This window comes from Alkalihalobacillus alcalophilus ATCC 27647 = CGMCC 1.3604, assembly GCF_000292245.2.
Taxonomy (GTDB): domain Bacteria; phylum Bacillota; class Bacilli; order Bacillales; family Bacillaceae_D; genus Alkalihalobacillus; species Alkalihalobacillus alcalophilus.
The window spans coordinates 1-55,219 of the sequence record NZ_ALPT02000024.1 but is presented as its reverse complement, the minus strand read 5'-3'; the positions used below and the strand labels follow the sequence as shown (position 1 = coordinate 55,219).

The 55,219-nt window shown below is 36.9% G+C and carries 43 protein-coding genes, 2 pseudogenes and 1 other annotated feature; of the genes and pseudogenes, 32 read left to right on the top strand and 13 right to left on the bottom strand.

The window, feature by feature from the left end; genetic code table 11:
* The first annotated feature begins 678 nt into the window (after window positions 1–678).
* Window positions 679–1,737 carry an undecaprenyldiphospho-muramoylpentapeptide beta-N-acetylglucosaminyltransferase gene (locus tag BALCAV_RS08505; protein WP_003323852.1) on the top strand — a complete coding sequence of 353 codons (1,059 nt, stop codon included), beginning with the start codon at window positions 679–681 and terminating at the stop codon, window positions 1,735–1,737.
* Window positions 1,738–2,108: 371 nt separating this feature from the next.
* Here BALCAV_RS08505 and BALCAV_RS21130 read toward each other — a convergent pair whose 3' ends face one another.
* The 4 genes from BALCAV_RS21130 to BALCAV_RS23240 form a co-directional block, all read right to left on the bottom strand.
* The gene (locus BALCAV_RS21130; RefSeq protein WP_052044358.1) at window positions 2,109–2,318 is read right to left on the bottom strand and encodes a GNAT family N-acetyltransferase; all 210 of its coding nucleotides are present in this window, start codon (window positions 2,316–2,318) and stop codon (window positions 2,109–2,111) included.
* A complete protein-coding gene (locus BALCAV_RS08500) occupies window positions 2,305–2,865 on the bottom strand; it encodes a DUF5613 domain-containing protein (protein ID WP_052044357.1) in 561 nt (186 codons plus the stop codon). The genes BALCAV_RS21130 and BALCAV_RS08500 overlap by 14 nt, the downstream gene beginning before the upstream one ends.
* Before the next feature lie 18 nt (window positions 2,866–2,883).
* A complete protein-coding gene (abc-f, locus tag BALCAV_RS08495) occupies window positions 2,884–4,755 on the bottom strand; it encodes a ribosomal protection-like ABC-F family protein (RefSeq protein WP_003323854.1) in 1,872 nt (623 codons plus the stop codon).
* 210 nt (window positions 4,756–4,965) lie between these two features.
* Window positions 4,966–5,085, bottom strand: coding sequence for an RAxF-45 family protein (locus BALCAV_RS23240; RefSeq protein WP_326938300.1), 120 nt, complete (start codon window positions 5,083–5,085; stop codon window positions 4,966–4,968).
* Window positions 5,086–5,205: 120 nt separating this feature from the next.
* On the opposite strand from BALCAV_RS23240, the gene BALCAV_RS08490 reads away from it, so the two are divergent.
* The 5 genes from BALCAV_RS08490 (at window position 5,206) to BALCAV_RS08470 (ending at window position 13,504) form a co-directional block, all read left to right on the top strand.
* Window positions 5,206–5,742: a GNAT family N-acetyltransferase gene (locus BALCAV_RS08490; RefSeq protein WP_003323855.1), complete on the top strand. Its 537-nt coding sequence runs from the start codon at window positions 5,206–5,208 to the stop codon at window positions 5,740–5,742.
* 1,212 nt (window positions 5,743–6,954) lie between these two features.
* Window positions 6,955–7,202, top strand: a binding site (T-box leader).
* 62 nt (window positions 7,203–7,264) lie between these two features.
* Complete coding sequence (locus tag BALCAV_RS08485; RefSeq protein WP_003322207.1) at window positions 7,265–8,953, top strand: 2-isopropylmalate synthase; 1,689 nt, start codon at window positions 7,265–7,267, stop codon at window positions 8,951–8,953.
* 461 nt (window positions 8,954–9,414) lie between these two features.
* Window positions 9,415–10,398: an oxygen-dependent tRNA uridine(34) hydroxylase TrhO gene (gene trhO, locus BALCAV_RS08480; RefSeq protein WP_003322205.1), complete on the top strand. Its 984-nt coding sequence runs from the start codon at window positions 9,415–9,417 to the stop codon at window positions 10,396–10,398.
* A 424-nt stretch (window positions 10,399–10,822) separates the two neighbouring features.
* Window positions 10,823–12,634: a sensor domain-containing protein gene (locus BALCAV_RS08475; RefSeq protein ID WP_003322204.1), complete on the top strand. Its 1,812-nt coding sequence runs from the start codon at window positions 10,823–10,825 to the stop codon at window positions 12,632–12,634.
* 144 nt (window positions 12,635–12,778) lie between these two features.
* Window positions 12,779–13,504 (top strand): GntR family transcriptional regulator, encoded by a 726-nt coding sequence (locus tag BALCAV_RS08470; protein ID WP_003322203.1) that lies wholly within the window; start codon window positions 12,779–12,781, stop codon window positions 13,502–13,504.
* Window positions 13,505–13,579: 75 nt separating this feature from the next.
* Here the strand turns inward: BALCAV_RS08470 and BALCAV_RS08465 are convergent, their stop codons facing one another.
* Genes BALCAV_RS08465 through nagA form a run of 3 tightly spaced genes read right to left on the bottom strand, consistent with a single transcriptional unit; the run spans window position 13,580 to window position 16,251 of the window.
* Window positions 13,580–14,311 carry a sugar isomerase domain-containing protein gene (locus tag BALCAV_RS08465; protein ID WP_003322202.1) on the bottom strand — a complete coding sequence of 244 codons (732 nt, stop codon included), beginning with the start codon at window positions 14,309–14,311 and terminating at the stop codon, window positions 13,580–13,582.
* Between the two features lie 13 nt (window positions 14,312–14,324).
* Window positions 14,325–15,065 carry a glucosamine-6-phosphate deaminase gene (gene nagB, locus BALCAV_RS08460; protein WP_003322201.1) on the bottom strand — a complete coding sequence of 247 codons (741 nt, stop codon included), beginning with the start codon at window positions 15,063–15,065 and terminating at the stop codon, window positions 14,325–14,327.
* Window positions 15,052–16,251 carry an N-acetylglucosamine-6-phosphate deacetylase gene (nagA, locus tag BALCAV_RS08455; RefSeq protein WP_003322200.1) on the bottom strand — a complete coding sequence of 400 codons (1,200 nt, stop codon included), beginning with the start codon at window positions 16,249–16,251 and terminating at the stop codon, window positions 15,052–15,054. The genes nagB and nagA overlap by 14 nt, the downstream gene beginning before the upstream one ends.
* Window positions 16,252–17,055: 804 nt before the next feature.
* On the opposite strand from nagA, the gene BALCAV_RS08450 reads away from it, so the two are divergent.
* From BALCAV_RS08450 to BALCAV_RS08405, 9 genes are all read left to right on the top strand, one after another.
* Window positions 17,056–17,784, top strand: coding sequence for a GntR family transcriptional regulator (locus BALCAV_RS08450; protein WP_003322199.1), 729 nt, complete (start codon window positions 17,056–17,058; stop codon window positions 17,782–17,784).
* Between the two features lie 20 nt (window positions 17,785–17,804).
* Window positions 17,805–18,521 carry a chitin disaccharide deacetylase gene (chbG, locus tag BALCAV_RS08445; protein WP_003322197.1) on the top strand — a complete coding sequence of 239 codons (717 nt, stop codon included), beginning with the start codon at window positions 17,805–17,807 and terminating at the stop codon, window positions 18,519–18,521.
* 210 nt (window positions 18,522–18,731) lie between these two features.
* On the top strand, window positions 18,732–19,499 hold the full coding sequence (locus BALCAV_RS08440; protein ID WP_136446024.1) for a hypothetical protein: 768 nt from the start codon (window positions 18,732–18,734) through the stop codon (window positions 19,497–19,499).
* A 20-nt stretch (window positions 19,500–19,519) separates the two neighbouring features.
* Window positions 19,520–20,164, top strand: a complete 645-nt coding sequence (locus tag BALCAV_RS08435) for a pentapeptide repeat-containing protein (RefSeq protein WP_003322192.1) — start codon at window positions 19,520–19,522, stop codon at window positions 20,162–20,164.
* A 736-nt stretch (window positions 20,165–20,900) separates the two neighbouring features.
* A complete protein-coding gene (locus BALCAV_RS08425; RefSeq protein ID WP_004426868.1) occupies window positions 20,901–21,593 on the top strand; it encodes a copper homeostasis protein CutC in 693 nt (230 codons plus the stop codon).
* Window positions 21,594–21,936: 343 nt separating this feature from the next.
* On the top strand, window positions 21,937–22,740 hold the full coding sequence (locus tag BALCAV_RS08420) for a metallophosphoesterase (RefSeq protein ID WP_040323809.1): 804 nt from the start codon (window positions 21,937–21,939) through the stop codon (window positions 22,738–22,740).
* Between the two features lie 188 nt (window positions 22,741–22,928).
* A complete protein-coding gene (locus BALCAV_RS08415; protein WP_004426871.1) occupies window positions 22,929–24,167 on the top strand; it encodes an efflux RND transporter periplasmic adaptor subunit in 1,239 nt (412 codons plus the stop codon).
* Window positions 24,145–24,849, top strand: coding sequence for an ABC transporter ATP-binding protein (locus BALCAV_RS08410; protein WP_004426873.1), 705 nt, complete (start codon window positions 24,145–24,147; stop codon window positions 24,847–24,849). Before BALCAV_RS08415 ends, BALCAV_RS08410 begins: the two co-directional genes overlap by 23 nt.
* Window positions 24,849–26,090, top strand: coding sequence for an ABC transporter permease (locus BALCAV_RS08405; RefSeq protein WP_004426875.1), 1,242 nt, complete (start codon window positions 24,849–24,851; stop codon window positions 26,088–26,090). The genes BALCAV_RS08410 and BALCAV_RS08405 overlap by 1 nt, the downstream gene beginning before the upstream one ends.
* Before the next feature lie 205 nt (window positions 26,091–26,295).
* Here BALCAV_RS08405 and BALCAV_RS08400 read toward each other — a convergent pair whose 3' ends face one another.
* Window positions 26,296–27,753, bottom strand: coding sequence for a carbon starvation CstA family protein (locus tag BALCAV_RS08400; protein WP_004426876.1), 1,458 nt, complete (start codon window positions 27,751–27,753; stop codon window positions 26,296–26,298).
* Between the two features lie 382 nt (window positions 27,754–28,135).
* Here BALCAV_RS08400 and BALCAV_RS08395 point away from each other — a divergent pair, with 382 nt between their 5' ends.
* The 8 genes from BALCAV_RS08395 (at window position 28,136) to BALCAV_RS08360 (ending at window position 34,645) form a co-directional block, all read left to right on the top strand.
* Window positions 28,136–28,522, top strand: coding sequence for a GntR family transcriptional regulator (locus BALCAV_RS08395; protein WP_004426878.1), 387 nt, complete (start codon window positions 28,136–28,138; stop codon window positions 28,520–28,522).
* Window positions 28,519–29,418 carry an ATP-binding cassette domain-containing protein gene (locus tag BALCAV_RS08390; RefSeq protein WP_004426879.1) on the top strand — a complete coding sequence of 300 codons (900 nt, stop codon included), beginning with the start codon at window positions 28,519–28,521 and terminating at the stop codon, window positions 29,416–29,418. Before BALCAV_RS08395 ends, BALCAV_RS08390 begins: the two co-directional genes overlap by 4 nt.
* Window positions 29,399–30,133, top strand: coding sequence for a hypothetical protein (locus BALCAV_RS08385; protein ID WP_004426883.1), 735 nt, complete (start codon window positions 29,399–29,401; stop codon window positions 30,131–30,133). Before BALCAV_RS08390 ends, BALCAV_RS08385 begins: the two co-directional genes overlap by 20 nt.
* Window positions 30,134–30,877: a hypothetical protein gene (locus BALCAV_RS08380; protein ID WP_004426885.1), complete on the top strand. Its 744-nt coding sequence runs from the start codon at window positions 30,134–30,136 to the stop codon at window positions 30,875–30,877.
* 17 nt (window positions 30,878–30,894) lie between these two features.
* Window positions 30,895–31,635 carry a hypothetical protein gene (locus tag BALCAV_RS08375; protein ID WP_004426890.1) on the top strand — a complete coding sequence of 247 codons (741 nt, stop codon included), beginning with the start codon at window positions 30,895–30,897 and terminating at the stop codon, window positions 31,633–31,635.
* Window positions 31,636–31,697: 62 nt separating this feature from the next.
* Window positions 31,698–32,324 carry a hypothetical protein gene (locus BALCAV_RS08370; protein ID WP_136445952.1) on the top strand — a complete coding sequence of 209 codons (627 nt, stop codon included), beginning with the start codon at window positions 31,698–31,700 and terminating at the stop codon, window positions 32,322–32,324.
* A gap of 439 nt (window positions 32,325–32,763) precedes the next feature.
* On the top strand, window positions 32,764–33,300 hold the full coding sequence (locus BALCAV_RS08365; protein ID WP_004426898.1) for a sigma-70 family RNA polymerase sigma factor: 537 nt from the start codon (window positions 32,764–32,766) through the stop codon (window positions 33,298–33,300).
* Window positions 33,275–34,645, top strand: coding sequence for a DUF4179 domain-containing protein (locus BALCAV_RS08360; RefSeq protein WP_004426904.1), 1,371 nt, complete (start codon window positions 33,275–33,277; stop codon window positions 34,643–34,645). Before BALCAV_RS08365 ends, BALCAV_RS08360 begins: the two co-directional genes overlap by 26 nt.
* A gap of 110 nt (window positions 34,646–34,755) precedes the next feature.
* Here BALCAV_RS08360 and BALCAV_RS08355 read toward each other — a convergent pair whose 3' ends face one another.
* The 3 genes from BALCAV_RS08355 to BALCAV_RS08345 all read right to left on the bottom strand — a co-directional run bounded on the left by BALCAV_RS08355 (window position 34,756) and on the right by BALCAV_RS08345 (window position 39,298).
* A complete protein-coding gene (locus BALCAV_RS08355) occupies window positions 34,756–35,418 on the bottom strand; it encodes a hypothetical protein (protein WP_004426909.1) in 663 nt (220 codons plus the stop codon).
* Between the two features lie 266 nt (window positions 35,419–35,684).
* Window positions 35,685–37,424, bottom strand: coding sequence for a methyl-accepting chemotaxis protein (locus tag BALCAV_RS08350; protein ID WP_004426913.1), 1,740 nt, complete (start codon window positions 37,422–37,424; stop codon window positions 35,685–35,687).
* 122 nt (window positions 37,425–37,546) lie between these two features.
* Complete coding sequence (locus BALCAV_RS08345) at window positions 37,547–39,298, bottom strand: SgrR family transcriptional regulator (RefSeq protein WP_004426917.1); 1,752 nt, start codon at window positions 39,296–39,298, stop codon at window positions 37,547–37,549.
* A gap of 118 nt (window positions 39,299–39,416) precedes the next feature.
* Between BALCAV_RS08345 and BALCAV_RS08340 the strand changes: the two genes are divergently transcribed.
* The 4 genes and pseudogenes from BALCAV_RS08340 (at window position 39,417) to BALCAV_RS08325 (ending at window position 43,335) form a co-directional block, all read left to right on the top strand.
* Window positions 39,417–40,643, top strand: coding sequence for an MFS transporter (locus BALCAV_RS08340; RefSeq protein WP_004426920.1), 1,227 nt, complete (start codon window positions 39,417–39,419; stop codon window positions 40,641–40,643).
* Between the two features lie 87 nt (window positions 40,644–40,730).
* The gene (locus BALCAV_RS08335) at window positions 40,731–41,510 is read left to right on the top strand and encodes a Cof-type HAD-IIB family hydrolase (RefSeq protein WP_004426923.1); all 780 of its coding nucleotides are present in this window, start codon (window positions 40,731–40,733) and stop codon (window positions 41,508–41,510) included.
* A gap of 178 nt (window positions 41,511–41,688) precedes the next feature.
* Window positions 41,689–42,414 (top strand): YwaF family protein, encoded by a 726-nt coding sequence (locus BALCAV_RS08330; protein WP_004426925.1) that lies wholly within the window; start codon window positions 41,689–41,691, stop codon window positions 42,412–42,414.
* A 200-nt stretch (window positions 42,415–42,614) separates the two neighbouring features.
* Window positions 42,615–43,335 (top strand): annotated as a pseudogene (locus tag BALCAV_RS08325) (YebC/PmpR family DNA-binding transcriptional regulator).
* 81 nt (window positions 43,336–43,416) lie between these two features.
* Here BALCAV_RS08325 and BALCAV_RS08320 read toward each other — a convergent pair.
* Window positions 43,417–45,198: an ABC transporter ATP-binding protein gene (locus tag BALCAV_RS08320; RefSeq protein WP_004426929.1), complete on the bottom strand. Its 1,782-nt coding sequence runs from the start codon at window positions 45,196–45,198 to the stop codon at window positions 43,417–43,419.
* A 1,100-nt stretch (window positions 45,199–46,298) separates the two neighbouring features.
* Here BALCAV_RS08320 and BALCAV_RS08315 point away from each other — a divergent pair.
* From BALCAV_RS08315 to BALCAV_RS08300, 5 genes and pseudogenes are all read left to right on the top strand, one after another.
* On the top strand, window positions 46,299–47,120 hold the full coding sequence (locus BALCAV_RS08315) for a GNAT family N-acetyltransferase (RefSeq protein WP_004427741.1): 822 nt from the start codon (window positions 46,299–46,301) through the stop codon (window positions 47,118–47,120).
* Between the two features lie 13 nt (window positions 47,121–47,133).
* Window positions 47,134–47,741 (top strand): annotated as a pseudogene (locus BALCAV_RS08310) (transglutaminase-like domain-containing protein).
* Window positions 47,742–48,175: 434 nt separating this feature from the next.
* Window positions 48,176–49,423, top strand: a complete 1,248-nt coding sequence (locus BALCAV_RS21125) for a tetratricopeptide repeat protein (RefSeq protein WP_052044356.1) — start codon at window positions 48,176–48,178, stop codon at window positions 49,421–49,423.
* Window positions 49,362–50,915, top strand: a complete 1,554-nt coding sequence (locus BALCAV_RS21120) for a P-loop NTPase family protein (RefSeq protein ID WP_160173394.1) — start codon at window positions 49,362–49,364, stop codon at window positions 50,913–50,915. Before BALCAV_RS21125 ends, BALCAV_RS21120 begins: the two co-directional genes overlap by 62 nt.
* 304 nt (window positions 50,916–51,219) lie before the next feature.
* Window positions 51,220–54,861 (top strand): alpha-amylase family glycosyl hydrolase, encoded by a 3,642-nt coding sequence (locus tag BALCAV_RS08300; RefSeq protein ID WP_004427748.1) that lies wholly within the window; start codon window positions 51,220–51,222, stop codon window positions 54,859–54,861.
* A gap of 68 nt (window positions 54,862–54,929) precedes the next feature.
* On the opposite strand, the gene BALCAV_RS22755 is transcribed toward BALCAV_RS08300, so the two are convergent.
* Window positions 54,930–55,219, bottom strand: a 290-nt coding sequence (locus BALCAV_RS22755; RefSeq protein WP_235213094.1) for a hypothetical protein, incomplete at its 5' end; no start/stop codon positions are given.

Below are 55,219 nucleotides of genomic sequence, written 5' to 3'. Positions count from 1 at the left end.
CAGAAAGCGAGAAAAAATACAGGACAGACTAAAAAGTCGCTTTTTGACTTTATAGGCGGGCCGATTTTTCTCGAGCTTCTAACGGACGTAGCTAGATTAACCAAAAAGCGAAGTTCGTTTGGTCAGAAGCGAGAAAAAATACAGGGCAGACTAAAAAGTCGCTTTTTGACTTTATAGGCGGGCCGATTTTTCTCGAGCTTCTAACGGACGTAGCTAGATTAACCAAAAAGCGAAGTACCAGGCTCTCCATTATTTTACATGATGTCTTCACCCTGTGTACAATGATAAGTCAGATATTTCAGAACTTTTTTTGTGAGATTATTATTTTTCGATAGAATTAAAAGGGAGGGAGAGAAAGATAGAATGATAATTAGAGTAGAGTTGGTAAATAAAGAGGCTTTTTATTTTTAAAAATAAAGGTGAAAAGTCTTTTAAAGGAGAAAGTAGGGAAGAGCTGAATGAATTACAAAAGGATTTGAGTACAGCATTTCCATAAATATAATAAAATTGTTAACAAACAATCTTAGCAAGGTAATTGTTTAGTGATACAATACATACAGAATTACAATTACTTTCATGTAAACGACAGACATGGGCTGAAGTGATATTAGTAAGTGATTTCATTGCCTAAAATTCTTATTATAATTATATTGATATTAGTTTAACCTAGGAGGAATTATGAAAAAGATCGTTTTTACAGGTGGGGGAACAGCAGGACATGTGACGCCAAACTTAGCTATTATAAATGAAATACGAGGTGGAGATTTTCAAATTGATTATATTGGCTCTAGAAATGGAATTGAAAAGGAGCTTGCGGAAAAAGCAGGAATTTCTTATCATTCGATCAGTAGTGGGAAGCTAAGGCGATATATTGATTTTGAAAATGTGAAGGATATTTTTCGCGTGATGAAAGGGTGCGTGGATGCAAGACGCGTTTTAAAGAAACTTAAGCCAGATTTAGTTTTTTCAAAGGGTGGCTTTGTTTCAGTGCCTGTTATTGTTGCAGCTTCTACGTTGAAAATTCCGATTTATATTCATGAAAGTGATTTAACACCGGGGCTTGCAAATAAAATCTCACAGCGATTTGCGACGAAAATTTTTACGTCATTCGACGAGACGAAAAAATATTTGCCTGAAGCGAAAACGGAAGCGATTGGCTCGCCGATTCGGAAAGAGATATTAAGCGGTTCTCGGGAAAGAGGAAGAAAGTGGCTTGAGTTTCATAGTCAGCTTCCAGTACTTTTAATTATGGGTGGTAGTCTTGGAGCGAGAAAGATTAACGAAGCGGTCCGTGACAACATTGACGAGTTAACTAAACGCTATCAAATTGTTCATTTATGTGGGAAAAATAATTTGGATGAGAGTCTGTTGAATAAATCTGGTTACAAACAATTTGAATATGTTCATGAGGAATTAGCCGATATTTTAGCGACAACCGATTTGGTAATTACGCGAGGAGGCTCTAACGCGATCTTTGAATTTTTAGCTTTAGAAATTCCAATGGTCATTATTCCATTAAGTAAGGCCCAAAGTCGGGGAGATCAAATATTAAATGCTAAGTCATTCCAATCAAAAGGCTATTCATTAACATTGGAAGAAGAAGACTTAACGAAGGAATCTTTACTTGAGCATTTAGAGATGATTAGCCAAAAAGAAATGCTCATGAAAGAAAAAATGCGTTCAGGCAATCAAACCGATGCACTGCAAAAACTTGTTGATGAAATCAGGGCAATTTAATTTGATGCAATAATAAAAGTAGAGGAGCTGTTCCGTAAGGGTTTTAAACAACCTTATGGAATGGCTCTTTTTTATACGTTTAGACTAAAGTTGGATAGGTAATGAAAATCGAAGTGGCGAGGAATTACATTGCGAATACGGGATAATAAGTAATGAAAACCCAAGCAGAGCGAAATTACATTACGAATACCGGATAATAAGTAATGAAAAGCTAAGCAGAGCGAAATTACATTACGAATAAAGGATAATAGGTAATGAAAATCCGAGTGGTGAGAAATTAGAGTGCGAAAAAAAGATAAATAGTAATGGACCTAATAAAAAATTCCTAAAAGCTCCGTTAAGAGCTTTTAGGATAGCTTTTGTGCCTGTTTTTACTTACCCCATGTTTTCAAAACTTCATACATAAAACTTAAATATTGGTAGCCTTGTTTTTGATACATTTCACGTGGAGTATCATCTCCATCGGCAATAAGGATTACCGTCTTATCAGGAAATTCGTTCATGACGGCTTTTTGCAATTGACGCCCAATTCCTCTTTTTTGATAGTTGTCATCAACATGAAGATTGTCAATTTCGATCACGTTTTCCGTTTGAATCGCATTGAGAACCCCCCACTGGTTTGCTCTCAAAATAGGCAAGGTAAAATGAAAAATCCACCTGATTCCATTGTTCTTTCAACACTTGATTTTTCCTAGTAGCAAATTCGTTTCCATATTCAGAATTAAAACGGTGATGTAAAGTTAGAAAATCTTCTAAGTTATACTCGTTGACTTGTTCAACGGTAACGCTTTTGGCAGGGGGACCTCCAGCGAAATCGTCTGCCCTTATTTTATAGAGTTCCATTTTAGCAAATGAATAGGCCGATTGCTGCAAATACTCATTGATCTCACTTGGAAGAACTGCATTTTCTGGAAAGAAAAATTTGACATGCTCTTGGTTATTTTTCTGGTGGAACTTTTTTAAATATCTTTCCGCCATGATAAATTGTTCCAGTGATGGCATTACTTTAAACTCAACAAAATTGGCATCATACATGATTTTAACCTTCGCAAAGTGGGAATGCGAAAATAAATCATTTTCAAAAATAATATCACCTAATTCAAATGTATCTTTAAAAGTTATTTTCATTGTTTTCTCCTTATCTTATTATTGAATTTCTTCAACTAATTGCTCCCATTTTAACTCTAATTGTTCTTTCTTTTGATAAAGCTCTTGTAAAGTGGCAAGGTCTACTTCCATTTGAAGTTGTTCATCTAAGGCTGCGATTTGTTCTTCAAGTAAAAAAACCTCTTTTTCGAAATCAAATGTTTTCGACTTCTCTCTCTTTGGCCTGACCTGTATATCCTCCTTAGTTGGTTGTTCTTTCTTTGATACATGCTTCTCTTGCTGTAAACGAATTTCTGTGATCTTTTGTTTGGCCCATTCGTAATCACCGTTAAATGAATAGAGGCTTTTGTTTTCAAGCCAATAAATCTTTGTAAAAAGCTTATTGAGGAAGTAACGATCGTGTGAAACAGCTAAAATGGTACCGTTGTAATTTTCTAAGGTGTCCTCTAATACTTCGCGTGATTCGATATCAAGATGATTCGTCGGTTCATCTAATACAAATAAATTCACATTTTGTTGCATTAAAATTGCGAGTCTGAGTCGCATTTTTTCCCCACCACTTAGGGAGGAAACTTGGTTGAAAACACGATGACCGTAAAAGAGAAATTGGGCTAGAATTTGGCGAGCTTCTCCTTCTGTTAGCATGACATGTTCCCGAAACTCTTCAATCACTGTTCTTTTTGTTTGTTCGGAATAGAGCTTTTGCGAAAGGTAGCCAATTTTTATGTTACTTCCTCGTTTTATTTCGCCAGCATCAACTGTTTCCTGCCCGAGAATTAGCTTAAGGAAGGTCGATTTACCTGTGCCGTTTTCTCCGATAAGAGCAACTCGTTCTTGGTATTGGACATGCATATTGACATCAGAAAATAGCTCGCGTCCATCATAGCCTTTTCTTAAATCTTTTATCGACAAAACATCTTTGCCACTGCGATGAGCGGTCTGAAAGTCAAGGTTCATTTTTTTATGGTTTAATGTTGGGCGATTTAATTTTTCGATTCTTTCTAAAGCTCTTTCCATATTTCTGGCCCGTTTGTGTAATCCTTCATTGGGCGGATTCGCCTGATTGGCCCATTCGCGTAGCCTTTTAATCGCTTCTTTCATTTTTTTGATTTTCTTTTGTTGCTCCTGATAAGCTTGGAATTCTTTTAATAATCGCTCTTCTTTTTCCTTCACAAATCCACTGTAGTTCGTCAAATAATTGTGAAGCTCACCATCTTCTAAATCGATAATTCTCTCAACCGTTTCATCTAAAAAGTAACGGTCATGCGAAATGACCATAAAGGTGCCTGGATAGTTTTGTAAAAATTGTGTAAGCCACTCAATCGCATTTAAATCCAAATGATTTGTCGGCTCATCAAGCAAAAGTAAGTCGGGTTTCCTTAATAAAGCTCTTGCTAATTCGATCTTCGTTTGTTCCCCACCACTAAGGTTTGAGAAGGGGTGGTCAAGTAAGTGGGAAGCTTTTAATCCTGCAGCAACCTGCTCGATATTTGCTTCAATTTTATAACCACCTAAATGGGAAAACTGTTCCTGAAGCTCCCCGTATTCATGCATGAACTTCTCTAAATCTTTACCAGATTGATGAGGCATTTCAGTTTCTAATTTCCGTATTTTCTTTTCCATTTGAATTAGGGTAGAAAAGGCTGTCAATAAAAAATCTCGGGCAGTACCAGCAAATATAGTCGTTTGTCCTTGCGATAAATAGCCGACTTGCCTGTTCTTTTGGACATGGATTTGACCATTATCACTTGTTTCAGCCTTGGCGATGATTTTCATTAGTGTACTTTTCCCACTGCCATTTCGACCAACAAGTCCAATTTTTTCGCCTGTTTTGATTTCAAAAGAAAGCTGTTCGAAAATCGTGTGGCCCCCGTAATCTTTTGTAATATCTTTAATCTGACATAATATCATTTTAATTCCTCCTAGTTTGAAGTCCGTTTGTTAAAAGAAGTTGCCGTTTGATTGACTCTCTAAGTAAAAATAAACACAAAAAGACGATCGAGAAATGAACCTCGACCGCCTAATAAAAATAGAAATAAAAAAGAAGAGCCATATAGCCCTTCCCATAATAATTCCTATCCATATGATGGGTAAAAAGGTGTTTTCGCTGAGTGTGTATAGCTATTTAGTTGCTAAAAAGGACAGATCTCTCCCGTCCACAACTAAAACAGCAAATTTGGCACGACAAACGAGCATAAATTTTGTCATTCCATCATGCACACAAACAGCTTGATTACACATTTTTCCCACCTCCGTTCCTAATTAGATATTTTCATTATAAAAAAAATCAAAGAAAAGTTCAAGTTTTCAATTAATTTTAGTGTTAAGATTGTGGTAAAAAATAGTCGAGAGGAAATTCTAATGGTTCAATTATCTTATTTTCAAAAAAGAGATTATCAGAGGTTAATCGATTGGATTCCATCTGAGGCATTTCTAATTCAATGGAGTGGCTCCCAATTTTTGTACCCTTTAACAGAAGAACAGCTACAGGATTATTGCACAGGGGCAAATTCAACAAGTGCGACCACATACATATATAACGTTCATTCAAAATTAAGTGGAGAAGTAATCGGGCATATTTCTTTAGGGCGGGTTAACCGGAGGAATCGTTCAGCAAGAATCGGGAAGGTGTTCATTGCTCCGGAATATAGAGGACTTGGTTTAAGTACTGATTTAATAAAAGCAATTCTAGAGGTTGCTTTTGTTGAATTAGCTCTTCACCGGGTTGAGCTCGGGGTTTTTGATTTTAATAAACGAGCGCTGGCGGTTTATGAAAAAGTAGGCTTTAAAAAAGAAGGATTAAAACGTGAATGTCAGCTCGTTGATCAGGAGTTTTGGAGTCTATGGGAAATGGCGATTTTAGAGCGAGAATGGCAGGAGAGTAGAAGGAAAGAATAACTTATTATATTAGTGAGGCATTATGATGAGGCTCACAAATCGATGGATGTACGTTGCAAATCTCATTTTAACTAACTCAACTTTCGCAGCGTTTGATTGCCTCTTAACCGTTGCTAGAGATTGACTTTAGGGCGATACAATACTCAAATTGACTTTACATGAACGGTTCAATCGTTGACAGTCTGAACACATCTCTTCGTAGGCTGTTGAAGGAAACTGTTCACTAAAATGAAGCACTTCGGCTGTCGCGAACAATGTGATTAACTCTTCCTTCCTATTGAAAAAAAATGTAAACAGTCAACCCTTTGCTTAAATACGTTATGTTCATAAACGAACAAACCAATCTCACGTTATCTGTGCATCAAGAAATAAATAATAGGCCCTCCGGCGGTCGCTCCCAAACAGACACTCCGCTCCTTGCCGAGAACCTCATGAGCCTCCTCAGCGTTTCACGCTTGCGGGGTCTCATTGGACGGTTTATTCCTGCGGGAGTCTCCGTGTCTGTTTGTCCGCTAGATAATGGAATCGAATCTAGGTTCGGTTTTCTCATGGAATAAAAAAACAGACAATACTTCAAAATACAGTAGCTTGAGAATGATTTTTCTCCTTCCATGACTCATTCCGTTACAGTTGTAAACAAATCCGTGTTGATGCTCTGTACGTTAGCTAGACTAGCGAGCTTGTTTCGATTGGAATCCTGCCTTTTCATAACTAACAAAGTGAAGAAGAAGGTCCTCCTGCGTTAGAAATAGCTAATTGAGAATGGCGATATCATCAAACCTCTCCACCACACTTAGCGGACAAAACGATACGGAGACTCCCGCGGGAATAAACCGTGGAGCGAGACCCCGCAAGGCTTGCCGAGGAGGCTCGCCAGGTTCCCGCAGGACGCGGAGTATGGTTTTGGGAGCGACAGCCGGAGGGTCTATAAAATTTTCTTAATGCACAGTTTATCCGTTTGGTGTGATAGTGCGTTCTCGCTTTTCAAACGTGTCAAGGGCATTTGTTTAAGAGCTTCCCTTTCGCTCTGCCAACTCGTTAAACGGATTTTCTCGATGCGAAAGTTGAGTAACTAATATGATGTCGATAAAATAATGGTCTAAAAAGTTTTTTAAAATAATATAATAGAAAAATATTATTAGAATTTTTGAAAACTTCTCCATTCGGTATTGAATCTTCTGAAAATCTATAGTACACTATTCAAAATATTTCATAAATACATGGAAGAGGAATAGTAAGGATTATAAACGTCAAGAGAGCTGTTGGTTGGTGCAAAACAGTCGTCATTAATTCTGAACTCGCCTTGAAGTAGCTTCACTGAACAATGAGTAAGTGAAGACGGAACCTAACCGTTAATATAGGAGGTAAGGGGAGAGCTCCCTTTATCTAACCAAGTGCACACGTTATTTGTGTGAATGAGAGTGGTACCGCGTAGGATGTCAAAGTCTTTCGTCTCTTTATGTAGAGACGGAAGGCTTTTTAATTTTAAAAAATATAAAAATTTTTAAGGGAGTGTTTGAACATGAAGAATGTGAGTAAATACGAAAGGGGATATTTTACTCCTCCTGTCAAAAGTACAAAATGGATGGAAAAAGAGTATATTGATGCACCACCTACTTGGTGTAGTGTCGACTTACGTGATGGGAATCAGGCATTGATCATTCCGATGAGTCTTGAAGAAAAATTAGAATACTTCCAGCTTCTTGTAGATGTTGGTTTTAAAGAAATTGAGGTTGGATTCCCAGCGGCATCTGAAACGGAATACGCTTTTTTAAGAGCGTTAATTGAACAAAACTTAATTCCAGATGATGTCACGATTCAGGTGTTGACTCAATCACGTGATCATATTATTGAAAAAACATTTGAAGCTTTACGTGGAGCGAAAAAAGCGGTGGTTCATTTATATAATTCTACATCTGTTGCACAAAGGGAGCAGGTGTTTAGAAAAACAGAGGAAGAAATTATTAAAATCGCTGTATCTGGTGCAAAGCTGGTCCAAAAATATGCAGAGAAAACAGAGGGAAATTTCCAATTTCAATATTCACCTGAAAGTTTCACGGGAACGGAGATGGAGTTTGCTTTAGAAATTTGCAATCGAGTCCTTGATGTGTGGCAACCGTCTGAAAATAATAAAGTAATCATTAATCTTCCAGCAACTGTTTCAATGTCGATGCCCCATGTGTACGCGAGTCAAATTGAATATATGATCGATCATCTTCACTATAGTGATAATGTCATCGTATCATTGCATCCTCACAATGATCGTGGCACAGGTGTTGCCGATGCAGAGTTAGGGATGCTTGCTGGAGCAAAGAGAGTGGAAGGGACTTTGTTTGGTAATGGCGAGAGAACAGGGAATGTTGATATTGTTACACTGGCCCTTAACATGTACTCACACGGTATAGATCCAAAGCTTAACTTTGAGAAACTTCCTGAAATTAAAAAGATATATGAACGCTTAACGAGAATGCAAGTTTCGCAAAGACATCCATACGGAGGGGAGCTTGTTTTTACCGCTTTTTCAGGATCACACCAGGATGCGATAGCAAAAGGAATGAACTATAAAGAAGAGAAACCAGAATCAAAATGGAGTGTCCCATATTTATTAATCGATCCAAAGGATATTGGACGAGAATATGAAGGGGACATTATCCGAATAAACAGTCAGTCGGGAAAAGGTGGAATTGGTTATATTCTGAAACAACATTATGGATTAGAGTTACCACTCGAAATGCGTGAGAGCTTTGGATATGCGGTAAAAGATGTTTCAGATAAAAATCACCAAGAATTACAGCCAGCCCAAATTCATGATATTTTTACTGAAAATTATGTTAATATCTCAAGCCCAATTGAATTTCTTGGTTATAAGTTTATGAATTTCGATGACTATAAAACGATTGTCCATGTGCGGGAAAATGGTGTTGACCGAGTATTAGAAGCAACCGGGAATGGCCGTCTTGATGCGATTAGCCAAGCTTTACAAGCCCATTTAGGCATCGAATATACAAATTTAATCTATAAAGAACATGCACTAGAATCAGGATCAGAATCTCGAGCGGTATCCTATGTTGGCGTCACAGCCAAAGACAATCAAGTGTATTGGGGCTGTGGGATTGACCCAGATATCATGACATCTTCTGTCAAAGCATTATTTAGTTCTGTTAATAAAATCGTTAAGGTGATAGGGAAGACTGAAATGCAGAATAGCTAAAGGTTAAATAGAAGGGCATTAGTGAGGGGGAGTGTTGGGGAAGGCAAAACAAAATATATAAAAGAGAAAGCGATGAATTAAGTAGAATGATTCATCGCTTTTTCTGTGTATAACATTAGCAGTAAAGTTATTTAAGCTTGTCCATATTGGATGGGAGGGCCAAGTCGTAAGGAAGCGTATAAGGCATATGATCTTTTTTAATAAAAAGTAAACGTATGTTAGCGAAAAATTGGAAATCAATTTGATGAGGACTCAAGTTGATTTTTTAGACAAAGTTTGTTTAAATAGATAGGTATATTTTATACAAAAACAGAGCACCAATCTGCGCTTGGATGCGATGTTGGCTTAAATTTTTTGGCAAGGTGCTTCTATTGGCGCCTTATTTGTACGTCATAGTGCAAAGAGAAGTAGAAAAAAAGGCAGAGAAAATAACATGATGATTTTCAGTAGGAGGAAAAGCAATGAGTGACAAACCGATTCGTGTATTATTGTATTATTTTTATACAAATATCGAAAATGCAGAACAATATGCTGCAGAGCACTTGAAATTTTGTAAAGACTTAGGATTAAAAGGGCGTGTTCTAGTAGCGGATGAGGGGATAAATGGAACGGTATCTGGTACGGTTGAGCAAACAGATGCTTATAAAGCGTACTTAGAAAATGATCCACGTTTCAGTGGAATTGTGTTTAAAGTGGATGAAGAAGAAGAACATGCCTTTAAGAAAATGCATGTTCGTTATCGTCCAGAATTAGTAACGCTTCGTTTAGAAGACGACGTGGATCCGTTAAAATTAACAGGTAAGTATTTAAGTCCAACTGAATTTTATGATGCCATGCAAGAAGAGGATACGGTTGTGATTGATGCACGTAATGACTATGAATATGATTTAGGTCACTTCCGTGGAGCCGTACGTCCTGAAATTCGTACATTTAAAGAACTTCCAGACTGGATTCAAGAGAATAAGGAGCAATTTGAAGGAAAGAAAATTTTGACATATTGTACGGGCGGTGTACGTTGTGAAAAGTTTTCTGGTTGGTTACGTAAAGTAGGATTTGAAGATGTAAGTCAGTTGCATGGTGGTATTGTGACTTATGGTAAAGATCCAGAAGTAAAAGGGAAGTTATGGGATGGACAATTATATGTATTTGACCAACGTATTAGTGTTCCTGTTAACCAGGTTGAGCATGTGATTGTAGGAAAAGACCATTTTGATGGAACGCCTTGTGAACGTTATGTTAATTGTGCAAACCCTGAGTGTAATAAACAAATCTTAATCTCGGAAGAAAATGAGCATTTTTATATGCGTGGTTGTTCAGATGAATGTCGCGAGCATCCAAGAAATCGTTACATCTCAGAGCATAATTTAAGCGAAGACGAAGTGCAAGCAAGGTTAGATAAAATTGCCCAAAAAAGAGCTGAAGAAGCTATTACTAATCAAGTATAAAGGAAAAAGACACTTTTGGAGAACTGCTCCAAAGTGTCTTTTTTTTCTACAACTCAAACCTGCTTGGGCATAATTAATTTAGTTATCGTGGATAGACAAGGCTCTATAAGTCTAAGAAGATTCTCTACCTTTTGTAACTGGGATAATTTACTAGTTACACTTAGAGAATTATCACAATAGAGGAATGTATTCAAGCAGTTTAGCCAATATTAGTCTTTTTTTAGAATCTATTAATATGGATTGAAGGCTATAATAGTAAGGGTTTTATATTCGGAATGGTCTTAAGAGCTTTTATATAATTATTCTGGAACTTTATTCAACTATAATACGAAAAAATAGTAAAAATATAGTGTGGATAAAGTCCTATTATGGTATCTTAAAAGTAAAGTAGAATTTTTATGAAAATTGACGAATAGGTGATGGTATGGAGTACTTTGAACATATATTTGACAATCATAATATCTATATTGTATGGATGTCCTATTTGTTCCCTTTAGATAATACTTTATGGATGAGCTATTCTATTTTTTTAGAACCAGTTCAATTAACGGTAATTATTTGTGCGATTATGGTTCTCCTTTTGACACTGTCTCTAAAGTTTTTCTTTGTTCCAAGAGCAAAAAAGCAAATGGAATATTTGCATGGACAATTATTGAATTCATTTGAGCACGGAATTGTTATTACAACTGAAAGAGGCAAATTAGTTGAGTCAAATACGGCATTTCGAAATATTTTAAAAGAGGTCGGACTACCTGCCATTTCTGATTTGAAAGAGTTAGGACCGGAATTTAATCAAATTAAAGTAAAACCTCCATTTGAGTTTAATTTAAAATCAATTCATGAAAAAGAAAAGAGCTTTGAAGTTTCAAAACAGATTCTTGAAAATGATAAGAAGCAGTCTTATTTATGGCTATTTCGAGATGTGACGGTTACTAAAAAAATTGAGTCGGAAATACGTTATATGGCTTTTCATGATAATTTGACCAAATTGCCGAACCGCCATTTTATTGATAAAAAAATTAATGAAGCGATCCGCCATAATCGAAAAACAGCATGTCTTTTTTTAGATATTGAACGGTTAAAATTCACGAATGATTCACTAGGTCACCTGGCAGGGGATCAATTGTTAATTCAGCTTTCTGAGCGGTTTAAGAAGGTAGTAACAGAAGGGGACATTGTAGGTCGAATAGGCGGTGATGAGTTTGTCATCATTGTTTTTGATGAACGAGTTAAAGAGATTGAACAGATAGCTTCTGAGTGTATTCAGCAAGTAAAGGTTCCTTTTGTGGTGGCTAATCAAAGAGTCAGAGTGACCTTAAGTGGTGGAATCAGCTTTTTTCCTGATGATGTGACGTCTGCGGATGAACTAATTCGGGTTGCTGATTGTGCAATGTATGATGCAAAAAAAGCTGGAAAGAATCAAATCTTGGTTTTTAATTCAGGGATCGAAAAGAAGGTACGTCGTAGGCTTTTAATGGAAGAGCTTTTGCATTCGGCTCTTGAAGCTAATGAATTTTATCTCGTGTACCAAACAAAAATAGACTTAAATACGGAAAAAATAACAGGTACGGAGGCTTTGTTAAGATGGAAAAGTTGTGAATTTGGCAACGTCTCACCAGCAGAATTTATCCCAATTGTTGAAGAAGTTGGTTTAATCTCTGATTTAGGTGATTGGGTGCTAAAAGAAGCTTGTCTACAGTGGGTAGAATGGAATAAAATGAAATTCCATCCCGTCTTAATGGCGGTTAATATTTCACCTATCCAATTTACCCAGGAATCATTTGTTAGTGAAGTGGAGCGGATTATTAACGAGACAGGTATTGATCCGAATTATTTAGAATTAGAAATAACAGAGTCATCATCAATTGCCTATACAGAAGCGACAATTGAAAGGTTTACTACACTCAAGAAGATGGGAGTAAAAATCGCACTCGATGATTTTGGGACTGGTTATTCGTCCTTCCAACATTTAAATGAGCTCCCATTAGAAATGCTTAAAATTGATCGTTCTTTTTTACAAAATTTATTAGGGAATAAATCTCAAGAAGCGATTGTTCGCTCAATGATCCAACTCGGCCATAATATGAATTTAAGAGTTCTAATGGAAGGGGTAGAGGAGCAAGAGCAAGTAGATTGGTTAAGAGGTGAAGGGTGTGATTGGGTGCAAGGTTTTTTATTTAGTAAACCGGAAAAGCCAGACATTGTCACCCAAAAATTAAAATTATCAGCTAGTTAACAAACGAGAAGTCTCTCAATTAGGAGGCTTTTTTTCTTGTATAGCCTTTTGTAATCAGAAGTTCAAGTCATTTGTTGACGGCACTAGTGCGTTTTATAGTATAATGGTATATACCAGTTTAATAATTGAAAGGAGTTCGTTTTTTTGATAGATAAGTCTTCGCCATTGCCGATATATTATCAGATTGAAGAGCAGATAAAGCAACAAATTGTTAGTGGAATATTAGAGCCTGGGGATATGTTACGGTCTGAACGTGAATATGCTGAGTATTACCAGGTGAGTCGGATGACTGTAAGGCAAGCGATCAATAACTTGGTCGCTTTAGGTTTAATTTATAAGAAGAAAGGCAGTGGCACATTTGTTCAAGAACAAAAAATTGAACAAGCATTACATGGGTTAACTAGCTTTACGGAAGATATGAAAACACGCGGGTTAGAGCCAAGCAGTCATCTTATCGATTTTAAAATTGTACCGGCAAGTCAGGGGATTGCTACAGAACTTAAAATTAAAGAGCACACTCCCGTATACGAGATTAAACGAATTCGACTTGGAGACGATGTTCCAATTGCGATAGAGACAAATATTATTCCAGCTAATCTTGTTTTAGGTTTAACCGAAGAGATTGTGATCAATTCACTTTACAATTATATTGAAAATAAGCTCCATTTACGGATTGGAAATGCAACCCAAATTATTGAATCAGCTACAGCGAATAAAACAGAAGCGGAGCTATTAGAAATTGAAAAACAAAGCCCGATTTTACTTATCGAGCGGAAAACTTATTTAACGGATGGAACGCCACTTGAAATCGTCAAGTCAAGCTATAGGGGCGACCGTTATAAATTTATGATTAATATTAACCGGACTTAAAAAGAAAAGCTGCTCTGGCACGGAATGAATCATTCGTGTGTCAGAGCAGCTTTTTTTCTTTTCGATAGACGAATTCTATAATTTATCAATAAGGGGTTTGTACTTATTTAATAAGGTTTGATTATGCTCAGTTCCACCATCGACATTTCCGCTTTTAAAGACGGGTGGGGTCTGGCCGTTTTCGATGAGAATGTTTGTTGTTTCCACGACCAAACTATTCATAATCGCCATACCTGTTATTGATGAACCGGGTCCAACTTGAATGTTTTCATCAGCAAATGAAATAAGGGCATCGCCAACTTCGATATGGTTGTTGATAACCGTATCGACTGCTTCTGATAAATGAAGACCAGACGCGTGGCGTGAATCTTGGTTACCTTTGTAATGAAGGGAAGTGATTCCTACCACATGTGTGCCTTGTTCTTTTCCATAAAGCGCAACATCGATTGGGACAGGGTTTCGACCAGATGTCGAGGCGACAATTAATAAGTCATTTTTAGAAAGGTTAATTTCAGATAAAAAGCTCTTAGCAAATGTCGGGTGTTTCTCTAGTTCAGATGAACGCGAAGCTCCTCGATGTAGCATCAAATCTTCAATTAAAATAGGATTAATTGGAACGAGGCCGCCAGCACGATAGAAAACCTCTTCACCGAGCATATGGGAATGACCACAGCCGAAAACATAAATAATCCCATCGTTTGTTAAAGAATGAGCGATTCGTTTGGAGACTTCAGAAATAACATTGCTCTCTTCTTGTTCGATTTTTTCTAAAAGGTGATGAATCGTTTTTAAATATTGTTGAAACAAATAAATCGCTCCTTTAAGCTGATGTTACGGAAATATTTTTTAAAGCATCTCGATCAGCGATAATCGTTACGTTAGGATGTTTTTGTAAAATAGAAGCAGGGAAACTTTCGTCCACTTCATTATGCAATAATTGATAAAGGGCATCCGCCTTTTTTTCTCCAGATGCGAGTAAAATGATTTTTTTTGCTTGCATAATGGTTGAAATTCCCATTGTCACAGCCTTAGTCGGTACTTCATCAAGACTATTGAAATATCTCGAATTAGCGATTCGAGTTGATTCCGTTAAAGTGATAACATGTGTTTTGGAATCAAAGGAAGTGCCAGGTTCATTAAAACCAATATGACCATTTTCACCGATTCCGAGAATTTGAATGTCAATTCCTCCGTTACGGCTAATTTGCTTTTCATATTCCTCACATTCTTTAGTAGCATCCGCATTCATTCCGTTTGGAAGATGAATTTGTGACTCAGGAATGTTAATAAAGTTAAACAGTGCTTGATGCATGTAAGAGTTATAACTATTTTTATCTTCTTTTGGAAGGCCAATATATTCATCTAAATTAAAGGTTGTAACTTCTTTATACGAAGTCCCATTTTGCTTGTAGTCTTCTATAAGAAGTTGATACATTCCTTCTGGTGTTCCACCTGTAGCCATACCAAGTGTGGCATTTGGTTTTTCTTTCACTAGATTTATAAGGAAACTCGCAGCTTTCTCGCTCATTTCTTGATAATTAGTAGTCTCAACGATTTTCATTCATAACACCTCTTTTATCATAGACGATTTTACCTTCACAAATTGTTAATAGAACTTCGTAGTTTTCATCTAAAACAGTTAAGTCAGCATCTTTGCCAAGGGCAATACTGCCTTTGTGGTCAAAAATTCCGATTTGTTTGGCTGGGTTTTGACTGGCCATAATTGACGCTTCCTCTAACGTACAGCCAGAGAATTGAATCATATTTTTAACGGCATCATTCATTTTCAAAACACTACCCGCAAGTGAGCCATTTTCAAGTAAAGCTTTTCCATCAGCGTAACGAACTTGTTGCCCGCCGAGATCGTATATGCCTTCTTCTAGCCATTTGGCCCGAATAGAGTCTGTAATCAAAATGATTTTATCAGCCGATTTTGTATAATAAGTTGCTTTCACAATATCAGGATGAACATGAATGCCATCAACAATTAACTCTACAAATAATTCGGGACTCGATAACGCTGTACCTGCTACACCAGGTTCGCGGTGATGAAATCCTCTCATTCCATTGTAAAGGTGAGTGACATGAGTGGCCCCTGCATCAATCGCTTCTTTTACTTGGGTGAAAGTAGCATCTGAATGACCGATTGATGCGACAATTCCTTTATCATGCAGATAAGAGGTAAAATCAATTCCGCCCTCTTCTTCTGGTGCATAAGTAACGAGTTTGATAAGTTGCTTGGAATCCTCTAACCATTCTTGAAATTGGCTAATCGTTGGTTTTTGGATATGTTGAAGCGGTTGAGCTCCTGCCCGTGGTGCTGAAATGAATGGACCTTCTAAATGGATGCCAACAACTTTAGCCCCATCCATGTTTGATTCGGTTTGGACGGTTGCTGCGACATTTTGTAATGCCTTTTTTATATTTGTTGGATCTTGTGTAATCGTTGTTGCCAAAAAACTAGTTGTACCTTCTTTAGTAATAGTATGAGCGATTTTTTGTAAATCGATAGGTGTAGCATCCATAGTATCTGAACCGTTTGCTCCGTGGATGTGCAGATCAATAAATCCTGGTAAAACAGTTGCGTTAGCTGGAAGATTAATTTCTTTCATTTGATCGGATAATTTAGAAGAGCCTTCGGTTGAAATTGCTGTAATTTTACGATCAGTTACCGTTAATGAACCATTATGAAAAAGTCCTTCTTCCGTAATCATTTTAGCCCCTGTTAAGGTATACGAATATGTCATATGCCGAACCCCTTTCCACTTAACTTATAAGAGTAGTATAACAATTTACGGTTTAGTTGTATAGACCAATATTGTCGAATCTATGTAAAATCGATGTTTTTAGGCTGGTTAGGGTTAGAGGTATAGACATCTTCCGTTGCAAGTGCGAGAGAGTTCATAGTATGACCAAATTATGTAATAAGTATGATTTGGAATATCTCTTTTAGGACTAGGTTATCAGAGTAGAAGCATATATATGACGCGAACTTTGGAACTCAATCAATTCGAAACTCCTTGGTAAATCATGGGTTACGACGTGAAATGTGTAAAATAAGCAAGGGATTCGGTCACATATCAAGGGTACAAAAGCTTCCAATAAGAAATAAAAAACTCCCATTGTGAGTAAAATGAGAGTTCTTAATTGAAAAAATATTAGTTTGTCTCTAACACTTGTTCTACTAGTTTTTGCCCGTCCATCATACTGAAGGCGTAAGTGTCCATAATCGCCACTTTAACTGGGTAGTCTGCATTATAGTAATAATATAAAAATTCTTGCAAAAGAGGAATGGACTTTGGATGACAAGTAATAAATGTGATTCTATCTTTTAAACCTGACTATCAGTCTACTATGTATATGATAGCAAGCTTTACAACTGTCTGCTACAATCTTTGTAAATATATATACGTAATGAAAAAAGGGTTTGGAATTTGTTGTGACAATTAATTACATTCATTAAATAGGAAATATTTTAAATTGTTCTAACTTATAGGAAATATGTTACAATAAAAGGAAGAATAGATGTATGAAAAAGGAGGAAAAAGTGCTTGAAAAACGATAAATATGAAGGAAAAGCTTTACATATTCGTGTTAAGGATGAAATTAAACAAGCAATTAAAAGTGGTGAATATCGAATCAATACAAAGCTGCCGACCGAGGCTGATTTTTGTGAGCTTTTTGATGTTAGTAGAACAACGGTTAGGACGGCTCTTAATCAATTACATGTAGAAGGCTATGTGTATAAAATTCAAGGGAGTGGGACATATGTTGCCGATAATAAAGTGAAGCAATCGCTGAGTGCAACCGTTGAAAATTTTAATACACAGCTGCAGTCGCAAGGTAAAAATCCAGCGATTAAAGTGATTAATTTACTCGTTGTCCCTAGCGATGAATTCATAAGCCATTCTTTACGAATTGATAATGGCTCACCTGTCAATAAGCTTGAGAGAATTCGTTATGCGGATGAAACACCGATTCAATATGAGGTGGCTTATTTACCTTGGAACCAAACGCCAGGGTTAGATCGAGATGCGTGTGAGGACTCCCTTTATTCCTTGTTACGTAATCAATATGAATTAAAAATTAAAAAGACGGTTGAGCAAATTGAGATTATGTTAGCCGATTCTTTTATTGCTCAAATGTTAGAGATTGAGGAAGGTTCCCCTTGTTTTATGATTGAGACAGAAGCCTTTTTAGAGGGTGGTCAAATTATAGAATATTCCAAAGCCTATTTTAGAGGAGATAAAGCTAATTTTATCATAGAACGCTCTTATTAATGAGGAGTATGGAGGTATAGATGGTAGAGTTAATAGTGAATGCTGATGATTTTGGTCTATCAGAAGCTGTCAATCTTGGGATAATCGATGCTTTTCAAAATGGGATTGTTCGTTCTACTTCTTTAATGATGAACGGATGTGCTTTAGAGCATGCCTTATGTAAAAGCAAAGAAAATCGAGCTTTAAAAATAGGAGTTCATTTAACGCTCACATCTGGAAAGCCATTATTAAATACGGGAACTAGTTTAGTTGATTCAAATGGGGATTTTAAATTAACAAGTCGCTATTTAGAGCAGCCTGCTGAGGTTGAGCTTTTTGAAATAGAAAAAGAATGGTCAGCTCAAATTGAAACCTTTTGTACGTTATTTGAAAAGCCGCCTCATCATTTGGATAGTCATCACCATATTCATGGCTGGGAAAAATTAATACCGGTTGTGCAACACTTATCTGATAAGTATCAGCTACCTTTTCGAAATGTGGGCGTGATTAAGGATTTAGCTATACCAAAAAGGACCGATTTTTTTACGGATCAGTTTTATGCGGAGGGAGTGAATCCAAATTTCTTTAAAGATTTACCTGATTTATTCAAGGATTTTTCGTTAGAGGTGATGTGTCATCCTGCTTATATTGATGAGAGATTAAGACAGTTATCTTCTTATGTAGAAATGCGAGAGAAAGAGTTAGCCATTTTAAAAGAACTTCATTTGGATGAGTTGCACTATCAATTAAAAGCATAATTATTAATAGAGAAGATATAACAAGTATTCGGTTATACTGTGTTCTGTCGCTGAATCTTTGAATTAGGACCAAGTCTTAGAATGTCCCATAATTTCCCCTAAGTTATTGATAATTTTGAGCATATTTGATAATTAATTTGTGCTATAGTTATCTTAAGTTTAGGCTCCATCTAAAATGAAAGATGGAGTATTTTATTTAAGAGGAGAAATATGATGGAACGACAAGGAACTAATTTAAAGCCATTATCACAATTATTAATAAAACCAACAACAGCAAAAGAATGGGGTATTTGTATTCTCGGCTGGCTTATTTGTCTTGCTGTCCTTTATGTAGCCGTTTTTTATGAAGTTGTTTATCGGGCAGTTGTTTTACTTTTTTTAATTGCTTTTGCTTTTATCGTTTTCCAAAAGTTGCATGCTCTCCAAAAGGAGTTATTCCTTTTAAAAAGTGGACAGTCTGAAGAATTACAAAAACCAAAAGAGTATAAGCCACAAATAAAAGTGAATGAATTAGAGGCACCAACGATGATCTTTGAGGCAGGGGTAGAGGAAAAAGAAAAAGAGTTAGAAAAAATAGACCTTGATCAGACGTTATTAATGGAAGATTTATTGAAGAAGGCGGACTTAAATGAGCGAGAGAAGCAGCAATATCGTACTAGGTTCAAAGAAAAGGAAGTAGAAAAGGCGAATATCTTGACTGAATTAACCAATGCTAAAAATAAAATTCAGCAAGCCTTTTTAGAGACAAAAAATATTTTTGTCAAAGAGGATCCAATGAAGGAATTGGCGGCTGCCCTTGATTCAGAAAACTTTGAGGCTTCTTCTATTCAAGAGTTAAATGAGCAATTGAGTATGATCAAACCGAATTTATCACAAGATTTAAAGACATTTATGGAAAGTTCAAGTTTTGTAGATGAACAATTTAAACTAACTAGATTAGGGTATAAAACGCTCATAAAATATAGTAATAAGAAATAATCGTGTTGGAAGGTGACTAGGTGAAAAAAACAAAACGGCAAAAGCCAAAGCTACCAAAAGTATTGAGTGAGCTTAACTTAAGCGAACAGTTGGAAGAGGAAAAGTATATTCAGAATGGATTAATTGAAAATCAAGTCATTCATGTCCAAGAGTATGAAAAAGTCTTTTTTGACCAGAGCGTTTTTAAAAATGTTTCGTTTGTTGGGAGCTTTTTTGAGTTATTAGAATGTGCCGATGTCATTTTTGATCATTGCGACTTTTCTAATGCGGAATTAAATCAAGCCGTTTTTCATCGTGTCGAGTTTATTCATTGCAAAATGACCGGCTGCCATTTATCAGAAGCCCATTTTCGTCATGTGAGTATGAATCATACGTTAGCTCCATATGTCGAATTTAATCATGCCAACTTTAAACAAGTTCTTTTTGAAGAATCGGTACTTGAACATGCGAATTTTTTTGAGGCAAAATTTGAAGCCGTTGAATTTGTCAAAAGTAAATTAAATGAGGCATCGTTTTATGAGGTTCGTTTAAACGGGATCGACATTAGTACTTGTGAATTTGAACGAATTTCAGTTTCTAGTGAGCAGCTAGCTGGTTGTATCATTTCACCAGAACAGGCGATAGGGTTTGTGAAAGCTTTTGGAATGGTCGTAAAAGAATCATAGAAATGGCACTTTCAGAAAAATGGTCTTTGTTTATTTCTTATTGAAAAGCGAGAACGCACTATCAAACCAAACGAATAAACTGTGCATTAAGAAAAAATATACAATGTACAATGTGCTTCGGCGGTCGCTCCCAAACAGACACTCCGCGTCCTGCAGGAACCTCATGAGCCTCCTCAGCACGCTTGCGGGGTCTCATTAGACGGTTTATTCCTGCGGGAGTCTCCGTGTCTGTTTGTCCGCTAGATAATGGAATCGAATCTAGGTTCGGTTTTCTCATTGAATAAAAAAACAAGTGGCAACTACCTATTTAGTTCCATAACCAACAAAGTGAAGAAGAAGGTCCTTCTGCGTTAAAAATAGCTGATTGAGAATGGCCATATCATCAAGCATCTCCACGACACTTAGCGGACAAAACCATACGGAGACTCCCGCGGGAATAAACCGTGGAGCGAGACCCCGCAAGGCTTGCCGAGGAGGCTCGCCAGGTTCCCGCAGGACGCGGAGTATGGTTTTGGTAGCGACAGCCGAAGTGCTTCATTTTAGTGAACAATTTCCTTCAACAGCCTACGAAGAGATGTGTTCAGACTGTCAACGATTAAACCGTTCATGTAAAGTCCATTTGAGTCTTGTATCGCCCTAAAGTCAATCTCTATCAACGGTTAAGGGTCAATTATACGCTGCGAAAGTTGAGTTAGTTATATTTCAAAAGATAATAATTAAAGTTAGGTGAACTTTGATGCAAATAGAAGTGATTGTACAAAATGATCAAGAGGCAATGCAGGCTGAGCAGTTTGGGGCGACAAGGCTAGAGCTTGTTTCAGCGATATCAGAAGGTGGACTGACACCTAGCTACGGGTCGATAAAACGAGTTCTTAGCTCTGTAACCATTCCTGTTCAAGTGATGATTCGTCCACACGCTTATCACTTTAACTATTCAAAAACCGATCGAAAAATTATATTAGAAGATATTCAAGCATTGCTTAACCTAGGTGGAAAGAGAATCGTCTTTGGGGCATTAAAGGACGATAAAACGATTGATACTGAGTTTTTAGAAGAAATTATTGCGTTATCTTCTGATTTAGATATTACCTTTCATCGAGCTTTTGATGAAGTCGATAATCAGCAAACGGCCTATGAAGCATTAGCCAATTATTCAAAACAAGTGAAACGAATCTTAACCTCTGGTGGAAAAATTAATTGTGAAGAAGGTAAATCACAACTACGAGCATTGGTGAATCAGTCATTTACAACGGATGGACCAGCGATTATGCCTGGATCAGGTCTTTCATCAGCTAATATTCAAGAATTACATCAAAGGATAGGGGCCAAACAATATCACTTTGGAAAAGCAATGCGTCTGAATCATTCATTTGCAGAAGGCTTTGACAAGCAAGCGTTTGAACAAGTTTTAACTAGTTTGAAAGAATAGAAAAACATATATATTGGCATTCATTAGCCGTAGACAAATGCCTCTGAGGAATCCCTCAGAGGCATTTGTTATTTATATATGTGGACCACTTGGTATTGGTTAGTGTTGTGAGAGTTAAATGAAGTTAGATCATTTTGTTTCATAAAGGCAGTTATTTAATTAGAATGAACAGCCTGTGGAGAAGGAAATGAAATAGTTATGGCGAATTAAAGGGAGGAAAAGTTTGTCAATATATCAGATAGGATGTCGGATATGTGATGGAATTTGTAGTTTGATTTTTCAAAAGTTAATAGTCAGGGGTTTACACTATGTTTAAACGAAAAAACTTTTAATTGCACTGTTAATGGCCATTATCGGAGTGCCTCTCTTTTTATCTGACCAAAATAATCGTCTTGTTGTGACCGAATTTGAACTGGAAGGTTTGGACCAATCTCATTTTGGTGAATTGAAGATTGTTCATTTATCCGACTTACATAGCAAGAGTTTCGGTTCCAAGCAACGTAAACTTTTAAATAGAGTAGAAGAGCTACAGCCGGATTTGATAGTTGTTACGGGCGATTTAATCGATGCGAAAAAAGCAGAATCAGAAGCACCTCTTCATCTGATGGAAGGGCTAGTTGAGCTTGCACCAGTATATTTTGTGACGGGTAACCATGAGTGGTGGTCAGGTGATTTCGGACAGCTTGAGATGAATCTGGAACAAATCGGTGTTGAAGTTATGCGGAATGATTATAAGACTGTGCATCTGAAAAAAGGACAACTAAATATAGTTGGAATTGATGATCCGGCTATCCAATCTAACCAATCAGAAGAAATTACAACCGAACAACATTTGAGTGTTATATTCGAAAATGAATTAATTGAAGCGGAGAATTATACGATTTTATTAGCTCATCGTCCTGAGTTTTTTGCTCTTTATCAAGAATATGATGTTGACTTAATTTTATCAGGACATGCTCACGGAGGACAAATTGGATTACCAAATAACGGTGGTCTTATTGCTCCTAATCAAGGGTTATTCCCTGAATATGTAAAAGGGATGTACACAGGTAAAAGTTCTAAAATGATCGTTCATCGTGGGTTAGGTAATAGCATTATTCCACAGCGGTTATTCAATCGTCCTGAAATTATTCTATTAAGAAATTAATATAAGCAGCTACAAAGTGTACGAACAGAAAATTAAAAAAATGTTTAAAATGATGAAACTTTTTATGGTCAAGATTCGTCTTTTATATGAATCTATTTTTCCGGAAAAAATAGATTGCTTATTTAGAAGGTATAATACATAATATTTCTATAATTAGAAAAAAGTAGAAAAACAAAAGGGGTCAGGATATGTCAAAGAAAAAGGTTGGGTTAATTGTTACTTTGTCGGTTGCAGGAGTACTAGCTTTAGGTGGAGTTGGATTTGGAGCATATATGGCTTTAAATAATTCCGTCAATGCTGGGGGGGAATATGAGGAGTGGGGGGAGATGGAGCCATATGCCATGGCTGTTTCTGACATGATGTTCGGAATGGAAATATACTCGCCCTATACGTATTCAGGAAAGGTTGAGCCTGAAAAATCAGAACGTGTTTATTATGAGCCTGAGCGCGGGAAAATTCTTGAGCTTTTTGTGGCTGAAGGTGACACAGTTGAAGAAGGTACACCTTTATTTGAATATGAACCACTAGAGGATTACTCTTTAGAACTAGATCAATTAAAAATGTCACTTGAAATGTCCTATATGCAAATTAACCGGACGACAAAACAAAAAGAAAGATTAGAGAAACAAATAAAAGAGGCTGAAACAAAAGAAGAGAAGGAAATGTTTGAAGAAGAGCTAGAACAAATTAATTTTGATTTACGTGTTAGTAATTTAGAGGCTGGCCAAACTCAAAAACAAATTGCGGCTTTGGAAAAAGATGATGAAGAAAATGCCAATGTTGTTGTTGCAAAACAGGATGGAATTGTCCAAACGATTAATCAAGATATCGCAGAAGGGGCCACAAACGAACAAACACAAGGACCATTAATTCAAATTGTCTCTACGGGATCTTATTTTATTAAAAGTCAGGTCAATGAATTTTTACTGGATACGTTAGAGGTTGGTAGCCAAGTCCGTATTATGAAAAAAGTATATGATGGACAAGAGTGGTTTGGAACGATTACAGATGTGGGCAAGCTGCCAGTTGGGTTTGATGAGGATGATCAAATGATGGATATGTATTATGGCTCTAATCCACAATCATCGAATTATCCATTTACGGTTCAAATTGAAGAGCATGAAGGGTTAGAAATTGGTTTTCATGTTAATATGGAGCCGTATACGGAGCAAGAAGCTGTTTCATCTGATGGCGTTCAAATTTATGATTGGTTCGTTGTTCGTGAGGAAGAAGAGCCTTATGTTTGGAAAGTCGATGAAAATAACTTAGCTTATAAACAAGTCGTTGAGTTAGGTGAAGAGAACTTTGATATGGGCTTAGTTGAAATACTAAGTGGTGTCTCATTGGAGGACTTCCTTGTTGAACCATTTTCGAATGTAGAAGAAGGAAGCGAGGTCCAAATGTATGATCAGTTTGAAGAATATTAATAAATCATACAAAATCGGCAAAGAGGAAGTACCGATTTTACGTAACATAGATTTACAAATAAAAGAAGGTGAATTTTTAGCGATTATGGGGCCTTCTGGTTCGGGAAAATCGACATTAATGAATATTTTAGGCTGTTTAGATAAACCGACTAAAGGCAGTTATCAGTTAGATGAGATGGATATGATCGCTGGTCGTGAAGGGAAGCTAGCCACAATTCGGAATGAGGAAATTGGCTTTGTTTTTCAAACCTTTCACTTATTGCCTCGTTTAACGGCTCTGCAAAATGTTGAACTCCCGCTTGTGTATGCTGGTGTTAAGAAAAAGGAAAGAAGAAAGCGGGCGTTAGATGTACTAGGGAAGGTCGGATTGGCGGACCGTGTTGGTTTTTCACCGACTCGACTTTCTGGTGGGCAAAAACAGCGTGTCGCCATCGCCCGTGCGTTAGTAAATGAACCCCGCTTTATTTTAGCGGATGAACCAACAGGTGCCCTTGATACAAAAACGGGTGAACAAATTTTAAAATTGTTTGCAGAGTTAAATGAAGAAGGTGTCACGATTATTATGATTACCCATGATAAGGAAGTTGCTGAAAAAGCGGATCGGATCGTCTATATTCGTGATGGTGAACTTCTCGGACAAGAGCGAGAAGAGGTTGAAGGGAAAGATGGGGTGAGAGTGTAATGTTTGAAAATATTAAGCTCTCTTTTCAATCGATTTTTGCCCATAAGTTGCGTTCTTTATTAACGATGCTAGGGGTGATTATCGGGATCGCTGCCGTCATTGCGATTGTCTCGATAATTGAAGGCCAAAGTGAAGCGTTAAAAAGTGACTTAGTCGGAATGGGAAACAATACAATTAATGTCGTATATGAAGAGAACAATCAATATGGTGAGGATGATTATTGGGGGAGTGATATGTCCTTTATTTCAGCCCCTCCGATCAGTGAAGAAACGTTAGAAATGATTCAAAGTGATCCGTTAGTTAATGTGGTTTCCACTTACCATCAATCTTGGAGCGGCGAAGCGTTTCATTTAGCGAATTCCTCATGGCCTGAAATGTATGGTGTTGATCAAACGTATCTTGAGCTTTTTCCTATCACAGTAGTTGAAGGAAGAGAGTTTACGGATGAGGAATTTAACGGGAAATATCAATACGTGATGATTAATGAAGAAGCAAGGGATGAGCTGTTTCCAGAAGGCTTTATCCCAGGAAGCTTTATTGATTTAGCGGGCAGTCCGTTTCGCGTAATTGGCGTTTTTACCGATCGAGCTGAAGACGTCAATGATGAATATTCTTATTATTACTGGTATCCTCCAAAGGTATATGTACCGAAACAAATTTGGCCACTTGTTGGCGGATATGATGCCCCAACTCAAATTGCGGTTCAAGCGATCAATTCTGATTCGATTCAAACAGCAGGGATGATGGCTGCTGACTTATTAAATGCAGATTTACATCCAGTTGACGCTGAATTAGCATCTTATACAGTCATGAATTTAGAGAGAATTATGGAAGAAATGGCAGCATATACGCGAACATTTGCGTTTCTCTTAGCCGGGATTGCAAGTATTTCCCTTCTAGTTGGTGGGATCGGGGTTATGAATATAATGCTCGTTTCCGTAACAGAACGTACCCGTGAAATCGGTATTAAAAAAGCTCTTGGTGCCAAACGCCATATGATTTTATTCCAATTTTTAACCGAGGCAACTGTGTTAACGAGTATCGGTGGGATCTTTGGAATCGGCCTTGGAATCGGGATTGCCAAACTGATTTCGACGTTTACGATGTTGCCATTTATGATTTCCGTCCCTGCGATTATTGGAGGGTTAGTTTTCTCAATGATTGTCGGAATCCTTTTTGGAATACTACCATCACTTAAAGCTTCAAAACTGCAACCAGTTGATGCGTTGCGTTATGAATAAAAAGATAAAAAGCGAACCTCAGCAGTAAAGTGCTGGGGTTTTTGGTGTGTTTTTAGTTTTGGGTAAAGAGTTGGATGTGGTTGGTCAGGGAAGGTGTGTAAAAAAGGAGAGGAATGGCACCCAAAAGAGTTTGGCTGACACTCCACTAGCTAAGATTACATTAAATAACCCCACTCTATTGATGGGAGTGGGGTATCGTTAGCTTTTAACTTAACTTGGTTTTTACTTCAGTTTCATCAACTTCTAAATCAACTTGCAAGCCGGCTTTTTTATTTTTATTAGCTTTCCAGAAGAACCAAATAGCAAAGAAGATTGTTAACACGATTCCTACGATAAAGGAAATATTTAAGTCAATATTAAAACCGATTTGTGCGTTTAGAATATAGACGAGAACCATATAGGTCATAAATAAGGCTGGTATTAATGAAATAATATATTGTCTTCCTTTTACAAATAAATACATTGTTGCTATCCATAGAGCAATGACGGCAGTCGCTTGGTTTGCCCACGAAAAGTAGCGCCAAAGAATGTTAAAGTCGATCTGCATGAGTCCATAAGCAATGGCGAATAATGGAAGGGCAATCATTAAACGATTTCTTGTTTTTTTCTGATTAATATTCAAATAATCAGCAATGATTGAACGAGCAGCACGGAAGGCTGTATCACCTGAAGTAATTGGTAAAACAATAACCCCTAATACAGCAATGGTTCCTGCAATGGCACCAAGTAACGTAATCGAGACTTCATTTACGACGGCAGATGGAGTTCCAGCTGCAATTAACTCGTTTAGAGCCTCACCGTGAAATAAACTCATTGCAGCGGCAGCCCAAATCATCGCAATAATTGCCTCAGCAATCATCATTCCATAAAAAATATAACGTCCTTCTGATTCTTTCTTTACTGTTCTAGAAATAATAGGTGATTGTGTGGCATGGAAACCCGATAAAGCTCCACAAGTTATGGTAAAGAATAAAATTGGGAAAATAGGTAAATTATCTGGATGTAAATTTTCAATAGTTAATTCAGGAATTTTTGCTCCTGAAAAAAGGAGTGCAATTCCAACACCTATAGTTCCAAATAATAAGATAGCTCCAAAGAATGGATAGACGCGCCCGATAATTTTATCAATTGGTAAAATCGTTGATAAGAAATAATACAAGATAATTAATGCAGCGAAAATCCATACGGCAACAGTGCCATTTGTAACGATACTAAGTAATGATGCAGGGGTTGTAATGAATACGGTTCCAACTAAAACAAGGAGTAGTAACGCAAAGAAATTGACGACATGACGTGAAAATTTCCCTAAAAATCTTCCTGCTAGCTCAGGAATGTGAGCACCACGATTTCGTATAGAAATCATCCCTGTTAAATAATCATGGACTGCACCGGCAAATATAGCACCAACAACGATCCAAATAAAAGCTACTGGTCCAAACAATGCCCCCATGATTGGCCCAAAAATTGGTCCAGTACCAGCAATATTTAATAATTGAATAAGGGCATTTTTTTGTTTATGCATAGGAACATAATCGATACCATCATTATTGGCATATGCCGGGGTTGAACGATCATCAGTTGGCCTGAATTGTTTTTCAACAAATTTTCCGTAAGTAAAATAGGCAATAATTAAAAGAATAATAGCACTAAAAAAAGTGATCATGTTAACATCATCCTCCATTTGTAAGCGGTTACTTTTAGTGGCGTAATAAAGAAAAAATAAAAGAACGACAAGGAAAAAACAAACTAACCATCCTTAAAGTACTTTTAGTAAAACGTAACCTCCCTACTAAATATACTTAATTACAAGAATATTATAACAGATGATTGTTATAATAGAAGGATTATTTTTCTGTTGTATAATAATTTTTTATTTTTCGTTGTTAAGTCTTAATTTCTCAGATGTAATATATACAATTATTCTGTAAAACGGAATTTTGGTCATTTGCATTAATTTTGTAAATGTATATTGTATTTTTTGGTAAATTAAAGTATAGTACATTACAACAGTAATGCACTATGTATCGGATATGGGGTGAATGAATGTGATCATAGATAATGACGGTTCAAAGCCGATTTATGTACAAATTGCCGAATGGTTGGAAACGGAAATTATAAAAGAGAACTTTAAAGTTGATGAAAAAATTTATTCGCAGTATCAATTGGCTGAGATGTTAACGATTAACCCTGCAACAGCTGCCAAAGGGTTAAATATCCTTGCTGATAAAGGGATTTTATATAAGAAAAGGGGACTTGGGATGTTTGTGACAGGAGAGGCAAAACAATTCATTATGGCAGAACGAAAGGAACAAACATTAAGAAAGCTTGTACATGAGCTCGTGCTTGAGGCCTATCGTTTATCTGTTGATGAAAAAGAAATTATGGAAATGATACAAGAGATGAATAAAGAAATTAAGGGGGAGAAGCAATGAGTGTCATTCAAGCAGAGAAGGTCAGTAAAATTTATCGTCACAAAAAAGCATTGAATGAATTGAGTGTAACGATTGATGAGAAGAAAATTACCGGTGTGATCGGACGTAATGGAGCGGGAAAGACGACCTTGCTGAAATTAATTGCTGGTTTTTATAAACCGAGCAGTGGACAAATTAAAGTATTTGGGCAAGTTCCATTTAATAACATTAACATCTCCTTGAACACCGTGTTTGTCGATGATTTAATGTATTTTCCAACAAGTCTTACACTCGAAGATATTTTAAAAGAAGGCAAACGCTTTTATCCGAATTGGGATGAGAAGCTAGCGAAGAATCTCTTTAACTACTTTTCTTTCAATCCAAGGCAGCTTCATCAAAATCTATCAAAAGGGATGAAAAGTACATTTAATATGATTTTTGGATTATCAGCTCGCTGTGAATTAACGATTTTTGATGAGCCGACGACAGGTATGGATGAATCGGTTAGAAAGGATTTTTACCGGGCGTTAATTAAAGATTATATTAATCACCCACGTTCCATTTTATTATCAAGTCATCATTTGAATGAAATAGAAGACTTATTAGAGGATGTGTTATTAATCAAAGAGGGGAAAGTTGAAAAACATCTCTCGATTGCGGAATTAAAGGACTTAGCAGTAGCGGTTCAAGGTGATACAGAGCTCGTCACGGAATGGGCAACAGGCAAAGAAGTTCTGTTCCAAAAGTCAGTCGGGACACATTCTCGCTATCTTGTTGTTCCTAATGATAGCGAGAAAAAACTTGAAAAGGCAAGGGTTCTAGGGTTACAAATTAGTTCGGTCTCAGCGAGTGACATTTGTGTCTATTTAACGGAAAGTCGTAAAGGAGGAATTGATGATGTCTTTAGCGACAACTAGTATGAAAGAGGTTGTCCTCAAGCAAGTTCTTTTTCGAATAAAGGCAAACTGGGGCTTCTTTTTCTCTCTTATGGTTACACAATGTGTCATGATGTTGCTTTCGATGGGATCAACGATTTCGATATCCTCGCGTTCTTATAATGTGGGGTCCACCACAAATGATGTTATTTTGGTTTTTACATTTATTTGGTTGTTTGTTATGGGGATTCTACTCCTGTCCAAATCGTATCGGTATGATGATTTTTGTTTTGTGACAAGTAATGTGAGTCAAAGCTTGGCCAATTTTATTTATTTATTGTTTGCTAGTATTATCGGTGCTTTAACCGCGTTTCTAGCGGGATACGTACAAAAGGTTATCATGTATTTTGTAACGAACAGTGAATTAATATTTTATCCGAGCCAAACGGGATTTTGGGACTATATAGCAGGGATTATAGGGATGGCATTATATGGTTTAATGTTTGGTTTAGTCGGTTATTTGCTCGGGAGCCTTGTACAGTTAAATAAGAGTTTTTTGGTCATTATTCCAGTAACTGTTGTTGCTATCATTACCTTAACAAATACGCCTGGGCAATTGAACGGATTTTTTAACTTTCTTGCCCATGCTTACTTTAATCAGTCTTCGTTTTGGTTGTTTAGCTTTAACGTGCTATTGACCGTTATTCTCTTAATGGTTGGCTCTGTTTTAGTCGGTAAACGCCTGGAGGTGAGGTAAATGGAGATGATGTCGTTAGTTATTAGTTCTTATCTTTTTATCATTGTCCTCTTTGTTGGCTGTTTTTATCTTGGCAAAAAAATAATCAAACCAAAAAGTCAGCTAAAATATCACCCAAGTCTGATTCTATTAACGGTTTATTCTGTTTTGCTACTACTTGCACCGATTATCTTTAGTCTTCTCCCAAAAGATGAGTTAAAACCAGTACAGCTTGATTTGGGATATACGTATACAAAACAGGAGGCGGCAGAGTCGGTAGCAAGAGTAGAGGAAGCCGAACGGTTAATCGAAGCAGGAAACTTTACAGACATCGATCAAAGCTGGATTAGTGATACGTGGAGTTTTGACTATGAGGACGATGAAATCTATTTTACGACGATGTTTTATCAATCTACTTTCCCGATTTATATTGAAAGGAAGGAAGAGAATGATGGGATGATTGAAGCTTTTATGATTGCTAGAACAGAGTTAGAAACGGCTTTAGGTTATGTTTTAGAGGAGAGAAGACAAACCGCAAGAGTTGAATTAGGAGAGAACAGATTGCTAGTCATGGGGGAAGATGACTTTATTAGAAAACCAGTTAGACTTTTTGACCATGGTTTCCCAATTAAACAATTTCAAGGGGCCTATGAAGCGGACCAGGTTAATCCATCTACTGGTCAATCGATGATCTATTTAAAAATACCTCACGATTTAGAAATAATAACGGATGATGATTCCTATTATAAGGAAATAAACAAGTAATGAAAGGGGGGCTGACGATGTTACGTTCCATCAGTTTATTGGAACTAGTGAAAAAACAAACGTTATTTAAATTAAATGCGTTATCGGGAGCTTTTACTGTTATGATTGTTTTCCAAGTGGCGACAATATTATTTACGGTATTTTTTCCGACTTCTTCATATGGGATGACGAGTTCGGAAATGTATAGCTTTCGTATTTATGAAGTATCGTCAAATTCAGTAATTGTGTTTACGTTTATTTGGGCGTTTATCGTTGGGATATTAATCACGTCAAAGGCTTATCGATATGATGATTTTTCCTTTGTGACTTCACGTTTAAGTGCGAACCTAGCGAATATTTGTTATTTAGTTGTGATGAGCGTTTTTAGTGGATTTACTGCCTTTTTTTCAAGTTATATGATTAAAGTGGGGGTTTATTTTAATAAAAGTGGCGACGTTTTTTATGAATCTATTCCTAGTTGGACTATCATTATGAGCGGGGCTGTTGCCACGATGTTATATTTATTATTGCTTGGGACAATCGGTTATGTCATTGGTATGCTCGTTCAAGTGTATCCAGCTTTCAAATTTATCATTCCGGCAGTTTTTATTGGAGGATTTATTACAGTAAGTGGCGGGCAAGGGAGCTTTAACTGGATTTTTGTGCAAATCTTTGCAGAAACATCGATTTTGCTTGTCATCGTAAAAGTACTTTTAAGTTGTACCCTTATGCTTTTTGTTACGATTGTAATAACGAATCGTTTGGAGGTGAGAACTTAATGTTAGTCGTTCTTCTCCTTTTAATAGTTATTATTTTTATTGTGTTAAGGTGGCGGGATTCGATGCTGAAATTAAAGGCTAAGCGTAATCATATGATTGCTGCTGTCTATTTAGGTGCTATTGTAATTTGTCTATTCATTTATTTATTTTTACCGGTTGAGTCAATGGAAAGTGTACAAATGACAGAAAATGAACGAATCCACATTGATGAGTTATATAGAAAGTTTGAAAATGGACAATGGGAGCAGATTCCTGATGAGTTTATAAAAAAGCAAGAGACTTCTTTTCAGATAGAGACTGAAAAATTAATCATGGATTATGAGGATCGTGATGTTTACTCATACCCAATTATGGTAGAAAGAAAAGCAGAAAATGACGGGGTTATTGAAATCTATTCATTTGCGGCAGGAAGCTTAGATTTACGTGGGTTTGAGATGCTGATGGAAATCCCATTGCCGGGATTTGAGCTGAACGGTGATACGCTAAAAATGCTTATACCTCAGTCTGTTCAGATTGAAAAAACACTATTTACTAACGAATGGCCAATTAATCAATTTGATCCTGATAAAATTGATTATAATGATTCAGGTTGGGGTTATGGGTATATGATTTACTTCTATATGAAAATCCCACAAGATTTGCCTATTGAATCAACAGTAGAGTACGGATTAGAGTTTGTAGAGGAATAATAAGGAAACCTCTCTTAATGAGAGAGGGAACAAGAATATGAGTGATGTTAAATAGTAGGCCAGTTAAGAGAGATTAAACACTTCTTAGCTGGTCTTTTATTTAGTACATTTGTTAGCTATACTCCGCCCATGGAATGCCCTACACATTCTGTGGGAATTCCATGGGCTTCGTTTTTAATTAAGAAAAGGGGAAGGGTTAAACCAAGAAGTCTCTGTAAGAAAGAGTTTCTATGATTCACTTATTCCAAGCAAGTGTGTCTTCTGGGAGCGGGTGTCGGTGCTGAACCATTCGTATCCCAGCACTTTTCAGCTGCTTCACAAGAAAGTCTCTCTTTTTATGCCAAAAACAGCAAGGGTTAAAATTTTAAAGTGATAAAATAAAAAAAGCTGGAACGGATCGGAATGGAAGCGAGTCTAATAGTTGACAGGAGGTGAAAATGTGAAATTAAAAAGCTTTTTTAAGAAAGAACCGAAACCAAAGTTTGAAGAGCTAATTAAGACAGAGCAAGAAAGAATGTATCGTGTCGCGTATTCTTTTGTTAAAAATGAGCAGGATGCTTTAGACATTGTCCAGGATGCGGTAATAAAAGCTTATCGTAGCTATGATAAATTAACAGAGATCCAATATTTCTCGACTTGGATGACGCGGATCTTAATCAATACAGCAATTGATGCGACTAGAAGAAGGCGAGAAGTGATTTATGTTGATTTTGAACGGACCGTAAGTGAAAAAAATGAGCAAAATGATACATTAAATAAAATGCTAGTGGACGAGCAGTTTGATCGGTTAAAACCAGAACAGAAATCATTAATTATTTTACGTTTTTACTATGGATATTCGATAAAAGAAATGTCTGAATTGCTTCAAAAACCTGAAGGAACGATAAAATCGAAGCTTCACCGCACCCTAACTCAAATGAAAATAAATTTAGAAAAAGGAGGGGATATGATTGGAAAGGTTTGGACGGAATATTAAAGAGTCGATGGAAGAAGTACAAGTGCCAAAAGAGAAGCTAAACCGCACAATCGCCCAAGGAATTTTAAAGGCTAAACATGAAAAGCCAAAAAGAAAGCAACGGCTTTTAGTGAGTATGGCATCGGTGCTAATGGTTGGGATAGTTGCTGTGTTGATAACCGTACTTGGATATGGAGAAGAGGAGATGCTTGGTGAAGGCAGAGTTACTAGTATTTTTGTCGAGGAGGATGACATTCCCTATTTAAAGCGTTTAGCCTTGAATAATCAATACACAAAGTTAAATGTAAGTTTGGAGCAAGAGGGCATAAAGGTGACCTTAGAAGATGTCATTTATGACCAAAATGTGTTTGCTGTTAGCTTTCGAGTCGAGCAAGAAGAGGAAAAGGAAACGTTAGAAATTGAGCAGAATTTAACGTTCGGGCATGATGCAAATTCTTATAATAGTAAAGCTATTTACCCAATAGTTGAAGATAACGAGGTTGCTAGTTTTATTTATATCCCTTATGAAGGAGCAGAGGGTTGGGATAATAATCTCGAGGTTACAATACAAATGACTCGTATTGGTGAGAAAAAAGGGGAATGGGACTTTGTTTTTAACGTAGATAAATATCATACGCAAGCTCCACAGTATTCTAATATCTTCTATGGCAAAGAGATTTTAAGTGAACATAAAAGAGTTGAACTAAATCGTTATCGGGAAGATCAGGATTTTGCTTATTTTGAAGGATTTGTTCACTTGCCGAAAGAGCAGGAAGAGTTAAGCTGGTTACCGGCAACCCCAGAAGTATTACCTTCAGTTGCAACGAAAATAGGTGAGGGCTATTATTCTTTTCATGAAAACATTTCTAGAGCGAATATAGTAGCGAGTTCTTTTGAGTATGAACAAGTAAACTATCAGAATGTCATCAATGATAAAAGTAAAGAGTATAAAGCAACACCAATTAGGATTGCTTATCCTCTTCAAAGAGGAGGTGAAAGGCTTTCATTTACGCTGACTCCAATAAAACATCAACCTTTTCATTATATTAGGGAACGAGAATTACTTGAAAACATCTTATTACCACAGGAGAATCTTGAGCTGAAAGTAAAGAGTATCACTCATTTAGATGAGTATACTTCAATTATCATTGAAAGTGATAAAGAGTTAGTCTATTTTCCATTTGAAATGTTCCGTGTATACAACAAACTTGAGAGTGAAATCTATCCGCTTTTAGAAATGAAAATGAACGGGACTGAAATTGAACTACTATATCCAAAACTGCCAGAGCAATCAAAAAATTATATGGAAGTACCAGAAATTACAGAAGTGTTTGATGAGTTAATGTTGAATGTTGGTCAAGAGTAATAACATCTGTCACTCTTAGTGAAGGCTTTCGACAATAGTGAACTAAAAACTAAAACCTAAAGAAGGAGTCGCATCATCGGTGCGAACTCCTCTCTTAAATAATTATATGCTTACAAATGATGATACGGATCTTTTCTCCCAGGGTCTTTTCCGGTTTTTAACCATGGGAAAAGGCGGTCGGTGAAATATCTCCATGGGCGGCGACGGTAACGTTTGTAAGCACGGTGCTCACGACGGATGAGTTGTTTAATCGTGATAATCACCATAAATAGAATAAAATAAAAGCCGCCTAAAAATGTGACGTGGATATTGGAAAATAAACTGTTGACGATCAGTGGGAAAATAAAGACCGTCGCAAGTGCTGTCGTTAGGAAGACAAGACCTTTATGAACCCAAACATTTAATTGTAAATACATATAAGCAAATGTGCTGCCAAAATTGACAACGAGATAAAAAATCGCGAACGGCAAAATAATTTTAATGACCTCATTATCAGCCATAAACGGGTTAAATGGTTCCCCGTTAATTATGTAAGCGGGCTCGGTTGTAATAAAGGAAAATACCCCCATAATAATAAAAGCTAAAAAAGAATAGACGATTAAAGAGACGATAAGCATCAACAATCCAAACCCAACTATAAAGCTATTTCGTAACCCTTTTCCTAGTGTACTAATAATCGGGTATTTTTTGGAAAGAACGACTAACCCTGCTAATAAGATAATAAATAAAAACAAAATTCCATAGTTAATCATTAATTCAACAGCATAAGGCATCGCATTGATCCTTTCATTATCGAAGTTTTTACAAACAATTCATGGTCTCATATTCTGCTTTAATTGATTCATAAAGAATAAATACCCTATAAAAATAAATCGAATCCAAAAACAGCCAAATTTAACTCTTTAATCCTACTAATTATTTTGATTAGGGACAAGGGACGATCCATCTGTGATAAATGTCCCGTTTTTACTTAGGCGACTTTAATAAACAACAAAAAGCAGCTCTGATCGACCTTGAGGACGATTAAGCTGCTTTTGGATTACGTTTCTTTGAGTAGTTTAAAAGCTTGAGAGCTTTCTTTTAAGGCTTTTGATGTATTTTCTAACTCAAGCATTGAATTTAATAAATGGTTTGATGTTAGGAACTGTTCATTTGTATAACTTTGAATCGTATTCGTTTTATCAAAAATCGAGGAGGCAGATTCTACTAAATCTTGAGTCGATTGGGCTACTTCCTCAAGCCCTAATGAAATTTCTTTGATGGATTCATTTATTTCAAATTGATTCTTTTCAATTTCAGCTCCCTGTTCATTAATTGTCGCAAATAAAGTGGCGGCCTCATTGGACTTATAGACAATCGTTTGCACAAATGAGCTAAAAGCAAGAAACTGTTCCATAAAAAGTTTCGTTTTCGATTCGGATGAATGAATCGTCTTCTTAATATGTTGAGAGAATTGATGGGTTTGATCGGATAACAAGCGAATTTCATTGGCAACAACGGCAAAGCCTTTTCCTGCCTGTCCAGCTCTAGCTGCTTCAATTGAGGCATTTAGCGCTAATAAATTCGTTTGCTCAGTAATTTTATCAATTTGTTCCATAAAACGTGAGACATCTTTCATTTGAGCGACAACGGCTTGGATTGACTGTGATAATTGACTTGTTTCTGTCGCTGTTTCTTGAATGGACTCTGCCATTTGCTCAATTTGTAATTTGCCATCAGCCGCAATCGAATTCATTTGTTCCGTTTGGTTTTTAATATATGAAACCGAATTTTGAATCGCTTGAGTGCTTGTTGCAGATTCTTCTGTAATTGCTGAAATCGAAGTGACGTGTTCAAGCTGTGCATTGATATCTTGTTTGAGTTCGCTCGTATAGTCCTCAATTTTTTTAGATGCTTGCTGATTTTGTTTCGATTGATGAAGGACATCTTCGACAATTGTTGATGTTTGAGCACTACTGTTCAGGTTTATTTTTAAAGCCTTAGTCATATTTTGAGCCATTTGAATTAAGGATTGGTCGATTTGCCCAATTTCATCTGTTCGTTTAATCTCATGACGATAAGAGAAATCATTGTTTTTATAAGCATCAATTCTTTTAAAAATTTTTAAGACCCCGTCATTTAAGTGGCGACCGAATAAGAAAATAATCATAAAGGAAATGATCGTTAATGAGAGTGTAGCGATGATTAACAAGACACTTGATGTGGTCATACGCTCATTTAACGCTTCAATATGAGTGTTCATATTTTCTGTGAAAAATTCGTCGATCGGGTTTGTTGCCCGTTCTAAATCAATTAAATTATTGGTAATCCGATTCGATGCTTCCGTTGTAATTCGTTGAGCTCGCTCTCCAAATATAGGCTCTGATAAATATAACTCGCCTATATCCTGGAATTCAGCTTCTACTGATTTCAGTAGTTGGAAATAACCTTGTAAGCTAGGTTGACTTTCCATAAAAGGGTCGATTTTCATCAGCATTTCATTGGCAATTAAGTGCTTTTCTTCTAATTCATTCACTCGATTATTCGTATAATTTCCAGTCAAAATATCATACTGGATTAAGCCAACTTGTTGAATGTTTTGAACCATTGAGAAGTAGTCATCCTTCACATGAAGAGCAGCATTCATATTGTCAACTTCATTTTGAACTTGTTCGTTGTTCATAAAAAGCATGGTGACAAAAGCGACATTAATAACGACTATGCTAAAAACGACAATGAGCAGCTTATGCTTTAGTAAAAAACGAAAGCGGCTATTTTTCTTTTCTTTTATTCTTTTCATTCGACTCCCCCTAAATATCCTAAAAATGAAATCGTTTGCACAGTCCTATTATACTATATTTTGAGACGGATTAGGAGGATTAATCTTTTTTTTAGTTATATTTAATTGGTATAAAAGGTTTACTAGTGATGGCGATACCAAAGTTTTGTATAATCGACCCATCCTAATGCATTCAAATGGATGTTTTCTAAATCATTTGGGTAAATAGCTGACTGCTGTAAACGGTAAAGATAAATAAGAGCGTGTTGTTCACATAGGCTTTCTTCCATTTTCCTCAGTTTTTTCAATTGTGCCTCTTCGTCAGGTAGCGAGAGCAGTTCTTGTTTTAATTTAGATTTCCATTTATTTGTTAAATGGTATTGCATGAAGCTATGACTGCCAAAGTAGGCTGATAAATAAGTATAATGAAGGTTCTCATCTGATAATTGTTCTCCAAGTAAAAAGTCTGATATTTGACTAAGAGGCAATGAATGGAGCTCTTTTAAAGGAAGGAAGTGTAGGGTGACGGTTATACCAAGCTTTTTTAATTCTCTCTGGATCCACTTGCCATCCTTTTCATTTCCTGCCCCCACATAAGAATATAAATGTAATGGAGTGTCATCATATTGACTTTTTCGTAAAAACTCCTTCGCTTTTACAAAAGAAGCGTTCCATTTCACCTCAGATTCAGAAAACATTCTATAAGCAGGAACGTGACGATTTCCTTTCAATTCTTGAATCATTGTCGTTCGTGAAAGGGCGATGTTAATGGCTGACCTTAAATAAAAGTCCTGACCAATAGGGCGGTTCATATTGACGGACAAGAGCTTGCTACCACGGTCAATAATGGAATTCTCTTCATAGGCTAAATTTGCTTTAACTGAATTGGGATATTGATAAAAGTTAAGCTTTTTTTCGGTTGCGATATTTTCAATCGTTGACGTTTCATACACTTGTGGGAAAAAATACATCGTCACTTTATCGAGCAATGGTCGCAAGCCAAAATAGCGTTCATTCGCTTGTAAGGTGAGCTTATCTTCATTATTGACATCGATTAAAAATGGTCCAGTTCCGATTGGTTTATTCGTTTGATCCATTCGAATAAGACTACCACCTAAAGATGAGACAAAGGTGAGGAAATATGGATCGGGATGCCTTAATGTAAACATAACGGTATAACGATTAATCGCTCGAACATCATCAACTGCTTCCATAATCCAGTGGTATGCAGAGTTCGAATCGTTGTGACGTAAGAAACTAAAACAAACATCTTCAGCGGTAAGCTCATCGCCATTGTGGAAGAGTACTTGTTTTCTTAAATAAAATGTCCATGTTTTGGAGTTAGGACAGGTCTTCCAAGTGTGAGCTATTTCTGGCAAAAAACGCTGAGCCCTTTCATCATAAGCAACTAATTGATTAAATAAGTGTCGCATCATATGGTTTTCGGACCGGCGATTCACGTCAAAAGGATCTAAACTTGGCAAAGGACGATAGGATGCAAATCTTAAGTGATCAGCATGGTTTGTTGCAAGTTCATCCTCGATTGTAATCAAGTTAGAAAATAACCAATCAATAAACCGGTCCTTTTGAATGGAGTTTAATGGTTTTGATTTTATAAAGGAAATCGCTTCATCAATCGAATGAGTAGAGGCCATTTCCTCGGCGATTTTTGTAATAAAATCCTCGTACTCGTACAGGAGTGTAAGAGTAGAAAAATTACCGCGCCCACTTCCAGATTTCCACTGAATCCAACCTGCCTTTTTTAAATTTGTGATAATGTTTTTGGCATGGCGCTCTGAGCAATACAAGACTTTTGCTAATTCCTTATTCGTCGTTTTCACCGTTTTATGGGGAAATGTTGTCAATAGTTGTTCATATTGTTCTGATAATTTCATTTACATCAACCTCTCTTTCAAAAGGGGGAAATGATTCTAGATTAAGTTTACCCTTTTTTTCCTCTTTATTGAATGTAAAAATGTTAAATATAGAGTGATAGGAAATGGTTGTGAGGGAATGGAGCTGACAGCAAAGAGTCGAGTTATCGCTATAGCGTTAGTGACAGCGGTGGCAGTAATGGGAGATGCGATGCTATTTATTGTGCTCCCGCTTTATTGGCAAGATTTTGGTTTAACAGCGATTTGGCAAATAGGTCTATTATTATCAATTAATCGTTTTATTCGTTTGCCATTAAATCCGTTAGTCGGGTATTTTTACAAACATTTTCAGTTAAGAACAGGTGTCTTTATTGCCTTAATATTAGCCGTTATTACGACGTTTTCGTATGGTGTATTTCAAGATTTTTGGAGCTTACTCATGATGAGAGCCTTATGGGGAGTCGCGTGGTCCTTTGTAAGGCTTGGAGGTTTTCTAACGGTTATTGATGTAACAACAGATCAAAATCGCGGTTGGCATGTTGGCTTATACAACGGTTTATGGGGACTTGGTGGACTTGTCGGAATGTTAGCAGGTGGTTTCCTTGTCGATCAAACATCGATCTTTTTCGTCACAACCTCATTTGCGGTCATTGCGGCTTTAACGATACCAGTCGTTTGGTTTGTTGTTCCAAAAGGGAAGGGGGAAGCCAAAGATAAGAGGGTAGTTGCCAAGACAATGAAGAAAAAATGGGTGACACCGTTTGTCGTTTTAGTTTTATGCACAGGGCTTATACAAGGATTTATCGTTATGGGTTTATTTGCTTCAACGATCAGCCCATTAATTGAAACGGTATATCGTGGTGAGTGGCAAATGGGCACGGTTGTTATTGGTGTTGCTACATTAGCTGGAATTATGCAAGCACTGCGTTGGAGCTGGGAGCCATTTGTTGCTCCCTTAATAGGGAGGAAATTAGATGAAATGAAATCAGTACTCCCGATTCTTTTGTTCCCGCTTCTCGGCGGTTCACTCCTATTCTTTATTTTAGCTTTTACGGATCGAATCGTGAGTTTGTTGCTGTTTATTTTATTATTTCAATTGTTATCAACGATGTTTACAACAATCACTGATACATTAGCAACTCGTGCTGCAGTTCGAACTGAGCGAGTGAAAATGATGACAGCCCATACGGTTGTTGTTGATGTCGGTTCTGCATTAGGACCACTCGTCTCTTTTCTGCTTCTAATGTATTATCCAGTTTCATTTATTTATATTATCGCTGCTGTGATCTTACTTCTATTAGCAGTAATCTGGGTGAGGTTTCGTAAATTTGAGATACATGAGGAAGAGGAAAAGAATTATATTTGATTTATTGTTTGAAGATTTGTTTTAATGGTAGTGGAGTGGATTTAATGGGTAGGAGAAAATTCTATAAAAATAGAAAGAGGGATAGTAGTGGAGAAAAGTGTGATCTTTTTTGATATTGATGGGACATTATTGACAGAAGAAAAAACGTTACCAGCTTCAACAAAGGAATCGATTATGAAACTAAAGGAATTAGGTCATGAAGTGGCAATTGCAACAGGCCGTGCACCTTTTATGTATAAAAAACTTCGTGAAGAATTAGGGATTGATACGTATGTCAGTTACAACGGTCAATATGTCGTTTTAAACGGTGAAGTCATTTATACAAATCCGTTAAATAGCGAAGCATTGGAACAACTTACAAATGAGGCGTTAGAAAATGGTCATCCGGTCGTTTTTATGAATCATGAAGAGATGAAGGCAAATGTTGCTGAAGACCATGATTATATTCGAGAAAGCATCGCCACTTTAAAGATTTATCAAATGCCTGAGCATGACCCGCACTTTTATAGGGACCGTGATATTTATCAAACCTTATTATTCTGTCAAGAAAATGAAGAAGTACCTTATGAGCAAAAGTATAAGGACTTAGATTTTGTTCGCTGGCACCCAGTTTCGCTAGATGTAATTCCAGAAGGCGGTTCTAAAGCGGTTGGAATTGCTAAAATTATGGAGAAACTAGGATATCCAAAAGAAAGACAATATGCTTTTGGTGATGGTTTAAATGATATTGAGATGTTAACAGAAATAGAAAACAGTGTGGCAATGGGAAATGCCCAACCTGAGGTGAAGGATTGTGCCCGCTATGTGACAAAAAGTGTAGATGAAGACGGAATTGCCCACGGATTAAAAATGGTTGGGTTATTATAAACAAATAAAAAGTGCTGGAGCAATGATCGGTTTTTTAACTGGTCGTTGTTCTTTTATTTGCTTAATAAGGCATGTTCTAGAAGGAGAATGAATTATAATGAAATAAACGGCGATGTAAGGGCAGGTTAAAAAGGAGCTACTATGAACCTGTTTGAGGCGCTATAAAAGGGGGAATAAAATGTCTTGGTTTTCTTATCAAAATGAAGGTCCAATCTTTGAATTATTTGGCCTTTCGCATTTATTTATCTTTATTTTACTTATATTAATCTGTTTAGCGATTGTTTTGAAGGCCAGAACAGTTAGTGGTTTTCCACAAATCGAAAAAGGATTACGCTATAGTTTAGTGATTTTATTAGTAGGTTTAGAAGTTTCTTACCATTTTTGGTTGTTGCTCCATCGAGAATGGTCGATAACTTATGCACTCCCTCTTCACTTAAGCAGTGTAACGTTAATAACCGCTGTTTTAATGCTTGTTTTTGGTAAACAACGCCTCTTTGAGTTTACATTTTTTGCAGGTGTTGGTAGTGCAACTTTAACGCTAATAACTCCTGATATAGGTGGTTATGATTTTCCTCATTATCGCTATTTTCACTTTTTTCTGTCACATGCTTTTGTCATTGTATCTGTTGTTTATATGATAGCGGTGAAAAAATATAAAGTAACTTTCCGGTCCGTTTTTCCTAATTGGTTGTGGTTGAATGCTTATGCTGCGCTTGTTTTTGTTGTGAACTTACTAGTTAATGGAAACTATATGTATTTAATGCGAAAACCGCCAGGACCTTCACCGTTTGATTGGTTTGGACCATGGCCCTATTATATTTTTGTCTTACAGCTTGTGGCGTTAGTGTTATTTATAGTGATGTATGGGATTTATCGTATGTTGGTGAGAGAAAAGAGAGTATGAGGAAGGTTTGAATGTATGGTCGGGGATGGTGTGTAAATTAGAGTGAGGAACGCTGCCTAAACAAGTATGGCGACGACCTCACCATACAGCGATCTATCATATAGGTGAAAAGTTAAGATAATCGGAGTATAATAGATGATGTTATGAACTAATTGAACTATTTGGCTGGACTTATTTTAATTGAAAGTGAGTGTTTTTAGATGGGACGTAAATGGAATAATATTAAGGAGAAAAAAGGCTTCAAAGGATGCGAGTACGAGTCGTGTTAACGCTAAGTTCGGACGTGAAATTTATGTTGCGGCGAAACAAGGTGAACCGGATCCTGAATCGAATCGTGCTCTTAAAGTAGTATTAGAGCGTGCCAAGACGTACAGTGTGCCTAAACATATTGTCGATCGTGCCCTAGAAAAGGCTAAAGGTGGCTCTGAAGAAAGTTATGATGAGTTAAGATATGAAGGTTTTGGACCTAATGGATCAATGGTTATTGTTGATGCGTTAACAAATAATGTAAATCGTACGGCAGCAGAGGTTCGTTCTGCATTTACAAAAAACGGTGGAAATATGGGTGTCAGTGGCTCCGTTGCCTATATGTTCGATGCAACCGCGGTAATTGGGATTGAGGGCAAAACAGCTGATGATGTATTAGAGCTTCTGATGGAGGCGGATGTAGAAGTTCGTGACATTTTAGAAGAAGATGACACAGTTATTATTTATGCCGATCCAGAGATGTTCCATTCTGTCCAAGAAGCGTTAAAAGCCGATGGTGTAACAGACTTTACCATTGCCGAATTAACGATGTTGCCGCAAAATGAAGTCGAGCTTGCGGAAGATACTCAAATGCAATTTGAAAAGTTAATTGATGTATTAGATGATTTAGAGGACGTTAAGCAAGTTTATCATAACGTTGATTTAGGGGAGTAAGCTTTGAATCACACTATATAATCCATAATTTAAAAAGCCATTATGTCAGCAGAAACACTGATATAATGGCTTTAATGCTTCTTAGTTTAATTGTTGTTGTACGAGTTGTTGATAGAAATCATGGCTCTCCATTAACTCATTATGGCTTCCGTTTCCGCTCGCACTCCCTTTTTCAATGACGATAATTTGGTCAGCATGTCTGACGGTTGAAAGGCGGTGGGCGATTACCAAGGTTGTTCGACCTTGCATTAATTCATTCAAGGCATCCTGTACGAGCTTTTCCGAAGCGCTATCAAGATGAGCAGTAGCTTCATCTAATAAGAGAATTTCAGGATCTCTTAATATGGCACGAGCGATCGCTAATCGTTGCTTTTGTCCTCCGGATAGTTTGACGCCTCTTTCCCCAACATGAGTTTGTAATCCTTGTGGCAATGAGTCAATAAAGCTAGTTAGGTTGGCTTGTTCAATCGCTGTTGCTATCGCTTCATCACTAGCTTCTGATAATCCATATTTTAAGTTATCATAAATCGTTCCGTTCATCATCGGACTTTCTTGAGAAACGTAGGCAATCTTTTGACGCCACGCTTGTAAATCTAATTCTTTTATTTCATCTTTTCCATAGACAATGTGACCCGAATTAGGTTCATAAAACCGTTCGATTAAAGAGAAAATGGTTGTTTTACCTGTACCACTTGGACCGACAAAGGCCGTAATTTTCCCAGCTTCAGCTATAAACGAAAGGTTTTGTAAAATCGGTTTGTCCTTTTGATAAGAAAAATGGACTTGCTGAAAATGTAAAGATGCCCCATTGGTCGAGAGAGACATAACCTCATCTGCTTTTTTGAACACATTTTTTTGATTCGTTTCTTTTTGGGTATAAGGTTCCTTGTGTTCGTGAAAAATTTCCTGAATTCGTTCGGTTGCCCCTAAAGCCTTTTGATATTGGGTAAAAAAGACCGCTAATGTCGTAAAAGGAATCACAACTTGGAATAAATACAAAATGATCGCAACTAGTTCTCCTGAAGTTAGAGATCCCGAGGCAACCCGAACACCACCATAGCCAATAACTAAAACAAGCACGAGCATCATAACTGACATCATGGCTGGTGAAACAAAGGCTTGAATTTTTGCTTCACGCATGCCATAACGATATAAATGAGAAATTCGGTTTTTCCCCATATCTTCTTCCATTATTTCACTATTTGAAGCTTTGACTAAACGAATATCAGAAAGGACTCTACCTAAATCTCCTTGGAAACCAGCCGTTTCATTTTGTAAAGCCCGTGATATTTTGAGCATTTTTGAGCCAAGTGGCATGATGATTAAATAGGCTAGTGGAACCGATATGAGCATTAATAAAGTCATTTTCCAATCGATAATAAATAATAAAATCATCGCACCAATGATGGAAGCAATGCCAGAAATAAAGGGAATGACTTGCATCGTAATAAAGTCTTTGATGATATTCGTATCGTTTGTCATCCGACTCATCGTTTCACCAGATGTATTTTTATCAAAAAAAGGAATCTTTAACTGTAAAATGTGATTCCATAAATCATTTCTCAAACCAGCGACCATCTTTTGTCCAACATAGTACATTAAATAAATGGAAAACCCAGACATAATCGCTTGTAAAATAAATACGATAACTAAAGTCGAAATCGATTGCCATGAGAAGCTAGCTTCTGCTAAAACATCGACTAAATTCATCGTTAATAACGGAACGAGTAAAGCCATTGCGGTTTCACCTAAGCCGAACAAAAGAGCTAGGAGGATGACCCAAAGTGCTGGACGATATTTTTTTAGTAAAACCCAAAACTCTTTCGGTTTAATTGAAGGGGGGACTGTTTCTTTTTCTTCCATAATTTATCTGCTCCTTTAACATGCGTATTTCATAGTGGTATTCTGTTCCTTTATCATAGCCCCTAACGTAACGGGAGGCGCAAGTTTTTTTCAAAAGAATCTTATCTTAGGCTTGAATATTGTGTTAATGGCGGGATAATCGTGTAGATATTATTGTTATGTAACTCAACTTCCGCAGCGTATAATTGCCCCTTAACCGTCGATAGAGATTGACTTTAGGGCGATACAAGACTCAAATTGACTTTACATGAACGGTTTAATCGTTGACAGTCTGAACACATTTCTTTCTTAGTAGGCAGTTGAAGAAAACTGTTCACTAAAAGAAGCACTTCGGCTGTCGCTACCAAAACCATACTCCGCGTCCTGCGGGAACCTTGCGAGCCTCCTCGGCAAGCCTTGCGGGGTCTCGCTCCACGGTTTATTCCCGCGGGAGTCTCCGTATGGTTTTGTCCGCTAAGTGTCGTGGAGAGGCTTGATGATATGGCCATCCTCAATCAGCTATTTCTAACGCAGAAGGACCTTCTTCTTCACTTTGTTGGTTATGGAACTAAATAGGTCGTTGCCACCTATTTTTTCCTAAGTCTGTAGTCATCAAAAGACAGGATAAACAAGCTCGATCATCTAGCTAATGTACAGAGCATCAACACGGATTTGTTTACAACTGTAACGTAATGAGTCATGGAAGGAGAAAAATCATTCTCAAGCTCATGTACGTTGAAGGAATAACTGTTTTTTTGTTCAATGAGAAAACTGAACCTAGATTCGATTCCATTATCTAGCGGAGTATGGTTTTGGGAGCGACAGCCGAAGTGCATTGTACATTGTCTATTTTTTCTTGATGCACAGTTTATCCGTTTGGTGCGATAGTGCGTTCTCGCTTTTTAAACGTGTCAAGGGCATTTGTTTAAGAGCTTCCCTTTTGCTCTGCCAACTAGTTGAACGGATTTTCTCGATGCGAAAGTTGAGTTATGTAATTATAAAAATGTCAAAAAAGAATAAGTAAAACTAAGAGCTTTTCCGTATTTTGTTAGCTGATAGAGTGATTATTTTCAGAAAAATGATATAATTAAATAAAACGTTTTTATCAAAGGGGAATGTATATGCTGACAAGAGAACAGCTTCAAGAGATAAAAAAACTACAAAACCGTTGTGAAAACTATGAGAATATCCGGCTTAAATTAAATTGGGAATTGCTTGAATCTCGTGCTGATTCCTGTAAAGAGGACTTTTTCCAATATGAGGATGAACAACTAGTTGGTTATTTAGCGATTTATCGTTTTGGCAATAAAGCTGAAATTTGTGGCATGGTTGATCCAGCCTATCGGGCACAGGGGATTTTTACAAGATTATTAGAGGAAGCTAAGCTAGAATTAAAGAATGATATAAAGGTGTTTATCAATACTCCTGCTTTATCAGACTCTGCTAAAGCGTGGATTCACTCTCAACAGTTGCCGTTAGCTTTTTCCGAGAGACAGATGAAATTTAATACAGACACAAAATTAAGCATAACATCTGAGTCGATTACTTTAGTAGAAGCAACTGAAGAGGACTTTGATTTATTAGCCTCTCTAGACGTATCCTGTTTTCAATTTAGTAAAGAGGAAGCACTTAAATATAATGAAAAGCTTTTGACTGATAAAGATAACAAACTGTATCTAATAGAAGTAGAAGGGCGTAAAATTGGTAAAATGAGAGTGAGCCAGCACGAAAAAGAACGTTGGATTTACGGATTTGCGATTTTTCCAGAAGAGCAGGGAAAGGGTTATGGAAAAGAAGCGTTAATTAAAGTCGTTCAAGAAGGTATACAACAGAATCTTGATATCTTCCTTGAAGTAGATGGATTGAACGTAAATGCGAAAAAGTTATATGAACAATGTGGCTTTGAGACATATGAAGTTCAGGATTATTTTACGATCAGGTAAGGAGGCCACTGTCGTGCAGTTAAGGCAACAATCGTCGAATTTAGTGGACTACACAGTTGAATTGAATGAAGTAAACTTCAAGAACCCTTTAATAAAAAAATAAATGAACAATTATTTAATCGTAAGCTGACAGAGGTTGAGAAAGTAGAGAAGGCTTTTCATTATGTCCGTGATCAAATCTCGCATTCTTGGGATATTCAAAGTCAAAAGGTGACGAGGAAAGCATCGGAAGTATTGGAACACGGCATGGGGATTTGTTATGCAAAATCAAATCTATTAGCAGCGATTTTAAGGAGAGAAGGCATTCCAACTGGCTTTTGCTATCAAAGACTGACGTTATTTGATACACCTGAAGAAGGTTTTTGTATTCATGCTTTAAATGCTGTGTATATCGAGCCAGAACAAAAGTGGATTCGTTTAGATGCGAGAGGAAATAAGGAAGGTATTGATGCGAAATTTTCCTTGGATGAAGAGAAATTAGCTTTTAAGGTTCGTCCAGCTATTGGTGAAATTGATTATAAAACGATTTATTCGAAACCTCATCCCAAAACAATGAAGGTCCTACAAACACATCGGGATATGATAGAGATCTATGTTCATTATTTACCAGATGAATTATAAGTTCGAAAAGAAAAGAGAAAATGAATGAAAAAACATTCGGTAAGGAATTAACCTTTTTTAAAGAGAGGGTAGTCCCGTTATACTGAGTGTTTTTCTTTTTTTCGAATGGGATGTGCTAGGAAAGTGAGAGTTGGACAGTGAAAATTGGATGGATTAGCCACACTCTTATCGACCTTTCCTTTTTCTTTATTGAAATTTGTCAAAGTCTGTCTTTGTTTTTTACTATTTGTAGATAAATTGAAACATAACTGCAAAGAACGACACATTTAAATCTGTTACAATCGCACCATAGTAGGATATACATATTGTTTAAAATGGACTACTGTTAGGATGAAAGAGTACTTGAACTTGTAACTAAGATTAAGAAAAGCCGACTGTGGGAATAGACTTAATCAACTTCAAAAAAGTCAAGTGTGGGAAAGGGATTGAATCGAATGGATAAAAATTTAATTAATAAACATTTATATAAACAATTAGTGAAATCAGCAACAAATAAACCTGAACTTCAGCAACTAGCAGAATTAACTTTGGAACTGGATGAAACGAGTGAAGTAACAGTTGATGACATTCGTTTTGGACAAGGGGAGCTTTATTTTCATCATAAAGATTATGAGACAGCGATTTTTAAATGGGAGAAGGTTACTGGGGAAAAAGTTCCTTGGGCTCAAAAAAATATCGCGGATGCTTATGATGCACAAGGTTTAATAAAAGAAGCGAAAAAGATGTATCAATCGATCAAAAGTACTGATGAGATGTTAAAAACAGAAGTATATCTACAGCTTTTTTCTATTCATATGGAAGAGGAAAAGTTGGATGATGCCGCGAAAATTATTAAGGAGGCTGTTGAGTTAAATCCAGATTACCCAAATGTAACCGAGATTGCCCGTGCCTTTTTTGAGCAATACCGTGATTATAGTTCAGCTATCGAACTGGCGGTAAATGAAGCGATTAGAACGGAATCTATGCAATGGTTTGATAAAGTATCTGATTACGTGAAGCAAGATTTAACGACTACGACAAGCCCTGCTTATTTTATGAACTTATTAACTAAACTTGCTGCATTAGACCAAAGAAAATATGAGCAATTGGTCACGATCTTTTGGTCCAGTTACCAAGGTGAGGAATTGTATTTCGATTGGCTCGTTGAATTTAACGACTCATTTGCAAAATATGAGGAGCGTAGTGAAAAAAATTGGCCACTTTTATCAAAAAAGTATGAGGAAACGTATTTTGAGTTAATAAGTGGAACGTATTTTATTAGAGAAATTGAATCTATTATCCCGGTACATATGAGAAATTGGTTTGAGTTGTCTAAAAAAGCCAATGATTTATTAAGTACAACGGCCATATTAGCATGGAATGAGTTATTCCCTGGCCAGCTTGAAGAAGCGATTATGTATCAAGCAAAAGAAAAAATGGAAAGTCTACCTGTGCAATCGGATTCGTTGGAAAGTAGTTTGATGCTTTTCCAAGAGATTTCTAATTGGGCTCAAAAACATGAGCTTGAAGTTGGGCAAAGACTAAGATGGCTAATGCAACAATTACTTGATTTTGACAAAAAGCATGTGTTAATTGCAGGAGCTTCTGTTGGTGCGAAAAAGTCCTTTTTAGATGATGTCGTTGGGGAAACAAATATTCCTGAACAGCATTCCTCTTTTATCTTTTTTAAAGGATGGAGATGAAGAGATCATCGAAATTGATGAAGAGAAGGATAAAATCGATGAAGAAGTAAGTGAAACAGAAGAAGTCTTCACTATGGAAAGTGAAGATAATCATGAAGCGTTTTCTATGCTAGAAGTAAAATGGCCGAGTACGTTTTTATCTGAGAGTGAACTTGTCTTAATTGATACGCCAGTGGCCTCGAGAAATGAAGAAAATAATCAGCAATGGCTTCCATATTTACCTGTAGCAGATTGTTTTGTCTTTGTTTTGAATGGCAATCACCCCTTCACTGATCATGAGCGTGAATTTTTATTAAAACTAAAATCACAATTCCCAGAAATGCCGCTTCACTTTATCTTTAATAAAATGGATGGGATTTATAGTGAATTTGAGGAGGAGCGTATTCTCACGGAAACGAAATCACGTGTGAAATACTACTTCCCAAATGCGCAATTACATTCCTTTACTCCACAGACGGATACACGTAATGTAGCTGACTTTTTCTTGACGATAACAGATGTAGAACTTCTTGAAAAACAAAGAAATGAAAAGATCCTTTACTTCATTCGTGAAACGATTAAATATTTATTTGAACAACGGACTGAAATGGAAAAGGAACATCTTCACTCGGTTACATGGAATGAAGAGATGGTAGAGAAATTAAAGGCGGCTGTTCATCAGTTAAATGATCTTGAAAAAGAAGAAAGTGCATTAATAAAAGATTCTTATCAAAATATCCGCAAAGAAATGAAAGAAGATATTGAAAAGGCGATTCCTGAAATTATTCGAGAATGTTCAAGCTATATAAAAGAAGATAGTGATTTCAAAGCTTTACAAGGCCAGTTAAACGAAGAGATTAACCATAAGATACAAACTTATTTGGATCGAACGATTATGCCTAAATTTGCGAATGCGTTCCAAAAATGGCTTGAAACCTCAAATGTTGCTTTTATCCGCAGTCAATCTTATTTGAAGGAAATGGCGGATGGATTTAATAAGTTGTATCAACATGAGCGTTTTAAAATGGATGGGGATTTCCGGATTTTAGATGATTGGCATCGTGATGTTGAACGAATGTCAGCAGGAGTAGCGATTGAACCGATTAATATTTTTAATGGTATGAGCCCCTCACAATTAGTGCTCAAAAGCTCTGGTAAACTATTTGGTGCTCTACCTAACAAATCAATGCTTTACAAAATGTATATGAAGTTCTTTAGTAGTGAGGACTTTTCCCCGATAGCTCGTCACATTTCAACTCAGTTTTTAATGCAATTTGAGTTGTTCGAAAGAGGATTACAACGTGATGTCCAGATGTTCTTTAAACATCCATTTAACGTCTTAAATGGAGCAGTTAAAGACGCCGAAAGTGAAATCGAATCAAATAATGAAGCGATTGGTACACTTAAATCAGCGCCAGAAGTCTATCGTGACCCACTCACATTATTTCAAGTACGAATTCGTCAATATGAATGGATGACAAGTGATAAACGAGCGTTGGAGATGAGGGCGTAGAAACCTAATAGCATATAATAAGACTGTCTTAAAGGTTCATCCTTTAAGATGGTCTTTTGCTGTATATATTCAAAGTTAATAAAATGATTGGTTAAATATTCAGAATAACCTTGCAAAAATTCTAAAAACATAGTAAGTTTAAGATAAGTTATGAAATCGTTTTCATTAAAAGTAAGTATTGTTTTTCTTTTTCCTAATTAATAGGGTTTTTAATTGTATTTGTGCAAACGGTTGCACATGGGCTAAGGGTGAAGGGTTTTTAACCCATCCATATAAAAAAGAGACAATGAGAGGAGAAGGTAAAATGAGTGTAAGGAGTAGTCGTTCCATTTTTTCATTTCTAATGGCTATTATTTTGGTATTTTCTGCTTTTGCTAGTTACATACCACAACAAACAGCCAACGCCACGGATCATAGTGTTAGTCCAGTTGTTAACGAGGATAAAACGGTCCTTTTTCAATATGAAAATGCGGGAGCAGAATCCGTTCAAGTGGCGGGGAGCTTTACCGATTGGCAGGACGGAGCTCTTCCATTAGAAAAAGATGAGTCGGGGCTTTGGACTTTGCTAGTCGAGGGGTTATCTGCTGGTGTTTATGAATATAAATTTATTGTTAATGGTGGAGATTGGCTGGAGGATCCATTAAACCCCCACCCAATTGTGAATGGCAATAGTCAGCTTATCATTGCGGGGATGCATTTACATTCTGTTCCGCATGTAGTGAAGCCAAATAATGATTATTCTTTAATAGCGAATGAAGTTTCTGAGAATGGAGAGGTGACAGAAGCAGACGGTGTTCATTGGACTTTAAGTACACCGGTTGCGGGTGTTGAGTTACATGGGGCAGAGCTAAGTATTTCAGCAGAAGCATTAGTGGGACAAAGCTTTGAACTAATCGCTTCAAAAGGAAATGAATCGGTTAAGAAAAATGTGGAAATAATTGGTGGTATGTATGAATATACGATTAATTACCACCGGATAGATAATGAATTAAATAATTGGCAACTTTGGATGTTTGATGGTGGATTAGAGCCATCGGGATATCATTTTAGTGAAACGTATACGGTAAATGGACAGTATGACTTTGCTAGAGGAACGTTTGAATTTCCTGATAACCATTTAAAAGTCATTCCTCGATTAGGAGAATGGGAAACACAAGATGCTGAAAGAGTGATTGATTTTCCAAGTGATCAATCAAGTGCAGAAGTATGGATCGTTCAAGGGAGTTCTAACGTTTATTGGAGTGAAGCAGAAGCTATTGCTGCATTAGAAAATGAAGCAGATGAACTTAAACGTCATATTCGTTTTTACTATGATCGTTCGGATAACGACTATGATGATTGGAATATTTGGGTTTGGGGAACAGGAGCTCAAGATGACCAAATTGATTTTACTGATATAAAAGATGGAAAAGCTTATGTGGAAATAGCCGTTAGTTCAGCGGCTGAACAAGTTGGTTTTGTGTTAAGAAAGGGTGAAGATTGGGATACAGCGATTAAAGATGTCGAACCAGACCGCTTTATTCAGTTAAATCAAAACGATCCGGTTACAAAAGTATATGTGACTAGTGGTCAAGTTCCTTTTGATATTGTCCCAGAGGTGAATGGCCCTATTATTGAGAATGGGAATGTCACTTTCTATTATCGTGATAAAGAGCTTTATTATGAAAATATGATGGATACAATCGAACAGGTAGAGCTTTATTTTATGGGCGATCGTTATCCAATGGACTATGAAGCAAATAATGAACGTTTTGTTTATACGTTTCGGGGTGTTGAGTCAGGAAATCATGAGTATAGCTTTTTTGTGACGATTGATGGGGTTGAAAGAGAAGTATCGGATCCTTATAATACGGTCGATGGAAAATCAGTCATTTATTATGATATTCCAGATGTCGAGGTTTTTGGACAGTTTGAGCCAGCAGCCATAAATTATAATCAAAATGCGGTCTTAAAAACGGAAATTGAAACAGAAGAAGGCATTGAGTTTCAAGAGCTTTTTGCAGACTTAAGTGGTGTTGGTGGAAATGAAAAGGTGGCTATTGACCCACAATTAATGGAAGTAACGATTGCGATTGACCATACTGTAACGGCAGGAGTAAAATCGATCCCAATTTATGCAGTAGACCAATTTGGTAATACGCATCAAGGAGAAGCTGAGCTAACGATTGAAACGAGACAATTTATCGGAGAGTCAGATTTTGATTGGGATGAAGCTCAAATTTATTTTCTTTTAATTGATCGTTTCTTCGATGGGGACGAAACAAATAATGATCCTTATGGAATTGGCTATGATACAGAAAAAAGAGGGACTTATCAAGGAGGAGACTTTAAAGGAATAACAGCAAAATTAGATTATTTAGAAGAGCTTGGAATTAATACGATTTGGATGAATCCGATTGTTGAAAACATCCAGTATGATGTGAGACATGATGACGATCCAGAAACACCTTATTATGGTTATCATGGTTATTGGGCCAGCAATTTTGAGGAATTGAACCCTCATTTTGGAACAATGGAAGATTTCCATGAATTAATCGATGAAGCCCATGCACGTGGAATGAAAATTATGCTTGATGTTGTTTTAAATCATACAGGTTATGGTTTAAAAGAATCGGATGCTGGAAACAGCCATATTCCTTATTTCCCTACAGATGAAGACCGTGAACGTTTTGCAGGAATGCTTCGTGCAGGTGGTTCTGATACGGTTCAAGGAGAATTAGCTGGGTTACCAGACTTTTTAACAGAAGTTCCAGAAGTTAGAGAACAAATTATTGAATGGCAAGTCGATTGGATTGAGAAGTCAAGAACACCAAATGGCAATACAATTGATTATTTCCGAGTTGATACGGTACTGCATGTAGAGGATACAACTTGGATGGCGTTCAAAAATGAATTAACGAAAGAAATGCCCGAATTTAAAATGATCGGTGAAGCTTGGGGTGCTGGACAAAATGAAGACTTCGGTTATTTAGGAACAGGTATGATGGATTCCTTATTGGACTTTGAGTTTAAATATTTAGCAAGAGATTTTGCTAATGGTCAACTTGAGCGTGTTCAAAGTTTATTGGAAGAACGTAATGCGAAGCTTAGCAATCAAGCAACACTAGGTCAGTTTTTAGGTAGTCATGATGAGGCTGGTTTCTTAGAGTCGGTGGATGGTGATTTAGGAAAACTAATGATTGCAGCCGCCTTGCAAATCACAGCAAAAGGTCAGCCTGTCATTTATTATGGTGAAGAATTAGGATTATCTGGTTTAGATAATTACCCTTATTATGATAATCGTTATGATATGGCATGGGACGAAGTGGAAGGTAATGAAGTACTCGCTCATTACCAAACGTTATTAAATATTCGAAAAGATAACTCACAGTTATTCGCAAAAGGAGTGCGTAATCAGATTGCGGGTAGTGATGATGAAGGGTTTTTATTATTTGAACGTGCTTATCGTGATGAGTCGATCGTGATTGGCTTAAATACGAATGAAGAAGCGGTGGAAGTTGAAGTTGAGGTTACGTCTGATGAGTTTGAATCTGTGACCGATCTGTACGGATGCCAACTTTATTCGGTAGTCGATGGTAAGGTTGTTGTGGAACTTCCAGCAATGGCTGATGGTGGGACAGTTATGTTAGTTAATGGTGAAGCGAGTCAGTGTTTAGAGGAAGATGATTCTTCAGATGATGGTGAAGAAAATAAAGGTCAAAAACCTGAAGATGATGAAAATGGAGACGATAACGGTCATGAAAATGGAGGAGCTCCAGGCACTGGTGGTTCGAATAACGGAACGATTTCAGGGGATGAAAGTAACGGTAAAACAGATGGGAGCGACTCAGGAAAGTTGCCACAAACGGCCACGAATTTTTACACTTGGCTATTAGTAGGTATGATTCTTTTGGTGAGTGGAGGAGCGCTCTATTTTATACAAAAGCGGAGAAAAGTGACTTCCTAGCAAACTGGAAATTTTTGGATAGGTAAGAGAAATTAGAATTAATTGAAGATGGATATTGGTTAAAACGTTCAAACATTGACGCTCTTTCTAGAGGGGGTTGTGTTTGGACGTTTTTTTGGGGGAAGTAGGGTTTTGCTGAGTTCGGCGTAAAAATAGAAAGGGAGAGAAGGAAGAAGCCGAAGCAGGGCGTAGTTCGGCGTAAAAAGAGGAGGGGTGAGAAGGAAAGAGCCGAGCCAGGCGTAGTTCGGCGTAAAAAGAGGAGGGGTGAGAAGGAAAGAGCCGAGCCAGGCAGAGTTCGGCGTAAAAAGAGGAGGGGGTGAGAAGGAAAGAGCCGAGCCAGGCAGAGTTCGGCGTAAAA

Bases quoted from the DNA above. Each gene is read 5' to 3' on its own strand.
- BALCAV_RS08330 (WP_004426925.1), top strand. From the start codon at position 41,689: ATGTCTTGGTTTTCTTATCAAAATGAAGGTCCAATCTTTGAATTATTT.
- BALCAV_RS08420 (WP_040323809.1), top strand. From the start codon at position 21,937: ATGGCCATTATCGGAGTGCCTCTCTTTTTATCTGACCAAAATAATCGT.
- BALCAV_RS08385 (WP_004426883.1), top strand. From the start codon at position 29,399: ATGTCTTTAGCGACAACTAGTATGAAAGAGGTTGTCCTCAAGCAAGTT.
- nagA (WP_003322200.1), bottom strand. From the start codon at position 16,251: ATGACATATTCGTATACCTTAACAGGGGCTAAAATGATTACGGAAGAA.
- BALCAV_RS08440 (WP_136446024.1), top strand. From the start codon at position 18,732: ATGATGGAACGACAAGGAACTAATTTAAAGCCATTATCACAATTATTA.
- abc-f (WP_003323854.1), bottom strand. From the start codon at position 4,755: ATGATATTATGTCAGATTAAAGATATTACAAAAGATTACGGGGGCCAC.
- BALCAV_RS08425 (WP_004426868.1), top strand. From the start codon at position 20,901: ATGCAAATAGAAGTGATTGTACAAAATGATCAAGAGGCAATGCAGGCT.
- BALCAV_RS08475 (WP_003322204.1), top strand. From the start codon at position 10,823: ATGGAGTACTTTGAACATATATTTGACAATCATAATATCTATATTGTA.
- BALCAV_RS08315 (WP_004427741.1), top strand. From the start codon at position 46,299: ATGCTGACAAGAGAACAGCTTCAAGAGATAAAAAAACTACAAAACCGT.
- BALCAV_RS08500 (WP_052044357.1), bottom strand. From the start codon at position 2,865: ATGAAAATAACTTTTAAAGATACATTTGAATTAGGTGATATTATTTTT.
- chbG (WP_003322197.1), top strand. From the start codon at position 17,805: ATGGTAGAGTTAATAGTGAATGCTGATGATTTTGGTCTATCAGAAGCT.
- BALCAV_RS08405 (WP_004426875.1), top strand. From the start codon at position 24,849: ATGTTTGAAAATATTAAGCTCTCTTTTCAATCGATTTTTGCCCATAAG.
- BALCAV_RS08505 (WP_003323852.1), top strand. From the start codon at position 679: ATGAAAAAGATCGTTTTTACAGGTGGGGGAACAGCAGGACATGTGACG.
- BALCAV_RS08485 (WP_003322207.1), top strand. From the start codon at position 7,265: ATGAAGAATGTGAGTAAATACGAAAGGGGATATTTTACTCCTCCTGTC.
- BALCAV_RS21125 (WP_052044356.1), top strand. From the start codon at position 48,176: ATGGATAAAAATTTAATTAATAAACATTTATATAAACAATTAGTGAAA.
- BALCAV_RS08350 (WP_004426913.1), bottom strand. From the start codon at position 37,424: ATGAAAAGAATAAAAGAAAAGAAAAATAGCCGCTTTCGTTTTTTACTA.
- BALCAV_RS08370 (WP_136445952.1), top strand. From the start codon at position 31,698: ATGCTGAAATTAAAGGCTAAGCGTAATCATATGATTGCTGCTGTCTAT.
- BALCAV_RS08490 (WP_003323855.1), top strand. From the start codon at position 5,206: ATGGTTCAATTATCTTATTTTCAAAAAAGAGATTATCAGAGGTTAATC.
- BALCAV_RS08300 (WP_004427748.1), top strand. From the start codon at position 51,220: ATGAGTGTAAGGAGTAGTCGTTCCATTTTTTCATTTCTAATGGCTATT.
- BALCAV_RS08340 (WP_004426920.1), top strand. From the start codon at position 39,417: ATGGAGCTGACAGCAAAGAGTCGAGTTATCGCTATAGCGTTAGTGACA.
- BALCAV_RS08400 (WP_004426876.1), bottom strand. From the start codon at position 27,753: ATGATCACTTTTTTTAGTGCTATTATTCTTTTAATTATTGCCTATTTT.
- BALCAV_RS08375 (WP_004426890.1), top strand. From the start codon at position 30,895: ATGTTACGTTCCATCAGTTTATTGGAACTAGTGAAAAAACAAACGTTA.
- BALCAV_RS08380 (WP_004426885.1), top strand. From the start codon at position 30,134: ATGGAGATGATGTCGTTAGTTATTAGTTCTTATCTTTTTATCATTGTC.
- BALCAV_RS08390 (WP_004426879.1), top strand. From the start codon at position 28,519: ATGAGTGTCATTCAAGCAGAGAAGGTCAGTAAAATTTATCGTCACAAA.
- BALCAV_RS23240 (WP_326938300.1), bottom strand. From the start codon at position 5,085: ATGTGTAATCAAGCTGTTTGTGTGCATGATGGAATGACAAAATTTATG.
- BALCAV_RS08320 (WP_004426929.1), bottom strand. From the start codon at position 45,198: ATGGAAGAAAAAGAAACAGTCCCCCCTTCAATTAAACCGAAAGAGTTT.
- trhO (WP_003322205.1), top strand. From the start codon at position 9,415: ATGAGTGACAAACCGATTCGTGTATTATTGTATTATTTTTATACAAAT.
- BALCAV_RS08355 (WP_004426909.1), bottom strand. From the start codon at position 35,418: ATGCCTTATGCTGTTGAATTAATGATTAACTATGGAATTTTGTTTTTA.
- BALCAV_RS08345 (WP_004426917.1), bottom strand. From the start codon at position 39,298: ATGAAATTATCAGAACAATATGAACAACTATTGACAACATTTCCCCAT.
- nagB (WP_003322201.1), bottom strand. From the start codon at position 15,065: ATGAAAATCGTTGAGACTACTAATTATCAAGAAATGAGCGAGAAAGCT.
- BALCAV_RS08415 (WP_004426871.1), top strand. From the start codon at position 22,929: ATGTCAAAGAAAAAGGTTGGGTTAATTGTTACTTTGTCGGTTGCAGGA.
- BALCAV_RS08410 (WP_004426873.1), top strand. From the start codon at position 24,145: ATGATCAGTTTGAAGAATATTAATAAATCATACAAAATCGGCAAAGAG.